57 protein-coding genes (2 of these 57 only partly in view) are annotated in these 53073 nt (G+C 72.7%); 26 read left to right on the top strand and 31 right to left on the bottom strand.

What is annotated here, in order from left to right:
- Together E4T13_RS22135 and E4T13_RS22130 are read left to right on the top strand one after the other, a co-directional pair.
- Window positions 1-1384 carry the 3' portion of an FAD-dependent oxidoreductase gene (locus tag E4T13_RS22135; RefSeq protein WP_137180515.1) on the top strand. 245 nt of this gene lie to the left of the window's left edge, so only the last 1384 of its 1629 coding nucleotides appear in the window; its start codon lies off the left edge, out of view; the stop codon is at window positions 1382-1384.
- A complete protein-coding gene (locus E4T13_RS22130; RefSeq protein WP_137180514.1) occupies window positions 1381-1620 on the top strand; it encodes a DUF2783 domain-containing protein in 240 nt (79 codons plus the stop codon). Before E4T13_RS22135 ends, E4T13_RS22130 begins: the two co-directional genes overlap by 4 nt.
- Here the strand turns inward: E4T13_RS22130 and E4T13_RS22125 are convergent.
- The 10 genes from E4T13_RS22125 to E4T13_RS22080 all read right to left on the bottom strand — a co-directional run bounded on the left by E4T13_RS22125 (window position 1577) and on the right by E4T13_RS22080 (window position 11448).
- Window positions 1577-2185 (bottom strand): ABC-type transport auxiliary lipoprotein family protein, encoded by a 609-nt coding sequence (locus E4T13_RS22125; protein WP_170985152.1) that lies wholly within the window; start codon window positions 2183-2185, stop codon window positions 1577-1579. The two genes, E4T13_RS22130 and E4T13_RS22125, sit on opposite strands and share 44 nt — an antisense overlap.
- 143 nt (window positions 2186-2328) lie before the next feature.
- Window positions 2329-3345 (bottom strand): MlaD family protein, encoded by a 1017-nt coding sequence (locus tag E4T13_RS22120; protein WP_137180512.1) that lies wholly within the window; start codon window positions 3343-3345, stop codon window positions 2329-2331.
- A gap of 142 nt (window positions 3346-3487) precedes the next feature.
- Window positions 3488-4255 carry an ABC transporter ATP-binding protein gene (locus tag E4T13_RS22115; protein WP_206030269.1) on the bottom strand — a complete coding sequence of 256 codons (768 nt, stop codon included), beginning with the start codon at window positions 4253-4255 and terminating at the stop codon, window positions 3488-3490.
- Window positions 4252-5322: an ABC transporter permease gene (locus E4T13_RS30275; RefSeq protein WP_206030268.1), complete on the bottom strand. Its 1071-nt coding sequence runs from the start codon at window positions 5320-5322 to the stop codon at window positions 4252-4254. Before E4T13_RS30275 ends, E4T13_RS22115 begins: the two co-directional genes overlap by 4 nt.
- 94 nt (window positions 5323-5416) lie before the next feature.
- Complete coding sequence (locus E4T13_RS22105) at window positions 5417-6670, bottom strand: NAD(P)/FAD-dependent oxidoreductase (RefSeq protein ID WP_137180509.1); 1254 nt, start codon at window positions 6668-6670, stop codon at window positions 5417-5419.
- Window positions 6667-7404, bottom strand: a complete 738-nt coding sequence (locus tag E4T13_RS22100) for an RNA methyltransferase (RefSeq protein WP_137180508.1) — start codon at window positions 7402-7404, stop codon at window positions 6667-6669. Before E4T13_RS22100 ends, E4T13_RS22105 begins: the two co-directional genes overlap by 4 nt.
- Complete coding sequence (locus E4T13_RS22095) at window positions 7401-8510, bottom strand: 2OG-Fe(II) oxygenase (protein WP_137180507.1); 1110 nt, start codon at window positions 8508-8510, stop codon at window positions 7401-7403. The genes E4T13_RS22100 and E4T13_RS22095 overlap by 4 nt, the downstream gene beginning before the upstream one ends.
- Window positions 8507-9508, bottom strand: coding sequence for an Ldh family oxidoreductase (locus E4T13_RS22090; protein WP_137180506.1), 1002 nt, complete (start codon window positions 9506-9508; stop codon window positions 8507-8509). The genes E4T13_RS22095 and E4T13_RS22090 overlap by 4 nt, the downstream gene beginning before the upstream one ends.
- 3 nt (window positions 9509-9511) lie before the next feature.
- Entirely contained in the window at window positions 9512-10483 is a 972-nt protein-coding gene (locus tag E4T13_RS22085) for a tripartite tricarboxylate transporter substrate binding protein (RefSeq protein WP_170985151.1), read from the bottom strand.
- A gap of 62 nt (window positions 10484-10545) precedes the next feature.
- Window positions 10546-11448, bottom strand: coding sequence for a class I SAM-dependent methyltransferase (locus E4T13_RS22080; RefSeq protein WP_137180504.1), 903 nt, complete (start codon window positions 11446-11448; stop codon window positions 10546-10548).
- Window positions 11449-11600: 152 nt separating this feature from the next.
- Between E4T13_RS22080 and E4T13_RS22075 the strand changes: the two genes are divergently transcribed.
- Window positions 11601-12485 carry a DUF4394 domain-containing protein gene (locus E4T13_RS22075; protein WP_170985150.1) on the top strand — a complete coding sequence of 295 codons (885 nt, stop codon included), beginning with the start codon at window positions 11601-11603 and terminating at the stop codon, window positions 12483-12485.
- A 10-nt stretch (window positions 12486-12495) separates the two neighbouring features.
- Here the strand turns inward: E4T13_RS22075 and E4T13_RS30015 are convergent, their stop codons facing one another.
- Together E4T13_RS30015 and E4T13_RS22070 are read right to left on the bottom strand one after the other, a co-directional pair.
- On the bottom strand, window positions 12496-12660 hold the full coding sequence (locus E4T13_RS30015) for a hypothetical protein (RefSeq protein WP_170985149.1): 165 nt from the start codon (window positions 12658-12660) through the stop codon (window positions 12496-12498).
- A gap of 154 nt (window positions 12661-12814) precedes the next feature.
- Window positions 12815-14542 carry a patatin-like phospholipase family protein gene (locus E4T13_RS22070; protein ID WP_137180502.1) on the bottom strand — a complete coding sequence of 576 codons (1728 nt, stop codon included), beginning with the start codon at window positions 14540-14542 and terminating at the stop codon, window positions 12815-12817.
- A 96-nt stretch (window positions 14543-14638) separates the two neighbouring features.
- Here E4T13_RS22070 and E4T13_RS22065 point away from each other — a divergent pair, with 96 nt between their 5' ends.
- Window positions 14639-15217: a Uma2 family endonuclease gene (locus E4T13_RS22065; protein ID WP_170985148.1), complete on the top strand. Its 579-nt coding sequence runs from the start codon at window positions 14639-14641 to the stop codon at window positions 15215-15217.
- Window positions 15218-15247: 30 nt separating this feature from the next.
- On the opposite strand, the gene E4T13_RS22060 is transcribed toward E4T13_RS22065, so the two are convergent.
- From E4T13_RS22060 to E4T13_RS30010, 3 genes are all read right to left on the bottom strand, one after another.
- The gene (locus tag E4T13_RS22060) at window positions 15248-15427 is read right to left on the bottom strand and encodes a hypothetical protein (RefSeq protein WP_137180500.1); all 180 of its coding nucleotides are present in this window, start codon (window positions 15425-15427) and stop codon (window positions 15248-15250) included.
- 130 nt (window positions 15428-15557) lie between these two features.
- Window positions 15558-15749 carry a hypothetical protein gene (locus E4T13_RS22055; protein ID WP_137180499.1) on the bottom strand — a complete coding sequence of 64 codons (192 nt, stop codon included), beginning with the start codon at window positions 15747-15749 and terminating at the stop codon, window positions 15558-15560.
- Window positions 15746-15922, bottom strand: a complete 177-nt coding sequence (locus E4T13_RS30010) for a hypothetical protein (RefSeq protein WP_170985147.1) — start codon at window positions 15920-15922, stop codon at window positions 15746-15748. Before E4T13_RS30010 ends, E4T13_RS22055 begins: the two co-directional genes overlap by 4 nt.
- A gap of 145 nt (window positions 15923-16067) precedes the next feature.
- Between E4T13_RS30010 and E4T13_RS22050 the strand changes: the two genes are divergently transcribed.
- Complete coding sequence (locus tag E4T13_RS22050) at window positions 16068-16643, top strand: Uma2 family endonuclease (protein ID WP_137180498.1); 576 nt, start codon at window positions 16068-16070, stop codon at window positions 16641-16643.
- A 33-nt stretch (window positions 16644-16676) separates the two neighbouring features.
- On the opposite strand, the gene E4T13_RS22045 is transcribed toward E4T13_RS22050, so the two are convergent.
- Window positions 16677-17852: a UxaA family hydrolase gene (locus E4T13_RS22045; RefSeq protein WP_137180497.1), complete on the bottom strand. Its 1176-nt coding sequence runs from the start codon at window positions 17850-17852 to the stop codon at window positions 16677-16679.
- 14 nt (window positions 17853-17866) lie between these two features.
- Window positions 17867-18151 (bottom strand): UxaA family hydrolase, encoded by a 285-nt coding sequence (locus E4T13_RS22040; protein WP_137180496.1) that lies wholly within the window; start codon window positions 18149-18151, stop codon window positions 17867-17869.
- A gap of 85 nt (window positions 18152-18236) precedes the next feature.
- Here E4T13_RS22040 and E4T13_RS22035 point away from each other — a divergent pair, with 85 nt between their 5' ends.
- The 4 genes from E4T13_RS22035 to E4T13_RS22020 all read left to right on the top strand — a co-directional run bounded on the left by E4T13_RS22035 (window position 18237) and on the right by E4T13_RS22020 (window position 22381).
- Complete coding sequence (locus E4T13_RS22035; protein WP_170985146.1) at window positions 18237-18983, top strand: GntR family transcriptional regulator; 747 nt, start codon at window positions 18237-18239, stop codon at window positions 18981-18983.
- Window positions 18984-19021: 38 nt separating this feature from the next.
- Entirely contained in the window at window positions 19022-19888 is an 867-nt protein-coding gene (locus tag E4T13_RS22030) for a branched-chain amino acid aminotransferase (RefSeq protein ID WP_137180494.1), read from the top strand.
- A gap of 103 nt (window positions 19889-19991) precedes the next feature.
- Entirely contained in the window at window positions 19992-21749 is a 1758-nt protein-coding gene (locus E4T13_RS22025; protein WP_137180493.1) for a sulfatase-like hydrolase/transferase, read from the top strand.
- Window positions 21750-21844: 95 nt separating this feature from the next.
- Entirely contained in the window at window positions 21845-22381 is a 537-nt protein-coding gene (locus tag E4T13_RS22020; RefSeq protein WP_170985145.1) for a DUF882 domain-containing protein, read from the top strand.
- A 166-nt stretch (window positions 22382-22547) separates the two neighbouring features.
- Here E4T13_RS22020 and E4T13_RS30005 read toward each other — a convergent pair whose 3' ends face one another.
- Both E4T13_RS30005 and hrpB read right to left on the bottom strand, forming a co-directional pair.
- Complete coding sequence (locus E4T13_RS30005) at window positions 22548-24728, bottom strand: hypothetical protein (RefSeq protein WP_170985144.1); 2181 nt, start codon at window positions 24726-24728, stop codon at window positions 22548-22550.
- A 300-nt stretch (window positions 24729-25028) separates the two neighbouring features.
- Entirely contained in the window at window positions 25029-27506 is a 2478-nt protein-coding gene (gene hrpB, locus E4T13_RS22010) for an ATP-dependent helicase HrpB (RefSeq protein ID WP_137180491.1), read from the bottom strand.
- Window positions 27507-27643: 137 nt separating this feature from the next.
- Here hrpB and E4T13_RS22005 point away from each other — a divergent pair, with 137 nt between their 5' ends.
- The 3 genes from E4T13_RS22005 to E4T13_RS21995 all read left to right on the top strand — a co-directional run bounded on the left by E4T13_RS22005 (window position 27644) and on the right by E4T13_RS21995 (window position 30667).
- Window positions 27644-28198, top strand: a complete 555-nt coding sequence (locus tag E4T13_RS22005) for a hypothetical protein (protein ID WP_137180490.1) — start codon at window positions 27644-27646, stop codon at window positions 28196-28198.
- Window positions 28199-28271: 73 nt separating this feature from the next.
- Complete coding sequence (locus tag E4T13_RS22000; protein ID WP_137180489.1) at window positions 28272-30332, top strand: protein-disulfide reductase DsbD; 2061 nt, start codon at window positions 28272-28274, stop codon at window positions 30330-30332.
- 35 nt (window positions 30333-30367) lie between these two features.
- Window positions 30368-30667: a hypothetical protein gene (locus E4T13_RS21995; RefSeq protein ID WP_137180488.1), complete on the top strand. Its 300-nt coding sequence runs from the start codon at window positions 30368-30370 to the stop codon at window positions 30665-30667.
- Window positions 30668-30766: 99 nt separating this feature from the next.
- Here E4T13_RS21995 and E4T13_RS21990 read toward each other — a convergent pair whose 3' ends face one another.
- From E4T13_RS21990 to E4T13_RS21965, 6 genes are all read right to left on the bottom strand, one after another.
- A complete protein-coding gene (locus E4T13_RS21990) occupies window positions 30767-32173 on the bottom strand; it encodes a right-handed parallel beta-helix repeat-containing protein (protein ID WP_137180487.1) in 1407 nt (468 codons plus the stop codon).
- Window positions 32174-32306: 133 nt separating this feature from the next.
- Window positions 32307-33035 (bottom strand): superoxide dismutase, encoded by a 729-nt coding sequence (locus tag E4T13_RS21985; RefSeq protein WP_137180486.1) that lies wholly within the window; start codon window positions 33033-33035, stop codon window positions 32307-32309.
- Between the two features lie 64 nt (window positions 33036-33099).
- A complete protein-coding gene (locus tag E4T13_RS21980) occupies window positions 33100-33867 on the bottom strand; it encodes an ABC transporter permease (protein ID WP_137180485.1) in 768 nt (255 codons plus the stop codon).
- Entirely contained in the window at window positions 33864-35048 is a 1185-nt protein-coding gene (locus E4T13_RS21975) for an ABC transporter permease (protein WP_137180484.1), read from the bottom strand. Before E4T13_RS21975 ends, E4T13_RS21980 begins: the two co-directional genes overlap by 4 nt.
- A gap of 205 nt (window positions 35049-35253) precedes the next feature.
- Complete coding sequence (locus E4T13_RS21970; RefSeq protein WP_137180483.1) at window positions 35254-36303, bottom strand: ABC transporter substrate-binding protein; 1050 nt, start codon at window positions 36301-36303, stop codon at window positions 35254-35256.
- A 35-nt stretch (window positions 36304-36338) separates the two neighbouring features.
- Window positions 36339-37436 (bottom strand): ABC transporter ATP-binding protein, encoded by a 1098-nt coding sequence (locus E4T13_RS21965; RefSeq protein ID WP_137180482.1) that lies wholly within the window; start codon window positions 37434-37436, stop codon window positions 36339-36341.
- 108 nt (window positions 37437-37544) lie between these two features.
- On the opposite strand from E4T13_RS21965, the gene E4T13_RS21960 reads away from it, so the two are divergent.
- The 4 genes from E4T13_RS21960 (at window position 37545) to E4T13_RS21945 (ending at window position 40301) form a co-directional block, all read left to right on the top strand.
- A complete protein-coding gene (locus tag E4T13_RS21960) occupies window positions 37545-37877 on the top strand; it encodes a hypothetical protein (RefSeq protein WP_137180481.1) in 333 nt (110 codons plus the stop codon).
- A gap of 9 nt (window positions 37878-37886) precedes the next feature.
- On the top strand, window positions 37887-38321 hold the full coding sequence (locus E4T13_RS21955) for a hypothetical protein (protein ID WP_137180480.1): 435 nt from the start codon (window positions 37887-37889) through the stop codon (window positions 38319-38321).
- 72 nt (window positions 38322-38393) lie between these two features.
- Entirely contained in the window at window positions 38394-39239 is an 846-nt protein-coding gene (locus E4T13_RS21950; RefSeq protein WP_137180479.1) for a dienelactone hydrolase family protein, read from the top strand.
- Window positions 39240-39308: 69 nt separating this feature from the next.
- Window positions 39309-40301, top strand: a complete 993-nt coding sequence (locus tag E4T13_RS21945; protein ID WP_137180478.1) for an enoyl-CoA hydratase/isomerase family protein — start codon at window positions 39309-39311, stop codon at window positions 40299-40301.
- A gap of 7 nt (window positions 40302-40308) precedes the next feature.
- On the opposite strand, the gene E4T13_RS21940 is transcribed toward E4T13_RS21945, so the two are convergent.
- The 3 genes from E4T13_RS21940 to E4T13_RS30815 form a co-directional block, all read right to left on the bottom strand.
- Window positions 40309-41175 carry a metal ABC transporter permease gene (locus tag E4T13_RS21940; protein ID WP_137180477.1) on the bottom strand — a complete coding sequence of 289 codons (867 nt, stop codon included), beginning with the start codon at window positions 41173-41175 and terminating at the stop codon, window positions 40309-40311.
- Between the two features lie 162 nt (window positions 41176-41337).
- Window positions 41338-42096 (bottom strand): metal ABC transporter ATP-binding protein, encoded by a 759-nt coding sequence (locus E4T13_RS21935; protein WP_137180476.1) that lies wholly within the window; start codon window positions 42094-42096, stop codon window positions 41338-41340.
- Window positions 42093-42215: a hypothetical protein gene (locus E4T13_RS30815; protein WP_256370469.1), complete on the bottom strand. Its 123-nt coding sequence runs from the start codon at window positions 42213-42215 to the stop codon at window positions 42093-42095. The genes E4T13_RS21935 and E4T13_RS30815 overlap by 4 nt, the downstream gene beginning before the upstream one ends.
- Window positions 42216-42340: 125 nt before the next feature.
- On the opposite strand from E4T13_RS30815, the gene E4T13_RS21930 reads away from it, so the two are divergent.
- The 7 genes from E4T13_RS21930 (at window position 42341) to E4T13_RS21900 (ending at window position 48912) form a co-directional block, all read left to right on the top strand.
- Window positions 42341-43606: a DUF445 domain-containing protein gene (locus tag E4T13_RS21930; protein ID WP_240791239.1), complete on the top strand. Its 1266-nt coding sequence runs from the start codon at window positions 42341-42343 to the stop codon at window positions 43604-43606.
- 223 nt (window positions 43607-43829) lie between these two features.
- Window positions 43830-45386: a winged helix-turn-helix domain-containing protein gene (locus E4T13_RS21925; protein ID WP_240791273.1), complete on the top strand. Its 1557-nt coding sequence runs from the start codon at window positions 43830-43832 to the stop codon at window positions 45384-45386.
- 147 nt (window positions 45387-45533) lie between these two features.
- Entirely contained in the window at window positions 45534-46184 is a 651-nt protein-coding gene (locus E4T13_RS21920) for a hypothetical protein (RefSeq protein ID WP_137180473.1), read from the top strand.
- Between the two features lie 19 nt (window positions 46185-46203).
- Entirely contained in the window at window positions 46204-46989 is a 786-nt protein-coding gene (locus tag E4T13_RS21915; RefSeq protein WP_137180472.1) for a class I SAM-dependent methyltransferase, read from the top strand.
- Window positions 46986-47615 carry a sulfotransferase family protein gene (locus tag E4T13_RS21910; protein ID WP_137180471.1) on the top strand — a complete coding sequence of 210 codons (630 nt, stop codon included), beginning with the start codon at window positions 46986-46988 and terminating at the stop codon, window positions 47613-47615. Before E4T13_RS21915 ends, E4T13_RS21910 begins: the two co-directional genes overlap by 4 nt.
- Complete coding sequence (locus E4T13_RS21905) at window positions 47612-48577, top strand: ketopantoate reductase family protein (protein ID WP_137180470.1); 966 nt, start codon at window positions 47612-47614, stop codon at window positions 48575-48577. The genes E4T13_RS21910 and E4T13_RS21905 overlap by 4 nt, the downstream gene beginning before the upstream one ends.
- A complete protein-coding gene (locus E4T13_RS21900; RefSeq protein ID WP_137180469.1) occupies window positions 48574-48912 on the top strand; it encodes a cupin domain-containing protein in 339 nt (112 codons plus the stop codon). Before E4T13_RS21905 ends, E4T13_RS21900 begins: the two co-directional genes overlap by 4 nt.
- Window positions 48913-48963: 51 nt before the next feature.
- Here the strand turns inward: E4T13_RS21900 and E4T13_RS30635 are convergent, their stop codons facing one another.
- Both E4T13_RS30635 and E4T13_RS21890 read right to left on the bottom strand, forming a co-directional pair.
- A complete protein-coding gene (locus tag E4T13_RS30635; protein ID WP_137180468.1) occupies window positions 48964-49632 on the bottom strand; it encodes a PEP-CTERM sorting domain-containing protein in 669 nt (222 codons plus the stop codon).
- Window positions 49633-49729: 97 nt separating this feature from the next.
- On the bottom strand, window positions 49730-50206 hold the full coding sequence (locus tag E4T13_RS21890; protein WP_137180467.1) for a nucleoside deaminase: 477 nt from the start codon (window positions 50204-50206) through the stop codon (window positions 49730-49732).
- Window positions 50207-50381: 175 nt separating this feature from the next.
- On the opposite strand from E4T13_RS21890, the gene E4T13_RS21885 reads away from it, so the two are divergent.
- The 3 genes from E4T13_RS21885 to E4T13_RS21875 all read left to right on the top strand — a co-directional run bounded on the left by E4T13_RS21885 (window position 50382) and on the right by E4T13_RS21875 (window position 52818).
- Window positions 50382-50960, top strand: coding sequence for a hypothetical protein (locus E4T13_RS21885; RefSeq protein ID WP_137180466.1), 579 nt, complete (start codon window positions 50382-50384; stop codon window positions 50958-50960).
- Window positions 50961-51044: 84 nt separating this feature from the next.
- Entirely contained in the window at window positions 51045-52076 is a 1032-nt protein-coding gene (locus tag E4T13_RS21880) for an LLM class flavin-dependent oxidoreductase (protein ID WP_137180465.1), read from the top strand.
- A gap of 31 nt (window positions 52077-52107) precedes the next feature.
- Window positions 52108-52818, top strand: a complete 711-nt coding sequence (locus E4T13_RS21875; RefSeq protein WP_137180464.1) for a hypothetical protein — start codon at window positions 52108-52110, stop codon at window positions 52816-52818.
- 70 nt (window positions 52819-52888) lie between these two features.
- Here E4T13_RS21875 and E4T13_RS21870 read toward each other — a convergent pair whose 3' ends face one another.
- Window positions 52889-53073: the 3' portion of a hypothetical protein gene (locus E4T13_RS21870; RefSeq protein WP_137180463.1), read on the bottom strand. The gene runs 130 nt beyond the window's last position; 185 of the gene's 315 nt are visible here — the last part of the coding sequence; the start codon falls outside the window, past its right edge — the gene reads right to left on this strand; it ends in the stop codon at window positions 52889-52891.

Genomic DNA, 53073 nt, shown 5'->3' with positions numbered 1-53073 from the left:
CACGGAGAAGGGCATCACCTGGAAGACCGGCCGTGTCTTCCACGGCGACCGCGAGGCCTATCATTTCGACCTGCTGCCGGAGCAGGGCCACGAATACCCCGCCTTCGTGAACCTGCAGCAGTACTACGCCGAGGAATGGCTGGTGGAGGCCTGCCGCGCCGCCGGCGTCGAGATCCGCTGGAAGCACCGCATCAGCCGCGTGGTGCCCGACGAGAGCGGCGCCGCCGTCATCGTGGACACGCCGGATGGCGGCTACGCGCTGCATGCCGACTGGCTGCTGGCCTGCGACGGCGCGCGCAGCTTCATCCGCGACAGCATGGGCCTGCCCTTCACCGGCCAGGTGTTCCGGGACCGCTTCCTGATCGCCGATGTCGTCATCAAGGGCGACATGGCCTTCCCCACGGAACGCTGGTTCTGGTTCGACCCGCCCTTCCATCCCGGGCAATCCGTGCTGCTGCACAAGCAGCCCGACGATGTCTGGCGCATCGACTTCCAGCTCGGCTGGGACGCCGACCCGGAAGCGGAGAAGCAGCCGGAGAAGGTGATCGCGCGCGTGCAGGCGATGCTCGGCCCGGATGTGCCCTTCGAGCTGGAATGGGTCAGCGTCTACACCTTCCGCTGCCGCCGCATCGAACGCTTCCGCCACGGGCGCGTGCTCTTCGCCGGCGACGCCGCGCACCAGGTCAGTCCCTTCGGCGCGCGCGGCGGCAATGCCGGCGTGCAGGATGCCGACAACCTCGCCTGGAAGCTCGCCGCCGTGCTGGCGGGCCGCGCGCCGGAGGCGCTGCTCGACAGCTACGATGCCGAGCGCGTGCCGGCGAATGACGAGAACATCCTGAACTCCACGCGCAGCACCGATTTCATCACCCCGAAATCGGAAGCGGCGCGCGGCTATCGCGACGCGGTGCTGGAACTCGCCGCGCGGCACGCATTCGCGCGGCCGCTGGTCAATTCCGGCCGGCTCTCGCGCCCTGCGACCTATGCGGAGAGTCCCCTGAACGGCCCGGCGGGATGGGACGGCGGCGCCGGACCGGGCGCGCCGGCGCCCGACGCGCCCGTGCTGCAGGCGGGGCGACCGGAATGGCTGCTGCGCCATCTCGGCGACGGGTTCCGGCTGCTGGTCTTCGGCCCGCCGGATGCCGCGCTGATCGCGGCGCTGCCGCAGGGCGTCGCCGCCATCTTCGTCACGGCGGAGGAAACGCCCGGCGCGCTGTTCGACCATGCGGGCCTCGCCGCGGCGCGCTTCGCCGCGCCGCGCGGCGGCGCGGTGCTGCTGCGCCCGGACCAGCATGTGGCGGCGCGCTTCGCCGCGCCCGATCCCGCGGCGATCCGCGCCGCGCTCGACCGTGCGCTGATGCGCAACACGGCGGAGGTTCCGGCATGACGCTGCACGGCGCGCCCCGCATCGCCGATCCCGATGGCTTCTTCCAACTGCTGGTAGAGGCGCATCGCGACCTCAGCGCGGAGGAATCGCGCCGCCTGGATGCGCGGCTCGTGCTGATCCTGGCCAACGAGGTCGGCGACATGGCCGTGCTGCGCGCCGCGATCGCCGCGGCGAAGGATGCCGGCGCGCCGGTCAGCGGCGCAGGCCGCTCACCATCGCATCCTCAAGCCGGGTGAAAGCCTGGCCCAGCGCCGCCTGCATCGCCGCCGCCTTGGTCGGCTCATCGGCGTCTGCCGCCAGCGGCGCGCTGCCCGTGACGTTGAAGGTCATCAGCACGCGCGTCGTGCCGCCGCGGTCGAGCAGCAGCACGCCCGCGAGACCCGCCCGCGCCTCGCTCGCATAGGGAACGGCTTCCAGCGAGGTCAGCTCGCCCTCCAGCACCAGCGTCGCATCGGCCCGGCTGCCCGGCGAGACCACCGCGGAGAACAGGCCGGAAGCGGAAAGCCAGGCGCGCAGCGCAGCCTCCGTCAGCTCGCCCGGCGGCGCGATCCATTCGTCGTAGGGCGCGAGCCGGATCGCGCCATCCGGCTGCAGCGTGCGCAGCCCGACATCCTGCACGCCGGCCGCCCCGCGGATGCCGCGCAGCTGCAGCACGCCCGCGCCGCGCGGCGCCTGGCGCGTATCCGGCCGGCGCGGGCTGAGTGCGTAGCGCATGATCGGGATGTTCGGCTGGTTCAGGACCGAACACGCGCCGAGCAGCAGCGGCGCGGCGATCAGCAGGCGCCGCCCGGCAGCCGGCACGGACGCATGCTGGCGGCCAGCAAGGCTGGCCGAGGCCGCGGATGCGGCCCGCCGCGAGTGCGGCGAAGCCAAGCGCGCGGAGGCGCGCGCCGGCGATTGAGGGCGAAGCGCCTTGGCGCTTCGCACGCCAAAACGATCAAGAATCATCGGCGGCGCTCCGGTGGCGGGGGTGGTGCTCCGAACAGCGTCTGGGAGGGGGAGTTCCGCAGTTGCTGCGTCGTCGCGCGCAGGTTGCTGGTGACCGAGCGGAGGTTCTCCAGGATCGGCAGCAGGTCGGCCTGCACGTCCTGCGTTGTGTCCCGCACCGTGCGCAGCGTGCGGTCCAGCCCGGCGAGCGTGCCCGGCAGCGCCGCGGCGGCGCGCCGCAGCTCGGCCGCGGTCGCGCTGATGTTCGTCACGGCTTCGCGCAGCTCGTTCCCGGCCAGCAGCTCGCGGGCGGCGTCGGCAGCCCCGCGCAGGTCGGCGAGCGTCTGCGCGATGTCGCCATCCTGCACGGCCTTGCGCAGCAGTTCGGCGGTGCGCGCCGTCTCGTTCAGGATGGTCGCCGCGTCGCCGCCCGCGGCCTGCTGCCGCAGCGCCGCCAGCAATTCGTTCAGGTTGCTCATGATCTGGTCGAGCGGCACTTCCGACAGGCGCTGCATCAGCGTCTCCGCCGCGCTGCGCACCTGCTCCACCGTGGAGGGGATGGAGGGCACCACGGGATAGCGCGGCGTCCAGGGCACCGGCTGCGCGGGGAAGCGGGCCGGGTCCACGAAATCGAGCTCGACATAGTTCACGCCGGTGATGCCCTGCGCGGTGATGCGCGCGCGCAGGCCGAGGCGGATCGCCTCCTCCGGCCGCGGCGTCTCGCCCACGCGGTTGGTGTCCACCACGAAGCGCACGAAGACCAGGCGGAAGGCTTCGGTATAGGGCGTGCCCTCCGGCCGCCGGTATTCCGCGGAGACGAGCCCGATCTCCGAGACGCGCCCCACCGCCACGCCGCGGTAGCGCACGGGCGCGCCGACATCCAGGCCCTGCACGGATTCGCGCGAATAGGTCTCGAAGGTGACGGTCGGGCCGGCGTTGCGGTTGCCGGCCAGGAAGAACACGAAGCCGACGGCGAGCAGCGCGCCCACCACCACCAGCGCGCCGACGCGGAGATAGAGGGTGCTGGATTTCATCTGTGTATCGCGACGTGCCGGTGCACGTCGCCCTCAGGCGCCGGCGCGCCTCTGGCGCTTGGCTCGCCGGACCACCGGCGGGCCGCATTCGCGGCCTCCGGCAGCTTCGCTGCCGGCAGGTCGTGCGGTGCTGCTGCGTTCCTCATGCCGCCTCGCGCCGGAAGAAGGCCCGGACCGTGGGCTGGGTGCTCTCGTCGCGCAGCTTGCGCGGGTCGCCCTCGGCGATCATGCCCTTCGCTTCCTTGTCGAGCATGATGCAGCGGTCGCCGATGGCAAGGATGGAAGCCAGCTCATGCGTCACCACCACGAAGGTGGTGCCGAGCGTGCGCGACAGGTCACGGATCATGTCGTCCAGGCCCGCGGAGGTGATCGGATCGAGCCCCGCCGAAGGCTCGTCCAGGAACAGGATGGGCGGATCGAGCGCCAGCGCGCGCGCAACCCCCGCACGCTTCAGCATGCCGCCCGAGACCTCCGACGGCAGGCGGTTCGCCGCTTCCGAAAGCCCGACCAGTCCAAGCTTGGCGCGCGCCACCTCCGCCCGCGCCGCGCTGCCCAGCGAGGTGTGCTCGGCCAGCGGCATCTCCACATTCTCGAGCAGCGTCTGGGAGCCGAACAGCGCGCCCTGCTGCCACATCACGCCGATGCGCGTCAGCAGGTCCAGCCGCGCCTGGCCCTCGGTGGCCCAGACATCGGTGCCGAGGATCGTGACCGTGCCCGCCAGCGGCGGCACCAGCCCGATCATCAGCTTCAGCAGCGTGGACTTGCCGCAGCCGGAGCCGCCGAGGATCACGAAGACCTCGCCGCGCCTCACCTCGAAGGTGACGTCGCGGAACAGGATGTTGCTGCCGAAGCCGGCGGTGATCCCCTCGCAGTGGATCACGGCCTCGGCATCGCCCGCTTGTGCCGTCACCAGCCAAGCCTCTCGTACAGCACCGCGAACAGGCCATCGAGCAGGATGATGGAGACGATGCCGCCCACCACCGCGCTGGTCGCCGCATCGCCCACCGCGCGCGGGCCACGCCCGGCGCCGAGGCCGGCGCGGCAGCCGATGGCGGCGATCGCCAGGCCGAAGAAGCAGGCCTTGAACAGCCCGCCCAGCATGTCGCCCAGGTGCAGCCATTGCGAAAGCTGCTGCATCACCGTGGTCAGCGGGAAGCCGAACAGCCCCATGATCAGCGCCATGCCGGCCAGCCCCGCCAGCGTCAGCAGCAGCGACAGCACCGGCATCACCAACACGCCCGCCATCACGCGCGGCAGCACCAGCAGCCCCATCGGGTCCACGCCCATGATGCGCAGCGCCGCCACCTCCTCGTTCACGCTCATCGTGCCGAGTTCGGCGGCATAGGCGCTGCCGGTGCGCCCGGCCAGGATCACGCCGGCCATCAGCGGCCCGAGTTCGCGCAGCAGGGAGATGCCGACCAGGTTGGGCACGAAGATCTCCGCGCCGAAGCGGCGCAGCGGGATCGCGCTCTGGAAGGCCAGGATCACGCCCAGCAGGAAGCCCAGCAGCAGGGTCAGCGGGAAGGCACGGGTGCCGGCCTCGTCCAGGTGGCGCAGCACCTCCCCCAGGCGCAGCCGCCAGGGCCGCAGCAGCGTGCCGAGCGCGATCAGCGTCAACTCGCCCAGGAAGCCGACGCTGCCCAGCGCGTTGCGTCCGGCATTCCAGGTCGCCTTGCCGATCCGTGCCAGCAGCGGCAGCCCCTTCTCCGGCTTCGGCCGCGGCGCGGCGAGCGCGGTGCGCACCCGCTCCAGCACGTCGGTCACCTTCGGGGGCGCGCCGCGGATGCTGTTGCCGCTGCCCGCCGCCTCCGCGGTCAGCAGCAGCGTGGCGCCCGTCGTATCCAGCGCGGTGACGCCGGCGACATCCAGCACCACCGGTCCGCCGGCGGCCTGCGCCATCAGCTTCGGCCACAGGTCGGATGCCGCCATCGTGTCCAGCCGGCCGGCAAGCGTCACCACGCCCGAATCCACGGTCATCGCACAGCCGCCCGGGGGGGCGTCCGACAGGGCGCCTCCTCGGGCGGTCCGGGCCTCACTCATCCGGCATCAATTCGGTGGCGCAGCGCCGCGGTCAAGCCGTGGCCGCGATGGCGTGTTCGGCCGCCCGGCCGCCGGAGAGCCAGGCGCCGGCCACCGTGCCGGCCAGGCTCGGGTGGCAGGCCTCTCCGGCGAAGCACAACCGGCCGCCTGCCAGCGGCGCCGCCAGCACGGCGCGCGCGCCGGCCGCGCCGATCCGCGCATGGCTGTAGGCGCCGCGGGTCCAGGGGTCGGTCACCCAGCCGGAGACCAGCGCACCCGGCCGGAAGGCGTCCGGTGCGCGGGTGCCGAGCCGCGCCGCGATCTCCGCGCGCAGCAGCGACTCGGCCGCCTGCGGGCCTTCCCGTGCCGCCTCCACCGCAAGAGGGCCGCCGATCCAGGCGCTGGCGAGGGGCCGCCCCTGCGGCCAGAAGGTGATGGGGATCAGGTCCTCGCCCGGTCCCACCTGCCGGTCGGTGGAGCAGTGATCGGGCAGGCCGAGCCGGTCCGCGCCCTTCGCCGCCAGCGCGATCTTGATCGCGGCACCCAGGGGCAGGTCCTCCGCGGCCTGGGCGATCTCCGGCAAGGCGGGGTCGAGGCGGAGCGCGCCGGCGGCCAGAACCGTGGTCGGCAGGGTGCAGATCACCGCCCGCGCGCGCAGGCTGCCGAAGGCGCCCTCCGCAACCGCTTCGGTGCCACCCCAGCGCAGCCGTTCCACCGGCGCAGCCAGTGTCACGGGCAGCCCTTCGCCCAGCCGGGCGACCAGCGCGCCCAGCCCGCCCTCGGGCAGCAGGTTCGCGCCGGAGAGCAGCGTCGCGGCGAAATCCCGCAGGCTGATCGCCTCGAGCGGCCAGGCGGCGATGACGCGGCCCTGCCAGGCGGCGACGGTGGCGTCCCAGGGGCCGCCTTGCGGCGCGGCCTCGGCGGCGGCGATGTCGGGGCCGGGCTGCGCGGCGCGGTCGCGGATCGTGGTCTCGAAGGCGCCCCAGGCCGCGTCGTATGCGGCGTCCTCCGCCTTCGTGATGCGCCGGTCGCCGACGAAGGTGATCTCGTTGCGCAGCGCGTCGCTGTCGGCGAGGGCGATACCGAGGCCGCGCGCGAGATCGGTCAGCGGGTTGTGCTCGGCATCGTGCAGCCAGGTCGCGCCGAGGTCGAAGGGGAGGCCGAGGCTGGTGTCGGTCAGCGCCCGTCCGCCGATCCGGTCGCGCGCCTCCAGCACGCGCACGCTGCGCCCTGCCGCGATCGCCGCGCGCGCGGCGGCGATGCCGGCGACGCCCGCGCCGATCACCAGGATGTCGCAATCGCTCACGGCGCGAGCGATTCCAGCGCGCTGATCAGCACCGCCGCCGCCACGGACACGTTCAGGCTCTCCACCCGTCCCGACCCCGGCAGCGTCACGCGATGCGCGCAGGCGCCGATGGCAGCGGCGTTCGGCCCGGTCTCCTCATTGCCCAGCAGCAGCGCGAAAGGCTTGTTCCGCGGCAGCGCCGCCGGCGCGACGCCGCCCTGCGACACCGCCGCGACGGTGGTGAAGCGCGGCGCCATGGCGCGCAGCGCCACCGGCAGGCTGGCAACGCGGTAAAGCGCCAGATGCTCCAGACCACCTTCCGCCGTACGATAGGCGGCGTCCGACAGCCCCGCCTGGCGCGCGTCGCCCGACAGCAGCAGCCCCGCGCAGCCGAAGAACGCCGCGCTGCGCGCGATGGCACCGAGATTGTGCGGGTTGCCCACGGCATCCAGCACCGGCAGCACGCGCGCCGCCAGCAGCGCGGTGGGGAAGGGCGCGCCAAGCTCCGGCACGGCGCGCGCCTCCGCCACCGCGACGATGCCGCCATGATGCGGCGTGCCGGCGATGCGGGCGAGTTCCTCCTGCGGCACCTCGCGATAAGGCTTGCGCGCGGCGGCGAGTTCCTTGCAGAGCGGCCCGGCCTCGCGCCGGCGCGTCGGCAGGTAGAACAGCCGCAGCACGGAGGCCGGCCGGCGCGCGAACAGCGCGGCCACCGCGGCGAGGCCGGCGATGCGCTCGGTCTGGGCGGCGTTCAAGGCGCGGCGGCGGGGGCTGGCGCGGCGGGCGCCACCTGGCCCGTGGCAAGGAACTGCTGGTTGCGCTGGCGCAGCGCCGCCGCCTCGTCGTCATAGAGGAAGGGCAGAGTCGCGTAGCGTCGTCCCTGCGTCACCGGCCGCGCCTCGTGCAGCAGCGAGCAGGAGAACACCACGGCGCCGCCGAGCGGCGCGCGATAGGTCTGCGGCCCGAATTCCGGGAAGCAGAGATCGCCGCCTTCGTATTCCCCGGTGTTCAGGTTGATCGTCACCGCGAATTTCCGGTGCGCGGTGCCGAGCGTGGTGTTGTCGCGATGCGCGCGGAAGAAGCCCTGCTCGGCGGAATCGTAGCAGGCGACGATGTAGCGCTCGATCCGCGTGGCCTTGAAGGCGAAGGCGCGCTGGATCTCCGGCACCAGCCGCGCGACCAGCCGCGCACGGAACTGGGCCTGCATCGCCGCATCCTCGATGACGGCATCCTTGCGCCGCTTGTGCCCGGCATCGAGCAGCCCCACCGTCTTGCCGCCCACGTCGCGCATGAAGCCGCTCTCGCCGCCGCCCTGCGCCTCATAGAGGGCGATCAGCGTGCGGCAGAAGGCCGGCTCGAACACCCGCGGCACGATCAGCACCGGCGCATGCAGCGGGACGCCGGCATGCTGCGCGGGCGGCGGCAGCATCGCCAGCGTCGCCATCGCCTGCGCGCCCTCCTCCAGCGGCCAGAGGCCGAAGACGCGCAGCATCGGGTCCAGCAGCAGCCAGCCGGTGCAGGGCGTGCCGTCCTGGTCCTCGGCGCGCAGGGCGCGGCGCGCGCTGCCGTCGTCGTCCCACAGCACGCGGATGCCCGTGCCGTCCTTCAGCCGTCCGGCGCGATCATCCGCGGGATCGGTGCCGAGGATGATCATGTAGGCGTTGTCGGTATCCAGCCGCTGCGCATGCGGCGCCACCATCGCCGCCAGCCGCTCCGACTTGCCGGGCTCGGCGAGCGAACCCGGGATCAGCACCATCAGCCAGCGCCCGGCCAGCGTGTTGAAGGCGAAGCGCGGATTGACGGCGGAGCGCGCGTGGAAATCGGCGACCGGCTCGCCGATGCTGGTGCGCGGGCGGATCATGCGGGCGGCCTCCCCAACGCCGACAGCACCGCCGGCGGCACGTCGATGCCGTCCGCTGCCGCCCGGCGGGCAAGCGCCGCGCGCCGGCTGCCGGGCAGGCGCACGCCGGGATCGGCGAGCATCGCCGACAGCAGCGTCTCCAGCCGCTCGCCGAAGGCGTCATGCCCGGCCAGCGCGCCGGGATCGATCGCCAGGATCGCCTGCCCCAGGCGCGGGCGGTTGCCCTCGGCCTCGAAGAAGCTGTCGGCCTCGAAGCCGAAGGCGGCGCCGGTCAGCGCGCAGCAGAGCAGTTCCACCACCAGCGCCAGCAGCGCACCCTTCGTGCCGCCCATGGCGAGCATCGCGCCGCCCAGCGCGGCCTTGGCGTCGGTGGTGGGGTTGCCCTCCGCATCCAGCGCCCAGCCCTCGGGGATCGGCTTCCCCTCCTTGGCCGCGACCATGATCTTGCCGCGCGCCACTTCGCTCAGCGCGAGGTCGATCACCAGCGGATCGTCGGCACGCCGCGGGAAGGCCGCGGCGACGGGGTTGGTGCCCATCAGCGGCCGCCGTCCGCCCGGCACCGGCATCGCGGCGGGCGAGTTGGTGAAGGCCAGCGCGACCAGCCCCTGCCGCGCCAGCGCCGCGACCGGCAGGCCCATCGCGCCGCTGTGGTGGCTGTTGGTGATGCCGGCGAAGGCGATGCCGTGCGACGTGGCGCGCGACGCCGCCTCCCGCACGGCGAGATCGAGCGCCGGATAGGCCAGGCCATGCCGCGCATCCACCAGCACGGCGCCGCCGCGCTGCGCGGCGATGGCGGGTTCCGCGCTGCCGTCGGCGCGGCCGTTGCGCAGGAAGCCCGCATACATCGCCACGCGCGACAGGCCGTGGCCGGACTGCCCCTCCGCCTCCGCCGCCACCAGCGCGGCGGCGGTCAGCGCCGCCATGCGCGGATTGGCGCCGGCGGCCGCGAGCGCCTCGCGCGCCAGCGCCTCGGCTTCAGGAAGGGACAGTCGCGCCATGCGTCAGTCGACCTTGATGTTCGCTTCGCGCACGAGCTTGGCCCAGCGATCCGTCTCGGCATTGACGAACTGGCCGGACTTCGCGGCGTCCCAGCCCAGCACCTGGAAGCCGCCCTCCTGCGCGCGGCGCGTGGTATCGGGGTCGTGGATCGCCTTCTGCACCTCGGCCTCCAGCTTCGCGCGGATCGGCTGCGGCGTCCCGCTCTGCGTCAGCACGGCGGTCCAGTTGGTGATCTCGAGCTCCGCGACGCCCACCTCGCGCACCGTGGGCACCTCCGGCACCAGCGGGTGGCGCTCGGCGCTGGTGATGGCCAGCGGACGCAGGCGGCCGCCGCGGATCTGCGCCAGGCATTCCGGCAGGTTGCTCACCATCAGGTCGAGATTGCCGGCGGCCAGGTCCGTCACGCCCGGCGCGCCGCCGCGATAGGGCACATGGGTGATGTTGTCGCCGGCGCGCGAGACCTGGCGGAACAGCTCCAGCCCCAGATGCGGCGGCGAGCCGTTGCCGGAGGTGCCGCCGTTCAGCGTGCGCGTGCGCGCCAGCTCCATCAGCTGCGCCAGGTTGCGCGCCGGGCTCTTCTCGGCATTCACCACCACCACCAGCGGCAGCGATCCCAGCACCGAGAGCGCGGTGAAATCGCGCTTGAAGTCGTAGGGCGCGTTGGGGAACAGCGTGTAGTTCACCGCATGCGTCAGCGTGATCGCCAGCAGCGTGTAGCCGTCCGGCGCCGCCTTGGCCGCCATGTCGGCGCCGATCAGCGCATTCCCGCCGGCGCGGTTGTCCACGACCACGGGCTGCCCGATGTTCTGGCTCATCTTCTGCGCCACCAGCCGCGCCATGATGTCGGTGAGGCCGGCAGGGGCGAAGGGCACGATGTAGCGGAGCTGGCGGTCGGGAAAATTCTGCTGCGCGCGGGCGAGGCCCGGCAGGGCCAGCGTGGCGGCAAGGCCGAGCGTGGTGCGGCGGCGGATCATGGGCGTCTCCCTGTGGTCTTGATCCCCGCAGAGTGGCGGCGCCGCGCCGTTGCGGCAAGGCGTCATGCCGGCCGCGCCTCGATGTCGGCATAGCAGACGTGGTCATCCTCTGCGCGCCGATGCAGGCCGGGATGCGCGCCGCCCGGCGGCAGCGGCGGCGCCTCCCACAGCAGGCGATGCGTCGCCGTCGCGGCGAAGCCGGCTTCGGCGAATTGCTCGAGCATCTCCGACAGGCCGAGCCGGTTGTTGTAGAGACCCGCGCGCCCCACCGCAGCACCTTCCCAGAAGGACGGCGCGAAGCGCAGATGGCGCAGCGCGCCGCCGAGATGGTCGTGGAAATCCACGCCGTGCAGTCCGATGCCGTCGGGCGCGCTCACCCGGCGCAGCGCGCGCAGCAACGGCGCCAGCGCGTCGCGCCGCACATGCTCCAGCGCGACTTCCGAGAACACCAGGTCCACCGAGCCGGGCGGGATCTCCGCCAGCCGCTCCGGCCCGCCGATCAGCAGCCGCGCGCCGCAGGCGGCCAGCACATCCTCATGCGTCGCGCAGCCCGAGAGGTCGGGCGGCGCAAGACCCGCCGCGCGCGCCGCCTCCGCCGCTCGCCGATAGGGGTCGAGTTCCCGCGGCGCATCGTCCTCGACATCGAGATAGAGGATCGGGCCGAGGCCGAGCGCCGCCGCGATGGGGGCGCGCCGCACCATCGCGCCCGGCCCGATCTCCAGCACGCTGCGCGGCGCGCGGCCGATGCGCTGCGTCGCCAGGGCGATGCGGTCGGCCAGCGGCGGCACCAGCCGCGCGGGATCGTCCGCGGCGAAGGAATGGCGGCGCAGCCCGAGCGCCCGCCAGACGCGCGCCGGCACCGGCAGGCTGCCCAGCACCAGCTTCACGCCGAGCTTCACCCACCACGGCACGGGCGCGCCGGCGGCATAGCCGGGCGGGACGAAGCGATCGGTGTCTGCGCGCATCGCGCCTCTCTAGCGCATTCCGCCGGTGGCTCGGAGCCACCCCCGGACTGGAGGCGGGGCATCCGCGCGCTCACCGGCTCGTGATGCGGGTCATTCTGCATCCGGTCGCCGTCCCCGCCCGTAGCGCGGCTGTCGCCAACCGGGAGAACGACATGACGATCCGCCTTGCCCTGCTCGCCACCACCGCCATGGCCGCCCTCGCGGCCGCGCCGGCGCTGGCCGTGCCGATCATCGGCGTCGCCGGCCCGGCGACGCTGGTGCAGTTCGACTCCGCCGCGCCCGGGGTCATCACCCGCTCCCTCGCCGTCACGGGCCTCACCGCGGGCGATGCGATCCTCGGCATCGACACGCGGCCTTCCAACGGCGTGCTCTACGGCTTCGGCCGGTCGGGCGGGCTCTACACCATCGACACCGGCAGCGGCGCGGCCACGCTGGTGACGAATGTGCCGAATTCCGGCCCGGGCTACGGCTTCAGCTTCAACCCGGTGCCGGATGCCGTGCGCATCGTGAATGCCAACGGGCAGAACCTGCGGATCACCATGCTGGACGGCGTGCCCATCACCAACACCGACACGCCGTTGTCCTACCAGGCGGGCGACCCCAATGCGGGAACGGCGCCGAACGTCACCGCGGCGGCCTACACCAACCAGAACCCCGGCCCGCAGACCGCGACGATGCTCTTCGACCTCGACGCGGCGACGGATGCGCTGGTGCTGCAGAACCCTGCCAATGCCGGGCTGCTGGCGACGATCGGCGCGCTCGGCGTGGACCTCGCCGCGGATGGCGCGCAGGGCTTCGACATCGACGGGCCGAGCGGCGTGGGCTTCGCCTCGCTCACCCTCGAGAACGGCTTCAACGGCTTCTACACCATCGACCTGACGAGCGGCGTCGCGACCCTGGTCGGCGGGTTCGGGCGTGCGGTGAGCGACGTGGCGGTCGGGACGATCGACGGCGTCGCGGTGCCGGAGCCCGCATCGCTCGCCCTCCTCGGCATGGGACTGTTCGGCCTGGTCGCGGCGCGGCGCCGGCGGGGCTGAGCGGCTTGGGTCAGCGCCGCTCCTCGGCGCTGGCCCCGTCGATCGGCGCGGGCTGACCGGCCGGCGCCTCGATCGCCACGGCGGGGGCGGGGAGGATCCCGTAGGGGCGGATGCCGGCCTCGGCGGAGGCGGTGGCGAGCAGCAGCGCGAGCGCGGCGAGGGCGATGCGGGCCATGGTAGGAAGGTCCTGTCCGAGGGGCGGCGGAAGCGCCGCCCGTGGGACAGGGTTCTGCGCCCGCCGCATTGCGGGCCGATGGCACGGGTTGTTGCAGCGGTGTCGTGCCGCTGCGCGGCGGGCGAAACGCTGTGTCGCGCGGCCGCGCTGCGCGTCACAAATTGCTGTCGCGCTTCGCCTCCTCCAGCAGCGCCACGATCCTGCGGCTGCCGAGCCATGCGGGCAGCCAGCCGAGCCCCGTGGTCAGCGCGCCGCCGAAGCTGCCGAGATGCCCGGAGAGCGCCCGCAGCACGCGCCGGATGCGCTTGGCGAAGGCGGCTTCCAGCTCGGCCGGGCGGAAGCGGCCCACCGGCCAGGCCGGCTGCGGCACCGGGTCCTTCGCGGGATCGCGGGGATCGCGCAGATGCGGCGCCAGCCAGACCAGCGGCACCTTGCCGGCGGCCTCGTCCAGCCCGTGTTCGCGCATCAGCCGCAGCGCCAGCGGCGTCGGCGCGCCATCGGCGGTGCAGGCCCAGTGGCGCACCACCACGTTGTCCACCGGCACGGTGAAGTAATGCTGCAGGAAGCTGCGGCAATTGTGCCGGCCGAGCAGGAAGTCATGCTCGCGGAAATCGCGGCAGAAGAAGCCGAGGAAGCCGCCCAGCGCGCCGCCGGCCAGCGGCGAGCGATCCTTCGGCCGGCCGCCGCCTTCCGCGCTCGGCGCGATGATCTGCCGGCTGAACACGTCCGATTGCGTGGCGAGCCAGATATCCACCGGGCGGAAGCGCGCCTGGTCCTTCCAGGCGGTGATCAGGGCGGAGAGGATGCGCGGCAGCGCGGCTTCGGCGTCCCGCGGTCCGGGCGTCGGCGGATCGGGGAAGGGGTCCACCATGATCATCGCCTGCGTCGCCTCCGCCGGCTTCGGCGAGAGCGGCGCGTCGCGCTTGATCAGCAGCGCGTCGCGGCAGAGATCGGTCGGCTCGTTGTTCGCGATGCCGCCATCCACGCAGAGCAGCGTCCCGCGATCGGCGCCGAGCACGTTCCAATCCGGCTCCAGCACCTCCCACACGCCCTCGTTCGGCCGGTCCGGGTCGTTCCGCGGCACGAAGACCGGGCGGCGCGCGCGGTTCTCCGGCAGGCGGCTCAGCGCGCGGGCCGGCAGCGCGCCGGGGAAGGCGCCGGAGGCGAGCGCGGCCTCGCCGAGCGATGCCCAGGTGGGGTCGCCGCGCGCGGCGTCGCCGGGCAGCGGCAGGTAGCTCGCCGGCGGCTTCGCGCCTGTCGGCATGGCGAGGAAATCCATCACCTCGGCATGGTCCATCATGCCGCCGGCGACCTTGTCGCCGCCTTCGAAGGTCAGGGTGTAGGGCGTGCCGGTGAGGTTGCCGACGGTCATGCGCACCCGCAGGTCGGCGATCCAGCCGCGATGCTTCGGCGCGTCGCTCGGCAGCAGACCGTCGGCGCGCTGCGGATCGGGCGAGAGGATCTGGTCCACCGCATCCGAAAGCCAGGCGCCGTTCAGCACGGAGCGGAACTGGCCGGCATCGAGGTCGGTGGTGTCGAGCAGGCGGGTGATGTGCGGCTGGTCCACCCAGGCCCAGGCGAAGGGGTTGCTGCGCCGCGCCGCGGCATCCGGCAGGCTGCTTGCGCTCATCGGCTCGAAGCTGCGATTGGCCCATGCGGCGACGGTGGCGGCGTTCATCGCCCCGGCCGAGGCGCCGACCATGGCGCGCAGCATGACCCGATGGGTGGGCACGCCTTCCAGGCCGGCCTCCCGCGCCGCCTCGAAGGCGTCCATCGCCTCGAACAACAGGTCGAGCACGCCGGCGGTATAGGCGCCGGCCGAGACGGCGCCGGCGGCGACGATGCCGATCTCGAAGGGCGGCGGGTCTTCGGTGGTGCTCATGCGGTACCTCCCGCGCCCAGGCTAGCGCGGAAGGGCCGCCGGGCGCGCGCCGATTCGGGCTGCCGGACCGGAGGGCGAACGTGGCATGATGGCGCCATGTCGCCCACGCTGAAGCTGCCCGACGACCTGACCGTCGCCGAGTTTCGGGAGTGGTGCCCGGAGGACGGGCAGCGCTGGCAGCTCGTGGACGGCGAGCCGGTGTCGCTTGCATCGGTGCCTGACGCGCGCGGGCGGCTGCTGGCGGAAGCCGGCCGCCTGCTGGCGAACCATCTGGAGCGCATTGGCAGCCCGTGCGTCGTCTCGACGACGCCCGGCATCGTCCCGCATGCCAATGCGCGGCACAATGTCCGGGTTCCCGATATCGGCGTGAGCTGCGCGCCGCCCGCCGCGAACCAGCTCGAGACGCGCGACCCGGTACTGCTGGTCGAGATTCTCTCGCACGGCAATGCCCGGCAGACCCGCGCCAATGTCTGGGCCTACACCACCATTCCCGCCCTGCGCGAGATCCTGGTCCTGCACCAGGATGAGCGGAAGGCGGAACTGCTCCGGCGCGCCGCCGACGGCACCTGGCCGAAGGAACCGGAGATCATGATCGAGGGCGATCTTGCGCTCGACAGCATCGGCTTCCGCGCGCCGCTCGCCGCGCTCTACCGCACGACGGCGCTGGCCGGCTGAGCGTCCGAGGCGTAGCGGAAACCCGCCCGCTCAGCGCGGCGCGGGCGGCATGAAGGGCCGGGCGGAGAGGGCGCGGGCCATCCATTGCGCCGGCACCTCCTCCCCGGCCGCCGTGGCTGCCGCGCCGGGGCGCGTGGCGGGCATCGCGCTGGCGAAGGCGATCATGAAGCCGATGAAGGCGAAGGTGAGCAGGATGGCGGTGCGGTTCATCGCGTGATCTCTCTCGTCCCGTGGGCGGCCGGCGCGGTGCCCGTGGGTTGAAGTCTGGCGGCCGCAGGTTTCGCCACGGCTTCACGGCTCGGCGCCGCATTGCGCGATTGCTTCGCTTGTTGCGCGGGGGTCAGTTCCGACCCGGCGTCAGGAACGGCATGTCGGTGAGCGCCTGCTGCACCCAGTGCAGCGGCAGGTCCCCGTTGCGATCCGCCGCGCGCATCTCCACCGGGGTCGCGGAGCGGGCCGGCGGCGTCGGCGCGGCGAAGGCGAGGGCGGCGGCGGCGAGTGCCAGCGCGCCAAGCAGCCCGGCGCTTCTCATCGCGAGGCCGGCGGCATGAAGGGGCGGCTGGCCAGCGCCTTGGCCATCCATTCCGCCGGCACTTCGGCGGTGGCCGGGGAAGGGGCCGCGGAGCGCGCGGAAGGCAGCGCCGAGACGAAGGCGAAGAGGAAGCCCAGGAAGGCGAACAGGACGAAGACGGTGGTGCGGCGCATGGCGCGGTCTCCTGCGGTCCCGGGCGACTGGCATGTCGCCGGTGAACACAGGATGGCCGCGTCGCATTTCACGCGCGCTTCGCGGCCGTTGTCGCTTTGCTTCGCCGATGGCGCGGGGGGAGGGGGGCTGTGCTAGGCTGCGCGCATGTCCGCCACCCTGCGGGCGCCGGCCAACATGACCGTCGCCGAATTCCTCGAATGGTGCCCCGATGACGGGCAGCGCTGGCAGTTGATCGACGGCGAGCCGGTCGCGATGGCCCCGGCCAAGGTCGGACATGGCGTGTTGCAGGCGCTGGTCGCGGCGCGCCTCGTGACTCATCTGGCCGACCGACGCAGTCCCTGCACCGTGGTGACCGCGCCCGGCGTCGTGCCGAAGGTCCGGGCCGACTTCAACTTCCGCGTGCCCGACCTCGCCGTGACCTGCGCGCCCGTCGCGGCGAACGACGTGATGCTGCGCGAGCCCGTGCTGGTGGTGGAGATCCTCTCCGCCGGCAATGCGCGCGACACCTGGGCCAATGTCTGGGCCTACGCCAGCATGCCCAGCGTGAAGGAGATCCTGGTGCTGCGCACCGCCACGCGCTGCGCCGAGCTGTTGCGCCGCGACGCCCAGGGCGAATGGCCCGCGCGGCCGCTGATCGTTACGGACGGGACGCTTGAGCTCGACAGCATCGGCTACGCCGCGCCGATCGAGGCACTGTATCCCGCCGGTGTCGGGCAGTAGCCGGGGCGTCGCCGCCCCGGCCGGTTTCCTGCGTCAGGCGCTCTCGTAGAGGCGCGTCAGGCTGTATTCGCGGTGGCCGAGGATCTCGGCCGCCGTGTGCTGGCCATCGGCGGTGCGGATGATGCAGTCGAGCAGCGCCTCGCCCGCATCGTCCATGTTCATCTTCCGCTGCAGGATGCCCGTCACATCTACGTCGATATGCTCGGACATGGTGCGCATCGTGCGCGGATTGGCCGTCAGCTTGATCACCGGCACGATCGGGTTGCCGATCACGTTGCCCTGGCCGGTCGGGAAGGTGTGCACCGCGAAGCCGGAGGCCGCGCAGAGCGTCACCATCTCCGCCGCGGCGGACGACGAATCCATGAACCACAGCCCCGGATGCGTCGGTTCCTCGGCCTTGTCGAGCACGCCGTCCACCGTGCACTTCTTGCCGATCTTCTGGATGTTGCCGAGCGCCTTCTCCTCGATGGTGGTCAGGCCACCCTCGATGTTGCCCTTGGTCGGCTGGCTCTCGGACAGGTCGGAGGTCTTGTTGGCCTCGACCACCGCCTGGTAGCGGTCGAACATCTTCTGGAACTGCGCGCGGATCTCCGGCGTCTTGCAGCGCGCCGCGACCAGGTGCTCGCCGCCGGTCAGCTCCGTCGTCTCGCCGAAGACCAGCGTGTTGCCGTTCTCCCAGAGCTTGTCGAAGGAATTGCCGACGGTCGGGCAGGAGGCGAGGCCCGAGGTCGTGTCGCTCTCGCCGCACTTCGTGCTGACCCAGAGGTCCTGCAGCGGCGCGCGCGTCTTCTTCAGCGCGGTGGCGTATTTCACCATGCGGTAGGCGGCGCGGGACGCGGCGGCGATGGTGTTGATGTCGCCATTCTGCTCGATGGCGAAGAATTCCACCGGCTTGCCGGTCTTGGCGATGCCCTCGGCCACCTTGCCGGCCCAGCCGAGCTCGATGCCGATCACCACGACCGCGGCGACGTTCGGGTTGCAGCCCGTGCCGATGATGGTGCGGAAATGCAGGTCGAGGTCGGCGCCGAACTGCAGCCGCCCGTAGGCGTGCGGGATCGCCAGCGTGCCCTGGATGTTGCGCGCCACGCCTTCGGCCGCGGCGTTGGAGATGTCGTCCACCGGCAGGATCAGCACGTGGTTGCGCACGCCCATCCGGCCGTTGTCGCGGCGCCAGCCTTCGAAGGTCGCGCTCTTGAGGTCGATGCCCATGATCGCGTTTCCCCTTACCAGCGCTTCGTCTTGACGTTGTGGACGTGCAGGTGCTCGCCCGCGCCGATCGGCTTCACCGCGCGGCCGATATCCACGCCGTATTTGATGATGGTGTCGCCGTTGCCGATCGCCTTGATCGCCAGCTTGTGGCCGATCGGGATGTCGTTCTTGGCGTCGAACTCGATCAGCTTGTCCTGGTCCATGATCCAGCCGGTGAGCTTCGTGCCGGCCTTCAGGCCTTCCACGACCACCACGCCGACGCTGTCGCCTTCGTCATGGACGACGAAATGGATCGTCATCGCGCTTCCTTCCCCTCTCCGTTCGGGCAGGCCGGAAGCTAGTGCGCGCTTGACCGCAGGTCAACTAGATGAGTTAGATGACCGCGTGAATGCCGAACCGCCCCTCTGGCGCATCATCCGCGATTCGCTGGAAGCGGCGCTGGCCGCCGGCGAATATCCCGCGGGAACGCCGCTGCCCTCGGAAGCCAAGCTCGCCGCGCGCTTCGGCTGCGCCATCGGCACCGTCCGCCGCGCGGTGGACGAGCTGGTGGCCGCGCGCGTGCTGGTGCGCCGCCAGGGCCGCGGCACCTTCGTCCCCGATATAGACGCGATGGCGCGCCTCCGCCGTGACGACGCCGACCGCACCGCCTTCTACTTCTTCCACATCCACCCCGAGGATGGCCGCCGCGTGCTGCCGGACACGGAACTGCTGGAGTTCCGCGGCGCCGTCCCCTGCCCGGCCTGGGCGGCGCCGCATCTCGGCCTGGCCGCCGGCACGCCCATGGTCTTCGCCCGCAACCTCCAGCGCATCGGCGCAAGCCCCGTGGTGCTGGACGATCTCTGGCTGCCCAAGGTGCTGTTCCCCGGCCTGGACCGTGCCGCCTTCGCGGGCCGCGACGGCACAGTCTATGGCCTGTATCAGCGCCGCTTCGGCCATTCGGTGATCCGCACCGACGAACGCCTGCGGGCCGTCGCCGCGCCGGCCCCCGTCGCCGGTCCGCTCGGCCTTGAACCTGGCGCGCCGGTGCTGCGCATCCAGCGCGTCGCCATCGCCATCGGCGACCGCCCGGTGGAGTTGCGCATCTCCCATGCCGATACGCGGCGGCACGAATACTTCAACACGCTCGCCTGACGTGGCAGAGACATCCCAGCGATAGACGGAGGAACGGCATGGCCGGCGTGTTCTGGTACGACGGGCAGTGGTCCACCGAGGAGCCGAAGCTCACCGGCCCCATGGACCACGCCTTCTGGCTCGGCTCCGTCATCTTCGATGGCGGCCGCGCGATCGAGGGCCTGGCGCCCGACCTCGACCGCCATTGCGCCCGCTGCGTGGCCTCCGCCAAGGCGATGCTGATGAAGCCCACCAAGACCGCGGCCGAGATCGAGGCGCTGTGCCGCGAGGGCATCGGGAAGATGGGGCCGAAGGCGACGCTCTACCTCCGCCCGATGTTCTTCGTGCGGAAGGGCCTGGGCGCGGCGCGGCCGGATGCGGACAGCACGGATTTCGTGCTGGCGATCTACGACAGCCCGCTGCCCGGCTTCACCGGCTTCTCCGCCACCATGGCGCCGTTCCGCCGCCCGGCGCCGGACATGGCGCCGACCGATGCCAAGGCGTCCTGCCTCTATCCCAATGGCGCGCGCGCGACCGCCTGGGCGGTGGAGCGCGGCTTCGACATGGCGGTGCTGTGTGACGAAGGCGGCAACGTCGCCGAATTCGCCGCGTCCAACCTGATGTTCGTGAAGGACGGCAAGGTCATCACCCCCGCGCCGAACGGCACCTTCCTCAACGGCATCACGCGCCAGCGCATCATCGCCCTGCTGCGCGAGGCCGGGGTGACGGTCGAGGAACGCGCCGTCGCGCCCGCCGAGCTCGACGAGGCCGACGAGATCTTTTCCACGGGCAACTACGCGAAGGTGCAGCCCTGCACCAACTACAATGGCCGCGCCCTGCAACCCGGCCCGATGGCGCGCAAGGCGCGCGAGCTCTACTTCGACTGGGCGGAGAAGACCTGGCGCATCCTGCCCAAGGCGGGCTGATCCGGCCACCGGTTTCACTCTGCGACAAACGGACACCTCCGGCGCGTTGCATGGCGCCGGGGAAGCGTGCAGGGAAGGCGGGTCAGGAAGGGCCGATCCGTCGATGACCATCGCAATGCCGGGCGCCACCCGCCGCCTGCTGCTCGGCGCCGCCGCCGGCGCGCTCGCCGCGCGTCACGCGACCATCGCCGCGGCGCAGACGGCACCCGCCATCAGCACCGATCCCGCGCGCGGGCGCCCGCCCAACCTGCTGTTCCTGTTCACCGACCAGCAGCGCGTGCTGCCGCGCCTGCCCACCGGCCTGTCCCTGCCCGCCCAGGAGCGCCTGGCGCGCAGCGGCGTGACCTTCAACGCGCATTACTGTTCGGCGGTGATGTGCACCTCCTCGCGCGCGGTGATGATGACGGGGCTGCAGACGCCCGACAACGGCATGTTCGAGAACACCGACGTGCCCTGGATGCGCAACCTCTCCACGCGGATCCCGACCATCGGCCACATGCTGCGCAAGGCCGGCTACTACACGGCGTACAAGGGCAAGTGGCACCTGAACGACAGGTTCGACAGCGAGGAACCCGACCGGCTCTTCACGCGGGAGATGGATGAGTACGGCTTCTCCGACTATTTTTCGCCCGGCGACATCATCGGCCACACGCTCGGCGGCTACCACTTCGACCATCTCGTCGCCGGCAGCGCCATCACCTGGCTGCGCCGTCACGGGCAGCAGCTCAACGCGCAGGGCAGGCCCTGGGCGCTGTTCGTCAGCCTCGTGAACCCGCACGACATCATGTATTTCAACACCGACCTGCCGGGGCAGCGCGTGCAGGACAGCGGCAACCTGATCATGCACGCCGCGCCCGCCCCGGATCACGCGGCCTATCGCGACCATTGGGATCTGCCGGTGCCGGCCAGCATGCGGCAATCCTTCGATGCGCCGGGCCGGCCGCGGGCGCATGCCGAGTTCCATCGCATGTGGAACTACGTGCTCGGCGAGATCCCGCGCGAGGAAGCGCCCTGGCGCCGCTTCAACGATTTCTACGTCAACAGCATTCGCGCCGTGGATGCGCAGATCCTGCGCGTGCTGAATGAGATGGACGCGCTCGGCCTGACCGACCGCACCGCCGTCGCGCTCACCTCGGATCATGGCGAGATGGGCGGCGCGCATGGGCTGCACGGCAAGGGGCCGTACGCCTATCGCGAATCCGTCCACATCCCCTTCGTGCTGACGCATCCGGATGTGCGCGGCGGGCAGGACTGCCGCGCGCTGACCAGCCACATCGACCTGGTGCCGAGCCTGATTGCGCTGGCCGGGGCCAGCGCGACCGACACCGCGACCTTCGCCGGCCGCGAGCTGCCGGGGAAGAACATGGCGACGCTGCTCGCCAACCCCGGCGCGGCGCCGGCGAATGCGCTGCATGAGGGCGTGCTGTTCACCTATAGCGGCCTCGCCACCAACGACAGCAACCTGTGGAAGCTGGTGTCGGAGGCGCAGGCGCAGGGCCGCGACCCGAAGGCGGCGATGCTGCGCCAGCGCTTCGCGCCGGACCTGCGCAAGCGCGGCAGCCTGCGCAGCGTCTTCGACGGCCGCTACCGCTTCACCCGCTACTTCTCCCCGCGCGAGCGCAACCGCCCGATGGACCTCGACGCGCTGTATCGCGACAACGATGTCGAGCTCTACGACCTCGAGGCCGACCCCGAGGAGATGGTGAACCTCGCCGCCGACCGGGGCGCGCATGCCCCGCTGGTGGATGCGATGCGCGCCAAGCTGGAACGCGCCATCGCCGTTGAGATCGGCGTGGATGACGGCCGCGAGATGCCGAACATCCCGCTGATCGATTGGAGCATCACGCGCGTGGACCTGTAGGCGCCGCGCCACCTCTCCAATTTCGTACACTTCCCTACGCAACCGGCCCGCGAGTTGAATGGACTCGCGGCCTTCCCCGCGCGAATCCTCGGCGCGTGCCGACCACGCGCCGAACCCTCCTCCGTGCCGCCGCCGCCATCCCGCTCGGGGTGCTCTGGGCGCGCGCCGCGAAAGCGGTTACCGCGCCGGAGCGCTTCCTCTGGGTGCGCAACGGGGCCGGCGAGGAACTCGCCACCGCCTATCGCGCCGGCGAGGAATACGACCCGCGCGCGCTGTCGAAGCTGCGGCACCTGCTGCGCGACATGCATGTCGGCACCGAGGGCCCGCTGCCGCCGCTGCTGGCGGACATGCTCTCGGTCCTGCAGGAGCAGTGGGGCTACACGCGTCCGCTGATCGTGCGATCCGGCTATCGCACGCCGCGCACCAATGCCTCGCTGGAAGGCGCGGCCCCGGCCAGCCTGCATCTGGTCGGGCAGGCGGCGGATATCGTGGTGCCGGGCATGGCGCCGAACGACGTCGCGATGGCGGTGTGGACCTTGTCGCGCCGCCTCGGCTTCCTCGGCATCGGCGTCTATCCGCGCTTCGTCCACATGGATATCGGCCCGCAGCGCGTCTGGACGCGCTGGCGGTAGGGCCTCCTCCCGCAAGGTCCGCCGCGCCCCCACCCGCCTTCGCCTCGCTCAGGCACTCTTCCCCGCTTCGCAGGGGAGGGATGGGACGGTCGCCACCTTCTCCCTCCCCCGCTGTGCGGGGGAGGGTCGGGGTGGGGGCGCGAACGCCCCGACCCGCTGGCGCCGACTACTGCCGCGGCTGGCCCTGCACCGGCGCCGCGTCCGATCCCGTGCGCGGCGCTTCCAGCGCCTGCCGCTCGCGCGCCAGCCGCTCGCCCAGCGCTGCCAGCTCCTGCCGCCCGGCGCGCAGCCGGTCCTCGGCCTGCGCGATCTGGGTGGAGAGGTCGGCGCGGCGGCGCTCCATCTCCGCGACCTCGCTGCGCAGCCCGTCCACCGCCTGCCGCAGGCGCTCCTGCTCCTGGCGGATGCCGTCGGTGCTGCCGGCGATACGCTGCGCCTGCTCCTCCAACCCGCGCAGCCGCGCCGCGGCGGCATCGCCGGCATTGCCCGCGGCGGCCAGCCGCTGCTCCGCCTCGGCCAGGGCCGCACGGCGCGTGGCGAGCTGCTCGCCGGCCGCCTGCACCTCGCCGCGCGCGGCCTGCAGGTTGCGCTCCTCGGCGGCGGCGCCGTTGCGCAACTCGGCCAGGCGCCGTTCCTGCGCGCCCACCTGCTCGCGCAGCGCGGCGTTGCGCGATTCCAGCTCCCGCAGCGCATTGGCCGCGGCCTCGCGCTGGCTGCCGAGGCTCGCGAGCCCCGTCTCCGCCTGGCTGACGGCGCCGCGACGCTCGTTCAGCGCCTGCTCCGCCGCGGCCACCTGCTGCCGCAGGGCCGCCACGCGCTGCTCGCTTGCCGCGATGTCGCGGCCGAGCCCGCCGGCGCGTTCCTCCAGCCCGCGCACGCGACCGCTCGCGTCGGTCTCCGCCTGGGTGGCGCGGCCGATGCGCGTCTCGAGCTCGGCCAGCGCGCCGCGACGGCCCGCCAGGTCCCGCTCCGCCGCGCCGGCATCGGCGCGCAGCGCCTGCACGCGCCGCTCCTCGGCTGTGGCGGCCTCGCGCAGCCCGGCAAGGCGACGCTCGGCTTCCGCCGCGGCCTGCTGGCGCTCGGCCAGCGTGCCCTGCGCACCCTGGATCTCGCCGCGCAGCCCCTGCAGGCGGCCCTGCTCGGTCGTGCTGGTGTCGCGCAGCGCGGCAAGCTGGCGCGTCGCCTCGGCCAGCGCCGCCTGGCGCTCGCCGAGCTGGCCCTGGGCCTGCGCCAGCGTGTCGCGCAGCGCGGCGAGCCGCTGTTCCTCGGCCGCGGCATTCTCCCGCAGCCCGGCGAGGCGGCGCTCCGCCTCCGCGCCCGCGCCCTGGCGCTCGGCCAGCGACCGTTCGGCCTGGGCGATGGTGTTGCGCAGCCCTTCCAGCCGGCGCTCCTCGGCGGCGGCGTTGTCGCGCAGCCCGGCGAGGCGGCGGTCGGCCTCGCCGCCGGCCTGCTGGCGCTGCGCCAGGGTCTGCTCGGCCTGGCCGATGGTGGTGCGCAGCCCTGCCAGGCGCTGCTCCGATTCGCCCGCCTGCTGCTGCAGCGAGGCGAGGCGGCGTTCCTCCGCCGTCCGGCGCTCCTCCAACGCGGCGAGGCGGCGATCCTGCGCCGCGCCCTGGTCCCGCAGTTCCGCAAGCCGCCGTTCCGTGGCGGCCGCATCGCGCCGCAGCCCGGCGAGGCGCTGGTCCTCGGCGCCGGCATCGCGGCGCAGCCCGGCCAGGCGCTGCTCCTCGGAGGCGCTGTTGCCGCGCAGACCGGCCAGGCGCGATTCCTCCGCGCTCGCCGCGCCACGCAACCCGGCGAGGCGGTTCTCCTCCGACGCCGCATTGCCGCGCAGGCCGGCGAGGCGCTGTTCCTCGGCGCCCGCATCGCGGCGGAGCCCGGCGAGCCGCGTCTCCTCGCTGGCGATCTGGCTGCGCAGCCCGGCAAGGCGCTGCTCGGCGGAGGTCAGCTCGTCGCGGGTGCGGCCAGTGGCCTGCTGCAGCTCGCCCGACTGGCCCTGCAGCGCGGCGAGGCGCTGCTCCTCCTCGGCCAGTGCGGCGCGCAGGCGCACCACCTCGGCATCGGCGTTGCGCTTGCCGCGCTCGGCGTTGGCGAGCGAGCCACGGGCGCGCTGCAATTGCTGCTCCAGCGCGGCCAGGTCGCCGCGGGCGCGGCGCTCGGCGGCGAGCGAGGCTTCCAGCTCGCCGACCCGGGTGTTGAGCTGGGTGCCGCGCGCCTCCGCGGCGGCGAGCGCGCGCTGGTTGTCGGCGATGGTGGCGTCGCTCTGCAGCGTGTAGCCGCAGCCGGCCAGCGCGAAGGGCATCAGAGCGATGAGCGCGGGCCCCTGCCAGCGCGACCTGTTGAGCATCCCAGACCCCCTTCGCCTTGGCGTCGCCATGCGCGCTGCCGCGCCCTCCGGGCGCCAGACGCATCATGACGACAGGGCAGCCGCAACGACGCCCCGCGTCAATCCTGCCCGAAAATCCGTCGTCTGTCGCGGGCGTTGATGCGCCGATGCGCCGGCGCGACCATTCCTGACATTTGCAAGCACCTGGGCTGGATGCGGACGCCGCAGGCGTCCGAGGCCGCGTACGCGGCCCGCGCCAAATGGCGCGAAGCCAAGCGCAGCGCCGGCGACTGAGGGGCGAAGGTGAAACCTTCGCCCGCCTCAAGGCTCCCGCCAGGGCTCCTCCGGCCAGGCGTGCTTCGGGTAGCGGCCGCGCATGTCCTTGCGGGCGTCGCGCCAGCCGCCGCGCCAGAAGCCGTGCAGGTCGCCGGTCAGCGCGATCGGCCGCCCGGCCGGGGAGAGCAGCGCGGCCTGAAGGGGCACGCGGCCCCCGGCGAGCGGCGGAAGCGCATCCAGGCCGAACAGGTGCTGCGCGCGGGCTTCCAGCGTCGGCACCTCCCGGTCGTAATCCACCGCGGCGCTGCGCCCGCCGGGCAGGTCAAGGCGGGCGGGCAGGGCGGCGTCGAGCCGGCGCTGGCGGTCATACGGCACCAGGCCGCGCAGCAGCGTTGTGACGTCCAGCGCCTTCGCCTCGGCCAGCTTGGTGCGACCGTGCAGATGCGGCGCGAGCCAGTCCTGCACCGTGGCGGCCAGCGCGGCGTCGGAGACATCGGGCCAGCCCTCGCCCTCCGCCTGGCGCATCCAGCGCAGCCTTGCGCGGGTCTGCTTCGCGGCCTCGGTCCAGTCCAGGTCGCGGAAGCCGCGCTCGGCGATGGCGGCGGCGAGCGCGGCGGCGACGGTCGCCACGTCCGGTGCGGGCAGGATGTGCTCCTCCAGCACCAGCGGGCCGAACAGGCGCCGGCGCCGCGCCAGCACCGCGCCCGCGCGCGCGTCGAAACTCGCGCTGGTTTCCCAGCGCAGGCGCTCGGGGAAGCGGGCTTCCAGCGTCGCGAGGTCGAGCGGCGCGGCCATGCGTATGCGCGCCTCGGTGCCCTGCAATTCCAGGTCCGCCACCGCGAGCAGCGGCGCCTTGGCCAGTGGATCGTTGGCGGCGAGGCGCGCGCCCTGGCCCCCGGCGGAGCCGGCAACGCCAAACCCGGCGAGGCGGAAGGCGCCATCCATCGTGCCGCGCTTCGCCGCGATGCGGTCGGGGAAGCCGGCGGCGAGCAGCGGCCCGGCCTCGCCGCCGGGCAAGGCGTTGCCGTGCAGGCGCAGCCGCCGCCGGTGCATCGCCGCGGCACGGCGGATGCGCTGGACGGTCGCGCGGTCCGCCTGCGGATGATCCGCGCCATGCAGCAGTTCGAGGCGGGCATTGATGTCCGCCGCCGCCTCCCGCCCCCGGATCGGATCGCGTTCCTCCAGCAGCGCGGCGAGGTCGGCCGCCAGTGCCTTCTCGCCCTCGTCCGCCGCCGCGAGCAGCATGCGGGCAAGGCGGGGATGCGTGCCCATCCGCGCCATCGCCCGGCCCATCGCGGTGATCCGGCCTGCCTCGTCCAGCGCGTCGAGGGTGCGCAGCAGCGCCCGCCCCGCCGCCAGCGCGCCCGCGGGCGGCGGGTCGAGGAAGGCGAGGCTGTCTTCCGTTGCACCCCAGGCGGCCAGGTCCAGCGCCAGCCCGGACAGTTCGGCATCGAAAATCTCGGGCCGGTCGGCCTGCGGCAGGCCGCGATGCAGCGCCTCCGTCCACAGCCGGATCGCGATGCCGGGCGCGGTGCGGCCGGCGCGGCCGGCGCGCTGCTCCGCCGCCGCCTTGCTGATCCGAACCGTCACCAGCCGCGTGAGGCCCGACGCAGGATCGAGCCGCGGCGCGCGCCGGAACCCGCCATCCACGACGATCCGCACCCCCGGCACGGTCAGCGAGGTCTCCGCGATCGAGGTCGCGAGCACCACCTTGCGCCGGCCCTGGGGATGCGGATTGAGAGCGCGGTCCTGCTCGGCCGGCGGCAGCTCGCCATGCAGCGGGATCACCTCCGCATCCACGCCGGCAAGCCGCTCCGCGGTGCGCCGGATCTCGCCCCAGCCCGGCAGGAAGGCCAGCACGTCGCCCGGATTTTTCGTCAGTGCGGCGCGGATGGCGGCGGCCATGGCCTCGGGCAATTCGCGCGGCTCGGCGAGGTCGCGGGTGCGGTGCTCGACGGCCACGGGGAAGGCGCGGCCGAGTGACTCGATGACCGGGCAGTCGCCCAGCACGGCCGCGAAGCGCGCGATGTCGAGCGTGGCGGACATCGCCAGCAGCCTGAGCTCCGGCCGCAACGCGCGCTGCAGGTCCAGGCACAGCGCCAGCGCCAGGTCGGTGTCCAGGTTGCGCTCATGCGCCTCGTCGAACAGCACTGCCGCGACGCCATCCAGGCCGGGATCGGATTGCAGCCGCCGCACCAGCAGCCCCTCCGTCACCACCTCGACCCGGGTGCGGTCGGAAACGGCGCGGTCGAGCCTGGTGGCCAGGCCGATGGTCCCGCCGGGCTGCGCTTCCCCCACCAGCTCCGCCATCCGCCGCGCGGCGGCGCGGGCGGCAACCCGGCGCGGTTCGAGGACAAGAATCTTTCCCGACGCCGCCCAGGGCTCCGCCATCAGGGCCAGCGGTGCCAGCGTGGTCTTGCCGGCGCCGGGCGGTGCGACCAGCACGGCGTTGGACCCGTCGCGCAGCGCGGCGGCCAGGCGGGGCAGGGCCTCGGAGACGGGGAGTTCGGGGAGCGTCGGCATGGGCCAGCAGTGTTTGCCCCGATACGCGGCGCCTGAACACCGCATGCAAGAACATTGCGGCATCGGCGATTTGACGAGACATTTGGTTACAAACCGTGCTTAATTGCATTGAACGATCTGGAGTTCTGGACATGGTGATGTCTCGGTTTCTCGCCCTGGCGCTCGTCGCCGGCATCGGCGGCGCGTTGCCGGCGCAGGCGTCGCTGATCGGCGATACCGTCGGAGCCTCGATCACCGGACCGAACGTCACGGTGGCACCGGGCTCGGCGGTCGTGGTGACGCCCGGCAGCGAGTTTACCTATTCCATCCCCGCCGGTCCGATCGTGACCAGCGACGTCGGTGCCTACTCGGTCCGCTTCACCATGGCCGATGGCCTTTCGGTGATTTGGACCGGTGGCGCCTGGACCCTCGGGCTCACCGGTCTCGACTTCGCCGGCTTCCCCGCCGGGCTGGTCGGCGTGACGATCGCCGACAGCGTCGGCGTGACGGGTCTGGCAGCGGCCGACATCAGCTTCACGGCCAATTCCGTGACCCTGGACGTGACGGGACAATCCTGGTCCGAGCGCAGCTACGTCCTCCTGGCATTCGACGTCGGCGCGACGACGGCCGTTCCGGCACCGGCTTCGGCGGGCCTGCTGGCCGCGGGGCTGTTCGGGCTTATCGGGCTCGGCCACCGCCGCCGCCCGGCCTGACCGGGCGCCGCGCGGGCCAGGGCTGCACCCGCGGGCCTTGCCCTTCCACCCCTGCGTCCCGTTCTATGCGTCGATGATGCGCCGCCTCGCGCTTCTCCTTCTCGGCCTGACCCTCTCTGCCCCGGCGCTCGCGGTGGAGAGCACGGCGCTGCGCTCGCCGCGGGCCGTGGTGACGCTCGCCGCCGATTCCGCCGCCGTCGCGCCGGGCCAGACCTTCCAGGCGGGGTTGCGGCTGCGGCTCTCGCCGGGGTGGCACACCTATTGGCGCAATGCCGGCGATGCCGGCGCGCCGCCGGAGGTCACGCTTGGCCTGCCCGAAGGCGCCAGCGCCGGGCCGATCGCCTGGCCGGCGCCCGAGCGCATCCCCTACGGCCCGCTGGTGAATTTCGGCTATTCCGGCGAGGTCCTGCTGCCCTTCCCGGTCCGGGTGCCGGACACGGCCATGCCCGGCGACAGCTTCGCCCTGACCGCCGACGCCACCTGGCTGGTCTGCGCGGATGTCTGCATCCCCGAGGAAGGCAGCTTCACCCTGACCCTGCCCGTCGCCGAGCGGCCGATGCCCTCCCCGAGCATGGAGGCCGCCTTCGCGGCGGCGGAGACGAAGGCGGCGCGCCCGGCGCCCTGGTCGCTGCGCGCCGGCGCCACCGGGCGGCAGGCCAGCCTGACCCTCTCCGGCCCCGGCCTCTCGCCGGGCCTGGTGCAGGAGGCGCTGTTCTTCCCGAACGAGCCCGGGCTGCTCGACAACGTGGCCCCGCAGCCGATGCACTGGCAGGGCGGTGCGCTGGTGCTCGGCCTGACCCTGGCCGAGGGCGCCCCCCCCGCGGCGCTGGCGGGCGTGGTGGTGCTGCGCGACCTCAGCGGCCAGCGCCCGGCCTTCGAGATCGCTGCCCCCATCGCCGGGCCTGCCGCGGTGGCCGCTGCGCTGCCGCTGGGACAGGCGATGCTGTTCGCGCTGCTCGGCGGGCTGATCCTGAACCTGATGCCCTGCGTCTTCCCGGTGCTGGCGATGAAGGCCATGGGCCTCGCGCGGCTGTCCGGCGAGGCGCGCGGCAAGGTGCGCGCGCATGCGGCCAGCTACACGCTGGGCGTGCTGGCCAGCTTCGCGCTGATCGGCGGCGCCATGGTCGGGCTGCGCGCGCTGGGGCTGGCCGTGGGCTGGGGCTTCCAGTTCACCTCGCCGGGATTCGTCGCGGGCATGGCCTGGCTGATGCTGGCGGTGGCGCTCAACCTGCTCGGCGTGTTCAGCGTGATGCGCCCGGTCGCCGCCGGGCAGGCGCTGACCGAGCGCGGCGGCCATGCCGGCGCCTTCTTCACCGGCACCCTCGCCGTGCTGCTCGCCACGCCCTGCACCGCGCCCTTCATGGGGGCGGCGATGGGCGCTGCGGTGGCGATGCCGCCGGCGGCGACGATGCTGGTGTTCCTGGCGCTCGGCCTGGGCCTCGCACTTCCCTATGCGCTGCTCGGGGTCTTTCCCGGCCTGGCGCGCCGCCTGCCGCGCCCCGGCCCCTGGATGGAGCGGTTCCGGCAATTGCTCGCCTTCCCCATGCTGGCCGCTGCCGCCTGGCTGGTCTGGGTGCTGGCGCAGCAGGTCGGCCCCGATGGCGTGATGCTGGCGCTGGCCGGCGGGCTGCTGCTGGCCATCGGCCTCTGGACCCTCGGCGTCGCGCAGCGCAGCGGGGAGGGGCGGAGCGCCCGGCTCGCCCGCATGACCGCGGGTGCGGTGATGGTCGCCGCGGTTGCGCTGCTGCCGCGGCTTTCCGCCGTCTCCTCCGCCGCGGCCTCCGATGCCGGGCCGGGCGCCGAGCCCTGGTCCGCTTCGCGCGTCGCCGCGCTGCGGGCGGAAGGCCGGCCGGTTTTCGTCAACGCCACCGCCGCCTGGTGCATCACCTGCCAGGTGAACGAACGTGTCGCGCTGCGCGGCGCGGCCGTGCAGGACGCCTTCGCGGCGCGCGACGTGGCCTATCTCAAGGCCGACTGGACGCGCGGCGACCCCGCCATCGCAGCGCTGCTGCGCGAGCATGGCCGCGCCGGCGTCCCGCTCTATCTCTACTGGGCGCCCGGTGCCGCGGAGCCGGCGCTGCTGCCGCAGCTGCTGACCGAGGGAATCGTGCTCGGGGCGCTCGGCGGCAGCTAAACCTTTCGGCAATGCGCGTCGGCGATGCTGGCGCGATGCGTCGCGCCCTGCTGCTGCCCTTCCTGCTGATCGTCCCGCCCGCCGCCGCGCAGGAGATGCCGGCCTGCAACCAGGATCGCGTCGGCGCCGTCGCCTGCATGGCGGGGAAGCTCTGTTCCTGCGGCTACCAGCGCGGCGGCATCGTCTCCGGCCGGCCCGACGGCTATCGCTGGGATTGCGGCGTACTGCGCCCTGCCTGCGGCGAGGGCCTTCCGCCCGCCGCGGTGCCGGCAATGCCGATGCCCATGCCGCAGCTCAACCTCGACGTCACGCCGATGACGCCCTGGCTCCGCTGACGGAAAAAGCCCTCTCCCCCCTCAGGGGGGAGAGGGTTGGGTGAGGGGGGCGGGACGTGCGGGCATGCACGCGGCTCCGCGTGACACCCGCCCGCGCGTTCAGCCGAGGATGAAGTCGCCGCTGCCGAACTGCGCGGCGTCGGCGCCATAGACCTTGATGGTCCCGTGATCCTCGACGGTGATGATCACATTCGCGCCGCGCTGGGCGATGTCCACCGCCGCGGCGAACTGCGCCTCGGCGATGTCGAGGGCGGAGACGTCGATGCGGTCCGCGCCATGCTCGAATTCGCGGATCCCGTCATTGCCGAAATCCTCCCCGAAGCGGAACACGTCCGCGCCCGGCCCGCCGATCAGCCCGTCATCGCCCTGGCCGCCATCGAGGGTGTCGTCGCCCTCGCGCCCGATCAGCTGGCTCCGTCCGGCGCCGCCGAGCAGCAGGTCGTCGCCGCCCGTGCCCCAGATGCGCGGCGCATCGCTCACGCCATCGCCGGGCGGCGGCGGGTCGGGGTTCTGCGAAGGCGGCGGCCCCGGCTGGTGCGGCGGCGGCGGATCCGGGTTCTGCGCTGGCGGCGGCGTCGGGCGACCGCCACCCTCCCAGGGGGAGGAGGTGTCGAGCCGCGGCGCCGCACGCAGGAACTCCGTGCCGGAGACGTTGCCCGGCCCGGACAGCACCCGGGCCTCCGCCACGCCGTAGACGTCGTTATCCACCAGCGTCGCCGGCGCGCCGGCCTTGTTCCACAGCATCGTGCCGCCGGCCGCGCGCTGGTTGATGACGACGTTGTCCGTCATCTCGATGCTGCTGCCGGGATGCAGGTTCCCCTCGGCGCCGAAGGCGACGATGTTCGCGTTCTGGCTGTTCGGCCCCTGCTGGATGACGTTGCCGCGCAGCACGGCATCGCCGCCATTGGGCAGGTCGATCTCGTAGCTGGCGCTGCTGCCATGGTCGAAGAAGCGGGAATTGGTGATCACCGTCTCCTCGGCCCGGCTCTTCAGCAGGTGGCCGACGGGAACGGTGTGGAAGTAGCTGTTGTCCACTTCCAGCCGCCCGATCTTGCCGACATAGAGGTTGTGCGTGCGGCCATCGCCGATGCCGTTGTTGTTGAACTCGGAATCCTGGATCGTCAGCGTCGCCTCGGCGTTCCGCCCGATCGTCAGGATGCCGTCCTGGTTGTGGTGGAAGTGGCTGCCGCGGATCGTCAGGGCGCCATCCTCGTGGCGGATGCCGGCGCCATTGCCGTCGCGCACCTTCACGCCGGAGAACTCGAAGCCCTCGATCGTGATGTCGCCGCGCGTGACGAAGATCGCCTTGCCGTTGCCGGGCGGGGTGGTGGCCTTCATGTGGGCCATGCCGCCCACGGCCTTCAGCGTGATGTCGGTTGTGATGGTGGCGAAGTCGTTGGTGTAGGTGCCGGCCTGCACCTGCAGCACGTCGCCATCGCGCGAGGCGGCGATCGCCTGCGAGACGGTTGCGTATTGCTGGCCGCGGCCGACGGTAAGCGTTGCCATGAATGTGCGTTCCCGAAGTTGCGAACGGGGCGCAGGCTGGCCTCAGCGGAGGAATGGCGAAAGTTTTGCTTCGCGCGGCGGCAATCGCGTAGCGGTTGAAATGCGCCCTGCCTTGCGGCAGGGCGCGATACGCTCACACGCCGAGCGTGCCGGCCTTCGCCTGCGCGTAGCGCGCGGCGACCTTCTGCCAGTCCAGCACGTTCCACCAATTCGCGGTGTACTCCGCGCGCCGGTTCTGGTAGCGAAGATAGTAGGCGTGCTCCCACACGTCGTTGCCCATCAGCACGCGCTGGCCATCCATCAGCGGCGTGTCCTGCCCCGGCTTCGTCACCACCGCGAGACGCCCGGCTGGCGTCACCGTGACGAAGGCCCAACCGCTGCCGAACACGCCGTTCGCCGCGGCGTTGAAGCGTGTGCGGAAGGCGGCGAAATCGCCGAAATCCTGTGCGATCGCCTGCGCCAGCTCGCCCGAAGGCTCGCCGCCGCGCCCGCCCATGATCTGCCAGAACATGGTGTGGTTGGCGTTGCCGCCGCCATTGTTGCGCACGGCCGTGCGGATGCCCTCCGGCACCTCGTTCAGCTTCATGAGAAGCTGGTCGAGCGGCATGGCGGCAAGCTGCGGCTGGTCGCGCACGGCGTTGTTCAGGCCGTTCACCTGGCCGCCATGGTGGAAGCGCCAGTGGATCTCCATCGTGCGCGCGTCGATCGCCGCCTCGTTCGCGTCGAAGGCATAGGGCAGGTCGGGCAGGCGGAAGGGCCCGGCGGGCGGCGCGGCCTGCGCCAGCGCGGCGCGCGGCACCGCCCAGGCGGTTGCGGCGGCAGCCGCGGCGCCGAACAGCGCGCGGCGATGCAGCAGGGTCATGCGGGTTCTCCTGGGGTCGTTCCCCGCGGGGAACCTTACCCGACCCACGGGAAGCCGGAAGCCGCTATCGCACCGGCCGGCGCAGCCAGGCGACGGCGCCGAGCAGCAGGGCGGAGAGCAGCACCATCAGTGTTGCCGCCGCCATGATGGCCAGGCTGATCTCGTCGTTCAGGCCCGAGAACATCTGCCGCGGCAGGGTGCGCTGCGCGGGGCCGGCGAGGAACAGCACCACCACCGTCTCATCCAGCGAGGTGGCGAAGGCGAAGACCGCGCCCGCGGCGACGCCGGGCATGATCCGCGGCAGGCAGATCCGGAAGAAGCCGCGCCACGGCCCGGCGCCGCAGGCCGAGGCCGCGCGCAGCAGCACCGGTTCGAAGCGGGCGAGCGAGGCGAGCACGGTGATCACCACGAAGGGCACGCCGAGCATCGCGTGGGCGAGGATCAGCCCGGTGAAGGTGTTGGCCAGGCCGCGCGGCCCGAAGGCCAGCAGCAGCGCCACCGCCACCACGATCGCCGGCACCGCCATCGGCGCGAGGATCACGGCCAGGATCAGCCGCCGCCCCGGCACGCGCTTCTGCCACAGCCCGAAGGCCGCCGGCACGCCGAACAGCGTGGCGAGCGCCGCGCTCGCCGTGCCCACCACCAGCGAGTTGCGCAGCGCCGGTAGCCAGAAATCGGAGGCGAAGAAGGCATCGTACCAGCGCAGCGAAAGGCCCGGCAGCGGATAGGTCAGAAAACTGCCGGCGGAGAAGGAGAGGGGGATCACCACCAGGATCGGCAGCAGCAGGAACAGCAGCACGAGCAGCCCGAAGGCCCAGAGCACCGTCCTCATGCCGTGCGCACCCGGTCGAAGCCGACCAGGCGCCCGTAGAGCCCGATCACCAGCGCGACCGCGCCGAGCAGCAGCACCGACAGCGCCGCCGCCATGCCCCAATCCACCAGCCGGTTGGCGTGGAAGCCGATGAACCAGGCGAGCATCTGGTCGTTCGGCCCGCCCAGCAGCGCCGGCGTCACGTAAAAGCCCAGCGCCTGGATGAACACCAGCAGGCAGCCCGCCCCGACGCCGGGCAGCGACAGCGGCAGCAGGACGCGCAGGAAGATGCGCAGCCGCCCCGCACCGAGCGAGGCCGCGGCGCGCGGCAGGGCGGGGTCCATGCTGCGCAGGGCGGCGGCGATGGGCAGCACCATGAAGGGCAGCAGGATGTGCACCATCGCCACCAGCACGGCGAAGCGGTTCATCAGCAGCGGCAGCGGCGCATCCAGCAACCCGAGCCTCAGCAGCGCCGCGTTGACGATGCCTTCCTTCTGCAGCAGCACCATCCAGGCGGCGGTGCGCACGATCAGGCTGGTCCAGAAGGGCAGCAGCACCGCACCCAGCAGCCAGGGCTGCGCGCGCGCGGGCGCGGTGGCGATCAGCCAGGCCAGCGGGTAGCCCAGCAGCAGGCAGAGCAGTGTCGCCGACAGCGAGATCCACAGCGTGCGCAGCAGGATGCCGCGCCAGATCCGCTGCTCCTCCGGCGTCGGCACGATGTCGCCGGCGGCATCGCGCCGCAGGTCGAGCGTGGCGAGCAGGCGATACGCCGTGAACGGCCCGCCCGCGCTCCGGATGGCGCGCCAGGGCGCGCCGGTGTCCCACTCCGCGCTGGCCGAAAGGATCTTCGCGCGTTCCTCGCCCGGCGTGGTCACGCGGCGGCCGGTGGCCGGCAGCAGGCTGCGCATCCCCGGCCATTCGGCGTTGAGCCGCGCGGCGGCGCGCGCGATGCCGCCGGCGCCGGTCGCCGCGTCCTGCGCGCGGGCTTCGCGCAGATCCTCCGCGAGCGCGACGAAGGCGCCATCCGGCGGCGTCGCGCCGTCCCAGCCGCGCAATGCGGCCAGCGTGCGCGGCAGCACGGCGGCCACCTCGTCATCCGCGATGGCGCGCCAGAGGAAGGCGCCGATCGGCGCGACGAAGCCGACCAGCAGCCCGACCAGCAGCGGCGCGATCAGCAGCAGCGCGGTGCGGCGGGAGGTCATGATGGTGCGTGCGGTATGGCGCGGTCGGTCGCGCCCTCACCCTCCCACGACGCTGCGCGTCGCGGGCCCCTCCCTCTCCCGCATGGCGGGAGAGGGCGATGCGGCCCTGCATCTGCCCTCTCCCATGCAATGGGAGAGGGGGGACCCTCGCGCGGCGAGGGTGGGTGAGGGCACGACCAACAGCACCGATCCAGGCGCGTTCGCCTCAGCGGCTGACCCAAGCGTTGAAGCGTTGATTCAACCTGTCGAGATTATCCAGCCAGAACTTGTCGTCGATCTGCAGCGCCGCGGCGGCGTTCTGCGGCGCGGTGGGCAGTTGCTGCAGCACCTCGCGCGGGATCAGCGCATTCGCGCCCGTCGCCGTCACGCCGTAGGGGATCTTCGGCGGCAACTGCGCCTGCACCTGCGCCTGGCCCACGAAGGCCAGGAAATCCAGCGCGCGCTGGCGGTTCGGGCTTCCCCGCATGATCACCCAGGAATCCAGCGTGTAGAGGTTCTGGTTCCAGCCGATGCCGAAGTTGCGTCCGTCGCCCGCATTCGCCGCGGCGATGCGGCCGTTGTAGGCGTTGGTCAGCGCCACCTCGCCGGTCGCCAGCCATTGCGGCGGCTGCGATCCGCGCTCCCACCAGGCCAGGTCGCCGCGGATGCTGTCGAGCTTGCGGAACGCGCGGTCCACGCCGGAAGCGGTGCCGAGCACGCGATACACCTCGGCCGGCGCGACGCCATCGGCCAGCAGCGCGATCTCCAGCGTGGTCTTCGGCCCCTTGCGCAGACCGCGCTTGCCGGGGATGCGGGCGGTGTCGAAGAAATCCGCCCAGCCGCGCGGCGCCTCCCGCACGCGCTCGCGGTCCCAGGCGAGGACGAAGGAATAGAGGATGGCGCCGACGCCGAAGTCGCTGACGGCCTGCGGGATGTAGTTGTCGCGGCCGCCGATGGCGTTCCAGTCCAGCCGCTCGAACAGGCCTTCCTCGCCGCCGATCAGCAGCTCCTCGGATTCCACCTGCACCACGTCCCAGGTATTGGCGCCGGACTGGATGCGCGCCCGCAGCACGCCGACGCTGCCATCCCAGGTCTCCTCCAGCAGGCGCTGGTTGCGCGCCGCCATCCAGGGCCGGAAATACACCTCGCGCTGCGCCTCCTGATAGGCGCCGCCCCAGGAGACGACGGTGAGGTCGCGCTGCTGCGCCCGCGCCGCCGTGCCGGGCAGCGCCAGCGCCGCCGCGCCTGCCGCGCCCATGATCTGCCTGCGTCGCATGGCCGTCTCCTCCGTCCCTGTGCAGCAGCAAGAGGCTAGCGCGCGGGGCCCTCCGCGCGGAAGGCCCGCGCGTCGCCGGCGGCCCAGCCGAGCGTCACAGCGGCACCCGGCGCGGGCAGCGCGGCCTCGCCCACCGGGCGCTTGGCGATCACCTCCGCACCGCCGGGCAGGACCAGGCGCAGGCGGACATGGTCGCCCTGGAACAACGCCTCCGCCAGTTGCGCGGGCAGGCCTTCCGGCGCGTCGAGCACCAGGCGTTCCGGCCGGACCATCAGCACGCAGGGCCCGCCGGCGGCCAGCGGCCCGACCGCGCGTGCGGGCATCGTGCCGATCCCTTCCAGCGCGCAGCGCGCGACGCCGTCCGCCATCGAGACCACGCGCGCCGGAAGGCTGTTGTTCTCGCCGACGAAGCCGGCGACGAACGCGTCGGCGGGCTCGTCGTACAGGTCGCGCGGCGCCGCGACCTGGCGCAGCGCGCCGCCGGCCAGCACGGCAATGCGGTCCGACAGCGTCAGCGCCTCCGACTGGTCATGCGTGACATACATCATGGTCAGGCCGAGCCGCTGGTGCAGCACGCGGATCTCGTGCTGCATCTCCTCGCGCAGCGCCTTGTCGAGCGCGCCCAGCGGCTCGTCCAGCAGCACGATCGGCGGCTCGAACACCATGGCGCGGGCCAGCGCGACGCGCTGCTGCTGCCCGCCCGAAAGCTGCGCCGGGCGGCGATCGCCGTATTCCGGCAGGCGCACCATATCGAGCGCGCGCGCCACGCGCGCCGCGCGTTCGCCGCGCGGCACGTTGCGCGCCTCCAGCGGGAAGCCGACATTCTCCGCCACGGTCATGTGCGGGAACAGCGCGTAGGACTGGAACACCACGCCGATGCCGCGCTTGTGCGCCGGCAGCCGCGCGATGTCGCGGCCTTCCAGCAGGATGCGCCCGGAATCCGGCGTCTCGAACCCCGCCAGCAGCATCAGCGTGGTCGTCTTGCCGGAGCCCGAGGGGCCGAGCAGCGTCAGCAGCTCGCCGCGCGCGATCTCGAGGTCGAGCCCGGCCAGCGCAGCGGGCTGCGCCGCGCCGCGCGCGGGCGCGGGATAGCGTTTCGACACGCGCTCGAAGCGCAGTAGCGGGGCATCCATGGGGGAGGGAGGCTTCCCGGCGCACGGAAGCGTGTCAACCGGCGGAACCGGAATGCCGCAACCGCGTTCGTTTCGCCGGGAATGCAACCACATGGAAGGAGTACGGCGATGTCCCAGTCGGCAAAGGACATGCGCGAGCTGCGTGACGAGGCGGTGGCCTCCGGCCAGCGCCTGGCGGATGACGCGCGCGCCGAGCTCGCCCGGCTCCGCGCCCAGGTCGAGCGGCTGATGGAGGAGCGCGTCACGCCCGCGCTCGGGGAGGCCGCCGACACGGTGGAGAACTACTCCCGCCGCGCCAAGGCGCGCGTCGAGGAGAATGCGCATGCGGTGACCGATGCCGTGCGCGAGCGGCCGCTGCTCTCGATCGGCATGGCCGCCGTCGCCGGCTACATCATCGGCCGGCTCACCGGCACGACGACGATCTATCGCGACCGTCGGTAAGGCTTCGCGATGCGCCTCCTCTCCCTGATCCGCGTCGCCTGGGATGCCGAGGCGCTGTATCTGCGGCGGTCGGTCAAGGCGCGCGCGGTGCAGGTGGAGCTGGCGGCGGTGGCGGCGGTCTTCGCGCTGCTGCTGCTGCTGATGCTGCATCTCGCCGCCTTCGCCTGGCTGGCGGAGACGCGCAGCGCGGCGGGTGCCGCGCTGCTGGTGGCGGCGGGCGACCTGGTGGTGGCGGTGCTGCTCGGCCTGTTGGCCTGGCGGTCGGGCCGCGATCCTGTGGCGCAGGGCGCGCTGCAGGTGCGCGACGATGCGCTGCGCCAGCTTGGCGACGGCGCGGCGCGGGCGGCGATGCTCGCGCCGCTGCTGCGCGCGCAGACCGCGAAGAAGGGCATGCTGGGCGCGGCACTCACCGCGATGATCGTGGGCCTGCTCTCGCGGCGCTGAGCCTGTCTCGCATGAACGCTTCGGCAACTCCGCATCCGCATCCTGGCGGCATCGCTGCCAGGAGGTGCGGGCATGCTGCTGCGAAGGGGATACGGCGCGCTGGCCGCGCTGCTGCTGCTGGCCGGCTGCGCCGGCGGGATGGAGATGGCGAAGCCGGATTCCGGCGCGCAGGCCGAGGCGGCGTGGGCGCAGGCCTATGTCATCCTGCCCGGGGACGCCACGCCGCGGCGCCTGGCGGACGCTGCGCCACGGCTTGCGCGGCTGGACGCCGCCGCACCCCTGCCGGTCGTGCTGTTCGCGCATGGCTGCCGCGGCCTTGACGAGGACGCGGCGGAGACGTTGCGGCTGATCGCCGCGCATGGCTTTGCCGCGATCGCGCCCGACCATCACGCGCGTCCCGATGCGCATGCCGCCTGTCGTGGCGGCCCGTCGCGCCCCATCGCGACACCCCGGCCGGCGCGGCGCGACGGCGGGTATGCCCGCACCCTGCCCATCGGCTGGTCGCCGCCGCCAGAGCCCGCCTATGTCGGCCGGCGCCTGCGGGAGGTCGAGGTCGCGCTCGGCCATCTGCGCAGCCTGCCCTGGGTGGACCAGGCGGAGGTCTATCTCGTCGGCCACAGCCTGGGCCGCGGCACCGCCGGGCTCTGGCCCACGCGCGGCCTGGCGGCGGTGGCGGTGCTCGGCCAGGATTGCCGCGGCGCCCGCGCCGCGCTCGACGAGTTGCCGGTGAGCGTGCCGTTGCTGCCTTTGGCCGACCGCCGTGGTGGCGCGGCGGAACGTGCCCGCGCGCTGCATTGCGGCGAGTTCGCGCGGCGGCCGGTGTTCAGCTCCATGGTGCTCGGCGCCGACCTTGCGGGCCAGCCCACGCAACCTGAGACGCAGCGCGCGCTGCTGGATTTCCTGCTCGGCGGGGGCTGAGCCCGGCCGCTTGCCCTGGCGGGCGCGTGCGTCTAGCCCGCTTCCCAGCAGACAGAAGGGAAGCGCGCCATGGCCGAGACGGCCGAGCCGAGCATCGTCGCCCGCCGCGAAGGCGCGGCCGGGACCATCCTGATGAACCGGCCGCGCGCGCTGAACGCCCTGGACGTGCCGATGATCGCCGGCATCGCCGCGGCCATCAGCGACATCCGTGACGATCCGGCGGTGCGGCTGGTGGTGCTGGAAGGCGCCGGCGGCCGCGCCTTCTGCGCCGGCGGCGATGTCCGCCGCATCCGGGAACTGGCGCTGGCCGGCGATGCCGCGGGCGTCGAGGAATTCTTCGCCTCCGAATACGCCGTCAACCGCGCCATCGCGGAATTCCCGAAGCCCTGGATCAGCCTGATCGACGGCGTCTGCATGGGCGGCGGTATCGGCGTCTCCGTCCATGGCAGCCACCGCGTGGTGACGGAGCATGCGCTGCTCGCGATGCCGGAGACGGCGATCGCTCTGTTCCCCGATGTCGGCACCAGCTTCGTCCTGCCCCGCCTGCCCGGCGGCCTGGGGAACTGGCTGGCGCTGACCGGGGCGCGGCTGAAGGGCGCCGATGCGGTGGAGGCCGGCCTCGCCACGCATTTCGTCCCGCGCGATCAACTCCCTGCGCTGCGCGCGGCGCTGCTGCAAGGCGATGCCGGCGTCGTGGACCGCTTCGCGCAGCCCGTGCCGCCCGGCGCCGTCGCGGCGCAGCGCGCGGCGGTGGATCGCTGCTTCGCGCATGACAGCCTGCCGGCGATCCGCGCGGCGCTCGCGGCCGAAGACAGCGACTGGGCGAGGGACCAGCTTGCGATCCTCGATCGCATGTCACCCACCAGCATGGCCGTCACGCTGGAATTGCTCCGCCGCGGCCGCGCGCTGGACCTGCCCGCCTGCCTGGCGATGGAACTCGCGCTGACCCGCCGCGTGACGCAGCACCCGGATTTCGCGGAAGGCGTCCGCGCCGTGCTGGTGGACAAGGACAACGCCCCACGCTGGGCGCCGCAGGCCGATCCCGCCACGCTGTTCGGCTGATCCGCCGCTACCCGGCGAGGTGCGGCCGCCGCAGCAGCCGCGCCGCCAGCCCGTCCACCGGCCCCGCGATGACCGAGACGGCCCAGAGCAGCCCCGCCGTCAGCACGATGGCGGGACCGGAGGGCAGGTCCAGGTGGTAGGACGCCAGCAGCCCCGCGAAGGCCGAGGCCGCCGCCAGCGCCACGGCCGCATAGGCCATGCCCGACAGCGCCCGCGCCCAGTGCCGCGACGCCACCGCCGGCAGCATCATCAGCCCGACGGCCATCAGCGTGCCCATCGCCTGGAACGCTGCGAGCACATTCAGCACGACCAGCGCCAGGAACAGCATGTGCCACAGGCCGCCCCGCGCGCCCTCGGCCTGGGCGAAGGCGGGGTCGAAGGTCTCGAGCGCCAACGGCCGCCAGGCCAGCGCGAGCGCCGGCAGGGTGATCGTCGCCACGCCCGCCATCAGCAGCAGCGCCGCGTCGTCCACGCCCAGCACCTGGCCGAACAGCAGATGCGTCAGGTCCGCCGTGTCGCCGCGCAGCGAGACCAGCGTGACGCCGAGCGCCAGCGCGATGAGGTAGAGCGCGGTGAGCGAGGCGTCCTCCCGCCCGCCGGTGGCGCGCGACAGCGCCCCGGCGCCGAGCGCGACGATCAGGCCGGCGACCAGCCCGCCCAGCGACATCGCCGGCACCGACAGCCCCGCGATCAGGAAGCCAGCCGCGATGCCGGGGGTGACGCCATGCGCCAGCACTTCGGCCGTCAGGCTGGTGCGGCGGAGCATCAGGAAGACGCCGAGCGGCGGCGCCGCGACCGCCAGCGCCAGGCAGCCCACCAGGGCGCGGCGCATGAAGCCGAATTCGAGGAAGGGGCCGAGCAGGGGGTCAAGCATGGCGAAGCGCGCGCCGCCCCCACCACGACCCTCCCCCGCAAGCGGGAGAGGGAGAATCCGGGCGGCGCGACCTGCTCCCTCTCCCGCGAAGCGGGGGAGGGTCGGGGTGGGGGCACCTCCGCATGTCCAACAAGCAGGCCTCCCCGGCCCGCCAGCCGCGGATCACGCCGCCTCGGCCGTGCAGCGCGGCGCCGCCTCGTCCCAGGCCTCGGCCATCATCCGCGCCTTGAGCCGGTTCGCCGCGCTCAGCACCTCGGCGCTCGGACCGAAGGCGACCTTCTCGCGCGCCAGCAGCAGGCAATCGGGGAATTCGTCGCGCACCAGGTCCAGGTCGTGGAGCACGGCGATCACCGTGCGGCCCTCGCCATGCCAGCGCTTCACCATCGCCAGCAGGTCCGCGGCGGTGCGCGCATCCACGGCGTTGAAGGGCTCGTCCAGCAGGATCAGCGCGGCATCCTGCACCAGCAGCCGCGCAAACAGCAGCCGCTGGAACTGCCCGGCCGACATCTCGGCGACGGATCGCCCGCCGAAGCCGCCGAGCCCGACCGCCTCCAGCGCCGCCTCCACCCGCGCCCGATCGGCCTCCGACGCGCCGCGGAAGGGGCCGAGCCGCGACCACATCCCCTGCAACACCACGTCGCGGCAGCAGATCGGGAAGGCGCGGTCCATGCCGGATTGCTGCGGCAGCAGCGCCAGGCGCGCCGGCCGTCCATCCGCATGCGTCGCGGTGATCCGCCCCTCATCGGCCTTGTGCAGCCCGGCGACGGTGCGCAGCAGCGTGGTCTTGCCCGCGCCGTTCGGTCCGACGATGGCCGTCAGGCTGCCCGGCGCGAAGCGGGCCGACAGGTGATGCACCGCCGGATGCCGGCGATAGGTCGCCGTCAGGTGCTCGATGCGCAGCTCCGGGCCGGGCGCGGTCATGCCTGCATCGCCCAGGCCACCGCCGCCCACAGCACCGCCAGCACGCCAGCCGCCAGCACCAGGCGCGCTCCGGCGCCGGCAGAGAGGTCGAGCGGGTTGGTGGACAGGAAGCGTTGCATGGTGACCGTATAACGTAGCGTCCCTATAGCCCGATGCATCCCCTGGCGGAAGGGGCGCTGGGCAAAGCCCCTCGGCCCGCCTACCTCGAAGGCGCATGCGCGGCGAACACGACCCTCTCCCCCCCTTGCCCGATCCCGATGCCCCGCTGCGCGCGGCGCTGGCGCGGCAGAAGGCGGTCGCGACGGGGCTGCTGCTGGCCATGGCGGGGCTGCTGGTCGGCTCCTACTGGCTTCCGCCGGGCTACTGGACGGAACTGCTCCAGGCCTCGGCCAAGGCCGGCGTGGTCGGCGGCATCGCCGACTGGTTCGCGGTGACGGCGCTGTTCCGCCACCCGCTCGGCCTGCCCATCCCGCACACCGCCATCATCCCCAACCAGAAGGAGCGGCTGGGCGGCGGGCTCGGCCGCTTCGTGGCGAACCACGTCTTCACCGAGGCCGAGGTGCGCCGCGTGCTGGCGCGGCTCGATCTCGGCAAGATCCTGCGGGATTTCCTCGCCGACCCCGAGGCCGTGCGCCCCGCGGCCGTTGCGCTGGCCGGCGCCATGCCCAAGGTGCTGGCGAGCCTGGAGGATGGCCGCGCGCGGCGGTTGCTCACCCGCCTGGTGCCCCGCCTCGCCGGCGGCCCCGGCGCGGCCAAGGTGATCGCCCGCGCGCTGACCACCCTGATCGAGGGCGGCCGCCACCAGGAGGTGTTCGGCCTGGCCGTCGGCCAGCTCAAGGCCGTGATGACCGCGAAGGAGGACCAGCTTCGCCAGGCCATCGAGGCCCGCGTCCGCGCGGAAGGCGGCAGCCTGGTCGGCTGGATCGCCGGCGCCGCCATCGCGCGCCGCGTGCTGGGCGCGCTGAACCATGAGCTCGACCGCGTCGAGCCCGGCGATTCCGACCTGCGCCGCGCCTTCGAGGAATGGGTGCGCGCCGAGATCGCCCGCATGGAGGAGGACCCCGAACGCGCCGCCGCGATCGGCCGCGCCGTGCGGGAGGCGCTGGCGCATCCGGCCGTGGCCGCCTGGCTCGGCGATGTCTGGGCGCGGCTGCGCGTGGCGATGGAGGCCGACGCCGCCAACCCCTCCGGCCGCACGGTGCAGGTGCTGGCGGGCATGCTCGGCAATCTCGGCACCGTGCTGGCCGAGGACCCGGCGGCGCGCGAGCGGCTGAACCGCGCGGCGGAGCGGGTGCTGGTGGCGCTGCTGCCCAATGCCCGTGCGCAGCTTGCCGACTTCATCGCCGGCGTCGTGCGCAACTGGGATACCGCGACGGTGACGGAGAAGATCGAGCTGCGCGTGGGCAAGGACCTGCAATACGTGCGCATCAACGGCACGCTGGTGGGGTTCCTGGTCGGCGGCGCGCTGTTCGCGCTGCTGACGGCGCTGTTCGGGCGCATCGCCGTCTGACGACACGCGAGGGTTGCGCGCGGTGCCTCGGCCGCGCGTCCGCCATGCGCGTGTCGAAGCGACCTCCGCCCAAGCCCGCCGGCGGCGACGGCGATCGGTTCCGCAATGGGCCGTGGCGTCCCGACTGGCCGTCCGTTACGAATGGCGGCGGAAGACCGGATCGGGAGGCGGCTTCCGGCACGACCGAACCCCATCCCGAGAACCGGGGCGGCCATCCTTGAGCGTGGAGGCGTTTCACTTCCAGGACTGCATCCTGCGGCCGTCGCTGCGGCAGGTGCTCCGCGGCGGCGTGCCGCTGCCGCTTGGCGCGCGGGCCTACGACCTGCTGCTGCATCTCGTCGCCCATGCCGGCCGCGTGCTCGGCCGCGACGAGGTCATGCTGGCGGTGTGGGGCGACGCCATCGTCGGCGACAACAACCTCAACGTCCAGGTCGCCACGCTGCGGCAGATACTCGGGCGCGAGGCGGTGCTCACCATCCCCGGCCGCGGCCTGAGGTTCGGCCATGCGGTGCGCGCCGTCGCCATCGCCGAGGATGAGCCGGAGCCGCCGGACAGGCCTTCGGTGGTGGTGCTGCCCTTCGCCGATCTCGGCGGCGATCCCGCCTGGGCCTGGCTGGCGGACTGCATCGTCGAGGACGTGACGACGGAGCTGTCGCGCTTCCGGGACCTCTTCGTGGTGGCGCGCAATTCCGCCTTCGCGTGGCGGGGGCAGGCGCGGGACGTGCGCATCGTCGCGCGGGCGCTCGGCGTGCGCTACGTCGTCGAGGGCAGCGTGCGCGTCGCCGCGGGGCGCGTACGCGCGACGGCGCAGCTGATCGACGCCGCGCAGGGCGGCCATGTCTGGGCCGAGAATTTCGATGGCGAGATCGGCGATCCCTTCGCCATGCAGGCGCGGATCGCCGCGGGGATCGCCGCCGCGCTGGCGCCGCAGATCGACGGCGCGGAATCGCTGCGCGCGCGACGCACGCCGCCGGCGGACCTCGGCGCCTATGGCCTCGCGCAGGCGGCATGGGCGGCGATGTCGGCCGGCGAGATGGCCTTCGACACCGCGCCGCGCGACCGTGCGGCGGCGCTGGCGCGCGAGGCCCTGGCGGCCGACCCCGCCTGCGGCCTCGCGCAGCGCGTCCTCGCCGCGGTGGCCTGGTGGCATGCCTATCACGGCACGACGGAGGACTTCGCCGCCACCGTTGCGGCGGGCCGCGATGCGGCTGATGCGGCGATCGCGCTGGACGCGCAGGACCATCACGCCTGGCGGCAGAAGGGGCTGCTGGCCTTCATGGCGCAGGACCAGGCGGCGGGCCTGGCGGCGCTGCGGCATGCGCATGACCTCAACCCCAACTGCGCGGTCACGCTGGCCTGGCTCAGCCTGAACGAGGCGCTGCACGGCGAGCCGTCCCGCGGCGTGCCGCTCGCCGAGGCCGCGCTGCGCCACAGCCCCCGCGATCCGGCGCGCGGCGAGATGCTCTGCGCGCTGGGCTTCGCCCGGTTCGCCGCCCGCGATTATGTGGGCGCGGCGGCCGCGGCGCAGGCCGCGCTGCTCGGCATGGCGAACGCCGCGCCGCCCTTGGTGCTGGGCGCCATCGCGCAGGTCGGCGCGGGCGACCTTGACGCGGCGGCCGCTACCTTCGCGCGGCTGAACCAGACCGCGCCGGCGCTTGCCGCCGCGCGGCTGGCGGGGCGTTGGCTGTCGACCAACCCGGACTACCAGGCGCGCGCCCACACCTTCCTGCGCGTCGCCGCCGGGTTGGCGCCGCCAGAGGACGCCGACGCGCTGCGATAGGCGTCGATTTAGTCCGCTTTAGCCCACCATGTGTCCGCCAGCCCCGTGATCGGGCGAGCATCGAGGCATGGATCGGCAGCACGCCAGGGAAGGCAGGCAGGCAACAGCGCCGCAGGGCGCCCGCTTCCCTGCGCGCCGCTGCCGCTGATGGGCCCGCGCCGCGCGATGCCTTGGCTCGGCCTCGCCGTTCTCGTGCTGGCGGTGCTGTCGTTCCTCGGGGGGTCGTACGTGGCCGGCGTCCTCGACAGCCTGCTGGACCTGCGACGCCTGGCGCAGGAGGAGATGCTCGGCCCGCCGCTCGTCCATGCCCTGCTGCTGCTGCAATCCGTGCTGATCGCGATTCCCTTCCTGCCCGGCGCCGAGGTGGGCTTCCTGCTCCTCGCGCTGTGCGGCGCGCAACTGGCGGTCGAGGTCTATGCCGCGACCGTCGCGGGACTGCTGCTGGCCTTCGGCATCGGCCGGTCGGTGCCCCGGCATCGCGTGCAGCGCCTGCTCGTGCGACTGTGTCTCGACCGGGCCGCCGCCGCCATGGAGCGCCAGGCGCGCGATGCCGCCGTGTCGTCTCCGGCTCACGCATCGCCGGTGCGGCGCCTCGGCGGCCGGCTGCTGCACCATCGGTGCCTCTGCCTCGTGCTGCTGATCAACACGCCCGGCAACACGCTGCTTGGCGGTGGCGGCGGCATCGCGATGGCGGCAGGGCTGAGCCGGCTGTTCAGCTTCCGCCAGTTCCTGGCGAGCGTGCTGGTGGCGGTCGCCCCGGCGCCCGCTTTCGTTCTTCTCATGTCGGCCTTCACGTGAATCGGGGAGTGACGCGCGGATGACCAAGACGTCCGACATCAACGGGCGCCTCTGGGGCGCACGCGCCCGAGACTGGGCCGAGGTGCAGGAGGGCCAGTGCGCCGCCGCCTTCCATGCCGTGCTGGACCATGCCGGCGTCGGTGCGGGCACGCGCCACCTGGATGTCGGCTGCGGCGCGGGCATGGCCGCTTCGCTGTCGGCCACGCGCGGCGCGACCGTCGCCGGCATCGACGCCGCGGACGCGCTGCTCGCCATTGCGCGCGAACGCACGCCGGGCGCCGATTTCCGCCAGGGCGACATCGAGGCGCTGCCCTTCGACGACGACCGCTTCGACCTCGTCACCGGCTTCAATGCCTTCCAGTATGCGGGCGATCCCGCGCAGGCGCTGCGCGAGGCCGGGCGCGTGACGAAGCCCGGCGGCATGATCGTGATCATGACCTGGGGCGAGCCGGCGGGGATGGAGGCCTCCTCGCTCGTCGCGGCGCTGAAGCCGCTGCTGCCGGCGCCGCCGCCCGGTGCGCCCGGCCCCTTCGCGCTGTCGGACGAGGCGGCGCTGCGCGCCTTCGCCGCGGCGGGCGGGCTGGCGCCCGGCGCGGTGTTCGACGTGGACACGCACTGGTCCTACCCGGACGAGGCGACCGCGCTGCGCGGGCTGGGCTCGGCCGGCGTCGCGGTGCGCGCCGTCGAGCATTCGGGCCATGACGCCTTCGTCGCCGCGCACCGCGCCGCGCTCGCGCCGTTCCGCCAGCCCGATGGCGGCTTCCGCGTCGGCGCGCGCTTCCGCTGTCTGGTCGCTGCGCCATGACGCTCAGCGTCATCGGCGCCGGCTGGGGGCGGACCGGCACGGATTCCCTGCGCGAGGCGCTGAACATCCTGGGCTTCGGGCCCTGCCACCACATGTTCGAGGTCACCGAGAACCCGATCATGAAGGCCCGCTGGCGCGCGTTCATGGACAGCGGTGTCCCGGACTGGGACGCGCTGTTCGAGGGCTACAATGCCTGCGTGGACTGGCCCTCCGCCCACTACTGGCGCGAACTCATGGCGGTGTATCCGCAGGCGAAGGTCATCCTCACCTGGCGCAGTCCCGAAAGCTGGTGGACCAGCTTCGAGGCGACGATCCTGAAGTTCGTCGGCACGACGACGGACCGCCAGTCCGTCAGCGTCCGGATCGTCGAGAAGGCGTTCGGCGACCGTGCCGGCGAACGCGACTTCATGATCGGACGCTACGAGGCGCATGTGGCGGATGTCTTGGCGACGGTGCCGGCCGAGCGTCTTCTCGTGCATCGGCTGGGCGACGGCTGGGAACCGCTCTGCGCGCATCTCGGCGTGCCGGGGCCGGCGGTGCCCTATCCGAGCCGGAACACGACCGCCGAGTTGCAGGCCAGGGTAGCGGCGCAGGCGGACGGGATGCGGAGCGGGCTTGCGCGATGATCGCCGCCACGGTCATCGGCGCCGGCTCGGTCGGCCTCGGCATCGCGGCGTCGTTGGCGGTCGCCGGCCAGCGCGTGACGCTGCTGGCGCGCGCCGCGTCCGTCGCCGCGCTGCGCGACGGCGCGATCACGGTCAGCGGCCTGCACGGCGATCACGCCCTGCCCGCCGGCTCGATCGCCATCGAGGACGCGGCCACGCCATCGGATGGCGCACGCGGCTGCGACATGCTCGTCGTCACCACCAAGGCGCATGACATCGCCGCGGCGCTCGCCCCCTTCGCCGGTGCAGCGCCGGCGCCGCGCGCCGTGCTGTCGCTGCACAACGGCATCGGCGCGTCGGAGGCGATCCGCGCCGCGCTCGGCCCGGCGATCCCCGTCTATGCCTCGGCGATGATGATCGGGCTGGAACGGCAGGGCGTCGCGCATGTCGCGAGCAAGGCGGCGTCGAGCCCGATCAATGCCGGCCCGCTGCTGGGCGACGCGACCGCGCCGCTGGAACGCTTCGTCGCCGCGGCGCAGGCCGGCTTCCTGCCGATCCGCGTGGATCCCGCGATCCGCGAGACGGTGCTGTTCAAGCTGCTGTTCAACACCTGCATGAACCCGACCGGCGCGCTGACCGGCCTGACCTATGGCGAGCTGGTGACCCACCCCGCGACGCGCGGGCTTATCGAGCGGCTGGCCGAGGAGACGCTGGCGGTGCTGGCGGCCGAGCATGGCTATCGCCCGGCGGCATCGGGCGTCGCCTATGCGCGCGACACGCTGACGCCCATCGTGCTGCCGCGCAGCGCGGGGCATCGATCGTCCATGCTGCAGGACATCGCGGCGGGGCGGCGGACCGAGATCGACAGCCTGAACGGCGCCATCGCCCGGCTCGGCCGGAAGGGAGGCATCGCCACGCCGACGCATGACGCGCTGATCGACCTGATCGCCGCGCGCCGCCCCATCGAGGAGATCGCCGCATGACCCTGCCCGCCTTCTTCGGCGCGATGCCCGCACTCGACCTGCCCTTCCCCGACAGCGTCGTGACGACCTCCGCCGTGCGGTCGGATGCCGGCCTCGTCGCCTTCTTCCGCATCCACCAGGATGTGAGCCTTCCGGCACATTCCCACGGTCCCCAATGGGGCACGGTCGTGGCGGGCGAGGTGGCTCTGACCATCGACGGCCAGACCCGCCGCTATGGCCCCGGCGCGAGCTACGACATTCCCGCCGGCGTCGTGCATGCCGTGGCGATCAAGGCCGGCACCATCGCGATCGACGTCTTCGCCGAAGCCGACCGCTATCCGCTGAAGCCGCGCTGACGGCGCCGTTCGGGCGGGTGGCGGTGCAAGGACCTCGGAAAGCGGGAGGTGCTACGCTGCAACAGTCGGGCGGCAGCGCCGCACCGCGCCCAGCCCCAGCAGCCCCGCGCCCAGCAGCAGCGCCGCGGCCGGCTCCGGCACGGGCGTGCCGGGACCGTCCGGCGCCACGATGACCAGGGTGAAACTGTCCGCCGCCGCGCTGTCGCCCCAGCTCCAGACATAAGTGCCGGGGAAAAGGCCGAGCGAGTCGATCGTCTCGCCTTCCCAGGTTGCCGTGCCGCTGAGCGGCGCGCCGGAGACATAGCCCTGCGGCACATACAGCACGGTGTTGGAATCGAAGTTGAACAGGTTGGCCGGCACGAGCCCGACGAGGTCGCCGGAGGCGCTGCTCGCATAGCCGCCCTGGCCCGGCTCGCCGAACATGGCGTCGCCGCCGCTGATCGGGTTGCCCTCGTCCGAATAGGCGGTCAGCGCGGAGCCGTTCGTGTCGCCGCCGACATAGACGAAGCTATTGCCGTCCGTCGTGCCGATCTGGGCGGAATCCGTGTCGCCAGTGCCGGAGCCGAAGGACGTCACGTCCAGGGTGCCGCTGCCGGTCGCCACCACGTTGGCGCCGACCTGCTGCACCGTGATCGTGTAGGCCGCCTGCGCGCCCGGCGCCGCCAGCAGCGCGGCCAGCACGCCGCCCAGCAACACCGCCCGAAACGCTTGCCGCACCATGCCGAACCTCGGTCCTTCCCGCCGGCCGCCCGGCACGCCGCCTCATGATGGCGCCGCAATGACCGGCCGGCAATGCCATGCAAGGCGGGCTTGGCCGTCAATACGCCACCTTGTCCGGCTTCTCCGCCCAGGCCCCAAAAACTTCCAGCGCCTCGGCCGCCAGCAGCCGGCGCATCGGCAGGGTCCGCGCCTTCACCGGCTTCGGCACCTCGTCGTAGAGGAACTGGTCGTCGAAGCCGATCGCGGCCGCGTCCTCGCGCGCATTGCCGAACACCACGGCGTCCAGCCGCGCCCAATACGCCGCGGCCAGGCACATCGGGCAGGGCTCGCAGCTGGTGTAGAGCACCGCGCCGCGCAGGTCGAAGCGGCCGAGCGCGGCGCAGGCGCGGCGGATCGCCACCACCTCGGCATGCGCGGTCGGGTCGTTGGTGGAGGTCACCTGGTTCCAGCCCTCGGCCACCACCCGACCATCGGCCACCACCACCGCGCCGAAGGGACCGCCCGCGCCGCCCTCCATCCCGCGGCGGGACAGCGCGATGGCGTGGCGCATGAAGCTCTCGTCGCTCTCGGTCATCGGCCGCCCCGGCGTTGCGGCCGGCAGCTACCGGCAGCCTGCGCGCCCTGTCCATCCACCGTTGCGGGCGCGATGCCGCATCCCGCAACCGCGGCGATTGCCACGGTGTGCCGGCGGCGCCCAGGCGCTACAAGGCCCGTCTGGCATGACATAGGCGGGCAGGGGGTTCGGGCGCGTGAGCGAGCGGAGCATGGGCGGGTCCGGCCGCCCCGGACAGGAGACGCTGCACAAGGCGAAGGAGGTCGTGCTGGACGAGTTCCGGCGCTTCGTCATCGCCGCGGCCTACATCTTCATCCTGCTCGGCCTGTTCACCGTGCATGAGGAGATCGCGCTGCGCACCCATGCCGGCGAGAGCCAGGCCATCCCCTTCGCTCCGCACGGCTTCGCGCTGATCAACGCGCTGGTGCTCGGCAAGGTCGCGCTGGTCGTGGAGAAGCTGGAGCTTGGCCGGCGCGTGAAGCCGGAGCCGCTGATCTACCCGATCGTCCTCGAGGCCCTGATCCTCGCCGCGCTGTTCATCGCGATGCACTACGCCGAGGCGATCGTCGGCGGCTGGATTCACGGCGAGTCGCTGGCGAAATCCGTGCCGATGATCGGCGGTGGCGGCGTGGCGGGCCTGCTCTTCGCCGGCGTCAGCTTCTTCGTGGCGATGCTGCCCTTCTGCGGATTCCGCCAGATCACGCTCGCCATCGGCTGGCCGCGCATGCGGGAGATCCTGTTCGGGCCGTCGCGCCGATCCGGCCCGGCCGCGTAAGCGGGACCGACCAAGCAAGCGGGACCGGCCGCCGGCTCGACGCAGCCGGCCGGCCGCCCCAGATTGCGCCGAGGAGGTACCGGCATGACGCTCGCCCTGTCCATCCTCGACCAGTCCACCGTCGCCTCCGGCCGCACCCCGCCGGAGGCGATCCGGGAGACGCTGGCGCTGGCGAAGCTGGCGGACCAATGGGGCTACCATCGCTACTGGGTGGCCGAGCACCACAACAGCGCCAGCCATGCCGGCACGGCCCCGGAGATCCTCATCAGCGCCATCGCCGCGACGACGCAGCGCATCCGGGTCGGCTCCGCCGGCGTGATGCTGCCGCATTATTCCGCGCTGAAGGTCGCCGAGCAGTTCCGGGTGCTGGAGGCCATCGCCCCCGGCCGGATCGACCTCGGCGTCGGCCGCGCGCCGGGCAGCGACGGCCGCACCGCCTTCGCCCTCAACCCCAACGCCAACGAGGCCGCGGACCGCTTCCCGCAGCAGGTGCAGGAGCTCATGGGCTGGCTCGGCGACGGGCTGCCGGTGAACCATCCCTTTGCCCGCGTCTCCGCCCAGCCGGAGGGGCCGACCCGGCCGGAGGTGTGGGTGCTCGGCTCCTCGGATTTCGGTGCGCAGCTCGCCGCCTATTTCGGCCTGCCCTACTGCTTCGCCCACTTCATCACGGAAGGCCGCGGCAGCGAGGAGGCGATGGCGCTGTACCGCCAGGGTTTCCGCCCGCATGAGGGTGTGCCGGGGCGGCTCGCCGCGCCGCATGCCGCGCTCTGCGTCTTCGCCATCACGGCCGCGACCGAGGCCGAGGCCTGGCGGCTGTTCAAGTCGCGCGAGCTGTGGCGGCTCTCCCGCGACCGCGGCATCTTTCCGCCGTTGCCAAGCGTGGCGGAGGCGGAGGCCCATGAGTACGACGCCGAGGAACTGGCGCGCGTCGAGCGCATGCGCGCCCGCGCCATCGTAGGCGCGCCGGAACAGGTGGTCGCCAAGCTGAACGCCGTGGCCGCGGCGCATGGCGCGGCGGAGGTCGCTGTGCTGACCCCCTGCCACGATCCGGCCGCGCGGCAGGCGAGCTACCGGCTGCTGGCCGAGGCCAACGCCGCCTTGCCCGCGGCGGCGTAGGGGAGCAGCCCGCAAGCAGGGACTAGGTTTGATGGACGAAGGCCGGGACCTTCAGAGATTTTTTTGCATAAGCTTGGCTGCTTGGCCGGCCGAGCATCACGATGTATTGATTCACCTAGATCTACAAATCAGAAATCTTACTAAGCACTGTGATGATTACAGATACGCGATTATGCTAATCGAAAAATGTAACGCCGAGCAAGATCGAATTGTTTTGTCGAAACGGGATTTATCAGAAAAATTCTTTGTTTATCCGGGAATGGAAATTTCTTTTTTTGAGTACAAGAGACATCAAGAGCGAATATCGTCAGAAGGTAAATCTTGGAGTGCATGGTTGCATATTGCTGCGCGGGATGCTGCCATGACTGTTCATCATTTCGAGGAGACGCTATCGGAGATCTCCCGCTTGGCTCGGCAATGCCAGCCGATCTGGGTTCGGGTCAACAAGGCTGAGTTGAAGGAGGCGAGGCGTCGCTACAAGGAGAGCTTCCCATCTCATAGGGAGGTCCGGGACGCCCTAGCTCATCGGGCCGGAGCTACACTGAGTCCACAGGCAATAAAGCGACACTCAGCCTCAAAAATATTCATTACAGATTCTATTTTTTCTTCAGGTATAACGTTTACAAGGAACGGCGAAGTCGTCGCTGTGCCGCTCAACACTGAGGCGGCTAAACAGCTGTGCGAGGTCACCACCAAGGTATATTCCGCTTTTTCAGATGTGGCAGAAAACAACAGCTTCTAACCATCGCGCGATCAGACTGCCTGAAGGATTGGGAACTGGCCGAGGAAGGAGTTACGTTGAGTTCGAGCGCTTAACGATCAGGAAACCGCCCCGGCCGTGTCACATGCCGTCGGCGCGCCCGCAGCCGCGCGAAGGCCTCCCCGATCGCCGGCACCACCAGCAGCGGCAGCGTCGCCAGCGCCAGAACGCCGAAGGCCGCGCCGACTTCCCGTCCGCCCAGCATCAGCGCCACCCCCGCCAGCGTCCAGGTCGCCG

The organism is Roseomonas sp. AR75 (genome assembly GCF_005222815.1).
In the GTDB taxonomy this organism is placed as follows: Bacteria; Pseudomonadota; Alphaproteobacteria; order Acetobacterales; family Acetobacteraceae; genus Falsiroseomonas.
This window is presented reverse-complemented; position numbering and strand designations above follow the sequence as displayed.

What these genes read in the sequence shown, in the direction of transcription:
- E4T13_RS22080 (WP_137180504.1), bottom strand. Translation starts at nt 11,448, where the DNA reads ATGCGCGCAGACACCGATCGCTTCGTCCCGCCCGGCTATGCCGCCGGC.
- E4T13_RS21880 (WP_137180465.1), top strand. Translation starts at nt 51,045, where the DNA reads ATGACGCTCGCCCTGTCCATCCTCGACCAGTCCACCGTCGCCTCCGGC.
- E4T13_RS21955 (WP_137180480.1), top strand. Translation starts at nt 37,887, where the DNA reads ATGCGCCTCCTCTCCCTGATCCGCGTCGCCTGGGATGCCGAGGCGCTG.
- E4T13_RS21975 (WP_137180484.1), bottom strand. Translation starts at nt 35,048, where the DNA reads ATGACCTCCCGCCGCACCGCGCTGCTGCTGATCGCGCCGCTGCTGGTC.
- E4T13_RS21980 (WP_137180485.1), bottom strand. Translation starts at nt 33,867, where the DNA reads ATGAGGACGGTGCTCTGGGCCTTCGGGCTGCTCGTGCTGCTGTTCCTG.
- E4T13_RS21990 (WP_137180487.1), bottom strand. Translation starts at nt 32,173, where the DNA reads ATGGCAACGCTTACCGTCGGCCGCGGCCAGCAATACGCAACCGTCTCG.
- E4T13_RS21995 (WP_137180488.1), top strand. Translation starts at nt 30,368, where the DNA reads ATGCGTCGCGCCCTGCTGCTGCCCTTCCTGCTGATCGTCCCGCCCGCC.
- E4T13_RS22055 (WP_137180499.1), bottom strand. Translation starts at nt 15,749, where the DNA reads ATGAGAAGCGCCGGGCTGCTTGGCGCGCTGGCACTCGCCGCCGCCGCC.
- E4T13_RS21940 (WP_137180477.1), bottom strand. Translation starts at nt 41,175, where the DNA reads ATGCTTGACCCCCTGCTCGGCCCCTTCCTCGAATTCGGCTTCATGCGC.
- E4T13_RS22000 (WP_137180489.1), top strand. Translation starts at nt 28,272, where the DNA reads ATGATGCGCCGCCTCGCGCTTCTCCTTCTCGGCCTGACCCTCTCTGCC.
- E4T13_RS21970 (WP_137180483.1), bottom strand. Translation starts at nt 36,303, where the DNA reads ATGCGACGCAGGCAGATCATGGGCGCGGCAGGCGCGGCGGCGCTGGCG.
- E4T13_RS21875 (WP_137180464.1), top strand. Translation starts at nt 52,108, where the DNA reads ATGGACGAAGGCCGGGACCTTCAGAGATTTTTTTGCATAAGCTTGGCT.
- E4T13_RS22075 (WP_170985150.1), top strand. Translation starts at nt 11,601, where the DNA reads ATGACGATCCGCCTTGCCCTGCTCGCCACCACCGCCATGGCCGCCCTC.
- E4T13_RS21960 (WP_137180481.1), top strand. Translation starts at nt 37,545, where the DNA reads ATGTCCCAGTCGGCAAAGGACATGCGCGAGCTGCGTGACGAGGCGGTG.
- hrpB (WP_137180491.1), bottom strand. Translation starts at nt 27,506, where the DNA reads ATGCCGACGCTCCCCGAACTCCCCGTCTCCGAGGCCCTGCCCCGCCTG.
- E4T13_RS21935 (WP_137180476.1), bottom strand. Translation starts at nt 42,096, where the DNA reads ATGACCGCGCCCGGCCCGGAGCTGCGCATCGAGCACCTGACGGCGACC.
- E4T13_RS21920 (WP_137180473.1), top strand. Translation starts at nt 45,534, where the DNA reads ATGGGCCCGCGCCGCGCGATGCCTTGGCTCGGCCTCGCCGTTCTCGTG.
- E4T13_RS22095 (WP_137180507.1), bottom strand. Translation starts at nt 8,510, where the DNA reads ATGATCCGCCCGCGCACCAGCATCGGCGAGCCGGTCGCCGATTTCCAC.
- E4T13_RS21945 (WP_137180478.1), top strand. Translation starts at nt 39,309, where the DNA reads ATGGCCGAGACGGCCGAGCCGAGCATCGTCGCCCGCCGCGAAGGCGCG.
- E4T13_RS21890 (WP_137180467.1), bottom strand. Translation starts at nt 50,206, where the DNA reads ATGACCGAGAGCGACGAGAGCTTCATGCGCCACGCCATCGCGCTGTCC.
- E4T13_RS22090 (WP_137180506.1), bottom strand. Translation starts at nt 9,508, where the DNA reads ATGGCGCGACTGTCCCTTCCTGAAGCCGAGGCGCTGGCGCGCGAGGCG.
- E4T13_RS22065 (WP_170985148.1), top strand. Translation starts at nt 14,639, where the DNA reads ATGTCGCCCACGCTGAAGCTGCCCGACGACCTGACCGTCGCCGAGTTT.
- E4T13_RS30275 (WP_206030268.1), bottom strand. Translation starts at nt 5,322, where the DNA reads ATGACCGTGGATTCGGGCGTGGTGACGCTTGCCGGCCGGCTGGACACG.
- E4T13_RS22025 (WP_137180493.1), top strand. Translation starts at nt 19,992, where the DNA reads ATGACCATCGCAATGCCGGGCGCCACCCGCCGCCTGCTGCTCGGCGCC.
- E4T13_RS21900 (WP_137180469.1), top strand. Translation starts at nt 48,574, where the DNA reads ATGACCCTGCCCGCCTTCTTCGGCGCGATGCCCGCACTCGACCTGCCC.
- E4T13_RS22085 (WP_170985151.1), bottom strand. Translation starts at nt 10,483, where the DNA reads ATGATCCGCCGCCGCACCACGCTCGGCCTTGCCGCCACGCTGGCCCTG.
- E4T13_RS21915 (WP_137180472.1), top strand. Translation starts at nt 46,204, where the DNA reads ATGACCAAGACGTCCGACATCAACGGGCGCCTCTGGGGCGCACGCGCC.
- E4T13_RS22030 (WP_137180494.1), top strand. Translation starts at nt 19,022, where the DNA reads ATGGCCGGCGTGTTCTGGTACGACGGGCAGTGGTCCACCGAGGAGCCG.
- E4T13_RS21985 (WP_137180486.1), bottom strand. Translation starts at nt 33,035, where the DNA reads ATGACCCTGCTGCATCGCCGCGCGCTGTTCGGCGCCGCGGCTGCCGCC.
- E4T13_RS30005 (WP_170985144.1), bottom strand. Translation starts at nt 24,728, where the DNA reads ATGCTCAACAGGTCGCGCTGGCAGGGGCCCGCGCTCATCGCTCTGATG.
- E4T13_RS30815 (WP_256370469.1), bottom strand. Translation starts at nt 42,215, where the DNA reads ATGCAACGCTTCCTGTCCACCAACCCGCTCGACCTCTCTGCCGGCGCC.
- E4T13_RS30015 (WP_170985149.1), bottom strand. Translation starts at nt 12,660, where the DNA reads ATGGCCCGCATCGCCCTCGCCGCGCTCGCGCTGCTGCTCGCCACCGCC.
- E4T13_RS22005 (WP_137180490.1), top strand. Translation starts at nt 27,644, where the DNA reads ATGTCTCGGTTTCTCGCCCTGGCGCTCGTCGCCGGCATCGGCGGCGCG.
- E4T13_RS21905 (WP_137180470.1), top strand. Translation starts at nt 47,612, where the DNA reads ATGATCGCCGCCACGGTCATCGGCGCCGGCTCGGTCGGCCTCGGCATC.
- E4T13_RS22070 (WP_137180502.1), bottom strand. Translation starts at nt 14,542, where the DNA reads ATGAGCACCACCGAAGACCCGCCGCCCTTCGAGATCGGCATCGTCGCC.
- E4T13_RS21965 (WP_137180482.1), bottom strand. Translation starts at nt 37,436, where the DNA reads ATGGATGCCCCGCTACTGCGCTTCGAGCGCGTGTCGAAACGCTATCCC.
- E4T13_RS21910 (WP_137180471.1), top strand. Translation starts at nt 46,986, where the DNA reads ATGACGCTCAGCGTCATCGGCGCCGGCTGGGGGCGGACCGGCACGGAT.
- E4T13_RS21950 (WP_137180479.1), top strand. Translation starts at nt 38,394, where the DNA reads ATGCTGCTGCGAAGGGGATACGGCGCGCTGGCCGCGCTGCTGCTGCTG.
- E4T13_RS22050 (WP_137180498.1), top strand. Translation starts at nt 16,068, where the DNA reads ATGTCCGCCACCCTGCGGGCGCCGGCCAACATGACCGTCGCCGAATTC.
- E4T13_RS22130 (WP_137180514.1), top strand. Translation starts at nt 1,381, where the DNA reads ATGACGCTGCACGGCGCGCCCCGCATCGCCGATCCCGATGGCTTCTTC.
- E4T13_RS22040 (WP_137180496.1), bottom strand. Translation starts at nt 18,151, where the DNA reads ATGACGATCCATTTCGTCGTCCATGACGAAGGCGACAGCGTCGGCGTG.
- E4T13_RS22045 (WP_137180497.1), bottom strand. Translation starts at nt 17,852, where the DNA reads ATGGGCATCGACCTCAAGAGCGCGACCTTCGAAGGCTGGCGCCGCGAC.
- E4T13_RS22120 (WP_137180512.1), bottom strand. Translation starts at nt 3,345, where the DNA reads ATGAAATCCAGCACCCTCTATCTCCGCGTCGGCGCGCTGGTGGTGGTG.
- E4T13_RS30010 (WP_170985147.1), bottom strand. Translation starts at nt 15,922, where the DNA reads ATGCGCCGCACCACCGTCTTCGTCCTGTTCGCCTTCCTGGGCTTCCTC.
- E4T13_RS30635 (WP_137180468.1), bottom strand. Translation starts at nt 49,632, where the DNA reads ATGGTGCGGCAAGCGTTTCGGGCGGTGTTGCTGGGCGGCGTGCTGGCC.
- E4T13_RS22060 (WP_137180500.1), bottom strand. Translation starts at nt 15,427, where the DNA reads ATGAACCGCACCGCCATCCTGCTCACCTTCGCCTTCATCGGCTTCATG.